This window comes from Cylindrospermopsis curvispora GIHE-G1, from assembly GCF_014489415.1.
In the GTDB taxonomy this organism is placed as follows: Bacteria; Cyanobacteriota; Cyanobacteriia; order Cyanobacteriales; family Nostocaceae; genus Raphidiopsis; species Raphidiopsis curvispora_A.
Map to the genome: position 1 here is coordinate 2,311,200 of NZ_CP060822.1, position 57,671 is coordinate 2,368,870.

General features: G+C 39.9%; 58 protein-coding genes and 2 pseudogenes (1 of these 60 only partly in view). 36 read left to right on the forward strand and 24 right to left on the reverse strand.

The annotated features are described in order from the left end of the window. The 3 genes from IAR63_RS10260 to ilvD all read right to left on the reverse strand — a co-directional run. A protein-coding gene (locus tag IAR63_RS10260; protein WP_187705207.1) for an NAD(P)H-dependent glycerol-3-phosphate dehydrogenase crosses the window boundary here: on the reverse strand, positions 1 to 726 show its 5' portion. 213 nt of this gene lie to the left of the window's left edge; the window shows 726 of its 939 coding nt (coding positions 1-726); the start codon lies at positions 724 to 726; the stop codon falls past the left edge of the window. 119 nt (positions 727 to 845) lie between these two features. After that, positions 846 to 1,715: a lipoyl synthase gene (gene lipA, locus IAR63_RS10265; protein ID WP_187705208.1), complete on the reverse strand. Its 870-nt coding sequence runs from the start codon at positions 1,713 to 1,715 to the stop codon at positions 846 to 848. Between the two features lie 143 nt (positions 1,716 to 1,858). Continuing rightward, positions 1,859 to 3,547 (reverse strand): dihydroxy-acid dehydratase, encoded by a 1,689-nt coding sequence (gene ilvD / locus IAR63_RS10270; protein WP_187707439.1) that lies wholly within the window; start codon positions 3,545 to 3,547, stop codon positions 1,859 to 1,861. Positions 3,548 to 3,830: 283 nt separating this feature from the next. On the opposite strand from ilvD, the gene IAR63_RS10275 reads away from it, so the two are divergent. Then, on the forward strand, positions 3,831 to 4,400 hold the full coding sequence (locus IAR63_RS10275; protein ID WP_187705209.1) for an HPF/RaiA family ribosome-associated protein: 570 nt from the start codon (positions 3,831 to 3,833) through the stop codon (positions 4,398 to 4,400). Positions 4,401 to 4,441: 41 nt separating this feature from the next. Here IAR63_RS10275 and IAR63_RS10280 read toward each other — a convergent pair whose 3' ends face one another. Next, complete coding sequence (locus IAR63_RS10280) at positions 4,442 to 5,404, reverse strand: helix-turn-helix transcriptional regulator (protein ID WP_187705210.1); 963 nt, start codon at positions 5,402 to 5,404, stop codon at positions 4,442 to 4,444. A 360-nt stretch (positions 5,405 to 5,764) separates the two neighbouring features. On the opposite strand from IAR63_RS10280, the gene cas7d reads away from it, so the two are divergent. The 3 genes from cas7d to cas6 are packed head-to-tail and all read left to right on the forward strand — an operon-like array spanning position 5,765 to position 8,216. Continuing rightward, a complete protein-coding gene (cas7d, locus tag IAR63_RS10285) occupies positions 5,765 to 6,700 on the forward strand; it encodes a type I-D CRISPR-associated protein Cas7/Csc2 (RefSeq protein WP_187705211.1) in 936 nt (311 codons plus the stop codon). Between the two features lie 42 nt (positions 6,701 to 6,742). Next, complete coding sequence (gene cas5d / locus IAR63_RS10290; protein WP_187705212.1) at positions 6,743 to 7,429, forward strand: type I-D CRISPR-associated protein Cas5/Csc1; 687 nt, start codon at positions 6,743 to 6,745, stop codon at positions 7,427 to 7,429. 4 nt (positions 7,430 to 7,433) lie between these two features. Then, positions 7,434 to 8,216 carry a CRISPR system precrRNA processing endoribonuclease RAMP protein Cas6 gene (cas6, locus tag IAR63_RS10295; RefSeq protein ID WP_187705213.1) on the forward strand — a complete coding sequence of 261 codons (783 nt, stop codon included), beginning with the start codon at positions 7,434 to 7,436 and terminating at the stop codon, positions 8,214 to 8,216. A gap of 35 nt (positions 8,217 to 8,251) precedes the next feature. On the opposite strand, the gene IAR63_RS10300 is transcribed toward cas6, so the two are convergent. Next, entirely contained in the window at positions 8,252 to 9,193 is a 942-nt protein-coding gene (locus IAR63_RS10300) for an N-acetylmuramoyl-L-alanine amidase (protein ID WP_187705214.1), read from the reverse strand. A gap of 129 nt (positions 9,194 to 9,322) precedes the next feature. On the opposite strand from IAR63_RS10300, the gene bchH reads away from it, so the two are divergent. Beyond that, complete coding sequence (gene bchH / locus IAR63_RS10305) at positions 9,323 to 12,979, forward strand: magnesium chelatase subunit H (protein WP_187705215.1); 3,657 nt, start codon at positions 9,323 to 9,325, stop codon at positions 12,977 to 12,979. Here bchH and IAR63_RS10310 read toward each other — a convergent pair. The 9 genes from IAR63_RS10310 to IAR63_RS10345 form a co-directional block, all read right to left on the reverse strand. Further along, a complete protein-coding gene (locus IAR63_RS10310) occupies positions 12,976 to 14,397 on the reverse strand; it encodes an aldehyde dehydrogenase family protein (protein ID WP_187705216.1) in 1,422 nt (473 codons plus the stop codon). The genes bchH and IAR63_RS10310 overlap by 4 nt on opposite strands. 3 nt (positions 14,398 to 14,400) lie before the next feature. Next, complete coding sequence (bioF, locus tag IAR63_RS10315; protein WP_187705217.1) at positions 14,401 to 15,567, reverse strand: 8-amino-7-oxononanoate synthase; 1,167 nt, start codon at positions 15,565 to 15,567, stop codon at positions 14,401 to 14,403. A gap of 22 nt (positions 15,568 to 15,589) precedes the next feature. Beyond that, positions 15,590 to 16,234 carry a Holliday junction branch migration protein RuvA gene (gene ruvA, locus IAR63_RS10320; protein ID WP_187705218.1) on the reverse strand — a complete coding sequence of 215 codons (645 nt, stop codon included), beginning with the start codon at positions 16,232 to 16,234 and terminating at the stop codon, positions 15,590 to 15,592. Between the two features lie 100 nt (positions 16,235 to 16,334). Continuing rightward, positions 16,335 to 16,571: a nitrate/nitrite transporter NrtS gene (gene nrtS, locus IAR63_RS10325; RefSeq protein WP_187705219.1), complete on the reverse strand. Its 237-nt coding sequence runs from the start codon at positions 16,569 to 16,571 to the stop codon at positions 16,335 to 16,337. Between the two features lie 83 nt (positions 16,572 to 16,654). Next, positions 16,655 to 17,029 carry a hypothetical protein gene (locus tag IAR63_RS18240; RefSeq protein ID WP_223007655.1) on the reverse strand — a complete coding sequence of 125 codons (375 nt, stop codon included), beginning with the start codon at positions 17,027 to 17,029 and terminating at the stop codon, positions 16,655 to 16,657. 31 nt (positions 17,030 to 17,060) lie between these two features. Then, a complete protein-coding gene (locus tag IAR63_RS10335) occupies positions 17,061 to 17,246 on the reverse strand; it encodes a hypothetical protein (protein WP_187705220.1) in 186 nt (61 codons plus the stop codon). Next, a complete protein-coding gene (locus IAR63_RS10340; RefSeq protein WP_235678231.1) occupies positions 17,227 to 17,946 on the reverse strand; it encodes a hypothetical protein in 720 nt (239 codons plus the stop codon). The genes IAR63_RS10335 and IAR63_RS10340 overlap by 20 nt, the downstream gene beginning before the upstream one ends. Continuing rightward, positions 17,913 to 18,248, reverse strand: coding sequence for an RpnC/YadD family protein (locus tag IAR63_RS18430; protein ID WP_235678233.1), 336 nt, complete (start codon positions 18,246 to 18,248; stop codon positions 17,913 to 17,915). Before IAR63_RS18430 ends, IAR63_RS10340 begins: the two co-directional genes overlap by 34 nt. Further along, positions 18,229 to 18,507, reverse strand: a complete 279-nt coding sequence (locus tag IAR63_RS10345) for a hypothetical protein (RefSeq protein ID WP_187705221.1) — start codon at positions 18,505 to 18,507, stop codon at positions 18,229 to 18,231. The genes IAR63_RS18430 and IAR63_RS10345 overlap by 20 nt, the downstream gene beginning before the upstream one ends. Before the next feature lie 75 nt (positions 18,508 to 18,582). On the opposite strand from IAR63_RS10345, the gene IAR63_RS10350 reads away from it, so the two are divergent. From IAR63_RS10350 to IAR63_RS10410, 13 genes are all read left to right on the forward strand, one after another. After that, positions 18,583 to 18,798 carry a hypothetical protein gene (locus tag IAR63_RS10350; protein WP_187705222.1) on the forward strand — a complete coding sequence of 72 codons (216 nt, stop codon included), beginning with the start codon at positions 18,583 to 18,585 and terminating at the stop codon, positions 18,796 to 18,798. 144 nt (positions 18,799 to 18,942) lie between these two features. Then, positions 18,943 to 19,857 (forward strand): TauD/TfdA dioxygenase family protein, encoded by a 915-nt coding sequence (locus IAR63_RS10355; RefSeq protein WP_187705223.1) that lies wholly within the window; start codon positions 18,943 to 18,945, stop codon positions 19,855 to 19,857. Between the two features lie 61 nt (positions 19,858 to 19,918). Continuing rightward, positions 19,919 to 20,521 carry a thioredoxin family protein gene (locus IAR63_RS10360; RefSeq protein WP_057179143.1) on the forward strand — a complete coding sequence of 201 codons (603 nt, stop codon included), beginning with the start codon at positions 19,919 to 19,921 and terminating at the stop codon, positions 20,519 to 20,521. 153 nt (positions 20,522 to 20,674) lie between these two features. Continuing rightward, entirely contained in the window at positions 20,675 to 21,256 is a 582-nt protein-coding gene (locus IAR63_RS10365; protein ID WP_071241790.1) for a beta-class carbonic anhydrase, read from the forward strand. A gap of 89 nt (positions 21,257 to 21,345) precedes the next feature. Then, positions 21,346 to 21,873 (forward strand): DUF4242 domain-containing protein, encoded by a 528-nt coding sequence (locus IAR63_RS10370; protein WP_187705224.1) that lies wholly within the window; start codon positions 21,346 to 21,348, stop codon positions 21,871 to 21,873. A gap of 10 nt (positions 21,874 to 21,883) precedes the next feature. Continuing rightward, on the forward strand, positions 21,884 to 22,966 hold the full coding sequence (locus tag IAR63_RS10375; RefSeq protein WP_187705225.1) for an acyl-CoA dehydrogenase family protein: 1,083 nt from the start codon (positions 21,884 to 21,886) through the stop codon (positions 22,964 to 22,966). Next, positions 22,963 to 23,787 carry an ABC transporter ATP-binding protein gene (locus tag IAR63_RS10380; RefSeq protein WP_096547224.1) on the forward strand — a complete coding sequence of 275 codons (825 nt, stop codon included), beginning with the start codon at positions 22,963 to 22,965 and terminating at the stop codon, positions 23,785 to 23,787. Before IAR63_RS10375 ends, IAR63_RS10380 begins: the two co-directional genes overlap by 4 nt. Further along, positions 23,787 to 25,052, forward strand: a complete 1,266-nt coding sequence (locus IAR63_RS10385) for an ABC transporter substrate-binding protein (protein ID WP_006278076.1) — start codon at positions 23,787 to 23,789, stop codon at positions 25,050 to 25,052. Before IAR63_RS10380 ends, IAR63_RS10385 begins: the two co-directional genes overlap by 1 nt. A gap of 104 nt (positions 25,053 to 25,156) precedes the next feature. After that, on the forward strand, positions 25,157 to 25,900 hold the full coding sequence (locus IAR63_RS10390) for an ABC transporter permease (protein WP_187705226.1): 744 nt from the start codon (positions 25,157 to 25,159) through the stop codon (positions 25,898 to 25,900). 177 nt (positions 25,901 to 26,077) lie between these two features. Continuing rightward, the gene (locus tag IAR63_RS10395) at positions 26,078 to 27,382 is read left to right on the forward strand and encodes a sulfatase-like hydrolase/transferase (protein WP_006278078.1); all 1,305 of its coding nucleotides are present in this window, start codon (positions 26,078 to 26,080) and stop codon (positions 27,380 to 27,382) included. A 447-nt stretch (positions 27,383 to 27,829) separates the two neighbouring features. Then, entirely contained in the window at positions 27,830 to 28,780 is a 951-nt protein-coding gene (locus tag IAR63_RS10400; RefSeq protein ID WP_187705227.1) for a TauD/TfdA dioxygenase family protein, read from the forward strand. Beyond that, complete coding sequence (locus IAR63_RS10405; RefSeq protein ID WP_187705228.1) at positions 28,777 to 29,820, forward strand: aliphatic sulfonate ABC transporter substrate-binding protein; 1,044 nt, start codon at positions 28,777 to 28,779, stop codon at positions 29,818 to 29,820. Before IAR63_RS10400 ends, IAR63_RS10405 begins: the two co-directional genes overlap by 4 nt. 135 nt (positions 29,821 to 29,955) lie before the next feature. After that, positions 29,956 to 31,737, forward strand: coding sequence for a vanadium-dependent haloperoxidase (locus IAR63_RS10410; protein WP_187705229.1), 1,782 nt, complete (start codon positions 29,956 to 29,958; stop codon positions 31,735 to 31,737). A gap of 94 nt (positions 31,738 to 31,831) precedes the next feature. Here IAR63_RS10410 and IAR63_RS10415 read toward each other — a convergent pair whose 3' ends face one another. Beyond that, on the reverse strand, positions 31,832 to 33,541 hold the full coding sequence (locus IAR63_RS10415) for an iron uptake porin (protein ID WP_231922578.1): 1,710 nt from the start codon (positions 33,539 to 33,541) through the stop codon (positions 31,832 to 31,834). A gap of 342 nt (positions 33,542 to 33,883) precedes the next feature. On the opposite strand from IAR63_RS10415, the gene IAR63_RS10420 reads away from it, so the two are divergent. The 5 genes from IAR63_RS10420 (at position 33,884) to IAR63_RS10440 (ending at position 38,675) form a co-directional block, all read left to right on the forward strand. Then, positions 33,884 to 34,792 carry an ABC transporter substrate-binding protein gene (locus IAR63_RS10420; RefSeq protein WP_235678234.1) on the forward strand — a complete coding sequence of 303 codons (909 nt, stop codon included), beginning with the start codon at positions 33,884 to 33,886 and terminating at the stop codon, positions 34,790 to 34,792. A gap of 120 nt (positions 34,793 to 34,912) precedes the next feature. Further along, a complete protein-coding gene (locus IAR63_RS10425; RefSeq protein ID WP_006278084.1) occupies positions 34,913 to 35,947 on the forward strand; it encodes an ABC transporter substrate-binding protein in 1,035 nt (344 codons plus the stop codon). Positions 35,948 to 36,022: 75 nt separating this feature from the next. After that, on the forward strand, positions 36,023 to 36,802 hold the full coding sequence (locus IAR63_RS10430; RefSeq protein WP_096547230.1) for an ABC transporter ATP-binding protein: 780 nt from the start codon (positions 36,023 to 36,025) through the stop codon (positions 36,800 to 36,802). A gap of 13 nt (positions 36,803 to 36,815) precedes the next feature. Continuing rightward, positions 36,816 to 37,697 carry an ABC transporter permease gene (locus IAR63_RS10435; RefSeq protein WP_187705230.1) on the forward strand — a complete coding sequence of 294 codons (882 nt, stop codon included), beginning with the start codon at positions 36,816 to 36,818 and terminating at the stop codon, positions 37,695 to 37,697. Positions 37,698 to 37,853: 156 nt separating this feature from the next. Then, complete coding sequence (locus tag IAR63_RS10440; protein WP_096547234.1) at positions 37,854 to 38,675, forward strand: NADPH-dependent oxidoreductase; 822 nt, start codon at positions 37,854 to 37,856, stop codon at positions 38,673 to 38,675. A gap of 133 nt (positions 38,676 to 38,808) precedes the next feature. On the opposite strand, the gene IAR63_RS10445 is transcribed toward IAR63_RS10440, so the two are convergent. From IAR63_RS10445 to IAR63_RS10480, 8 genes and pseudogenes are all read right to left on the reverse strand, one after another. After that, complete coding sequence (locus IAR63_RS10445; protein WP_187705231.1) at positions 38,809 to 39,762, reverse strand: D-2-hydroxyacid dehydrogenase; 954 nt, start codon at positions 39,760 to 39,762, stop codon at positions 38,809 to 38,811. Between the two features lie 12 nt (positions 39,763 to 39,774). After that, positions 39,775 to 40,101, reverse strand: coding sequence for a 4Fe-4S dicluster domain-containing protein (locus IAR63_RS10450; RefSeq protein WP_006278089.1), 327 nt, complete (start codon positions 40,099 to 40,101; stop codon positions 39,775 to 39,777). A gap of 114 nt (positions 40,102 to 40,215) precedes the next feature. Further along, positions 40,216 to 41,817, reverse strand: a complete 1,602-nt coding sequence (locus tag IAR63_RS10455) for an FAD-dependent oxidoreductase (protein WP_187705232.1) — start codon at positions 41,815 to 41,817, stop codon at positions 40,216 to 40,218. A 46-nt stretch (positions 41,818 to 41,863) separates the two neighbouring features. Then, complete coding sequence (locus IAR63_RS10460) at positions 41,864 to 42,907, reverse strand: NADP(H)-dependent aldo-keto reductase (RefSeq protein WP_187705233.1); 1,044 nt, start codon at positions 42,905 to 42,907, stop codon at positions 41,864 to 41,866. A 317-nt stretch (positions 42,908 to 43,224) separates the two neighbouring features. Then, positions 43,225 to 43,509 (reverse strand): SDR family oxidoreductase, encoded by a 285-nt coding sequence (locus IAR63_RS10465; protein WP_235678235.1) that lies wholly within the window; start codon positions 43,507 to 43,509, stop codon positions 43,225 to 43,227. A 109-nt stretch (positions 43,510 to 43,618) separates the two neighbouring features. Beyond that, positions 43,619 to 43,939, reverse strand: a pseudogene (locus IAR63_RS10470) (glutathione S-transferase N-terminal domain-containing protein); the annotation flags it as partial. Positions 43,940 to 43,941: 2 nt separating this feature from the next. Beyond that, the gene (locus IAR63_RS10475) at positions 43,942 to 44,598 is read right to left on the reverse strand and encodes a class I SAM-dependent methyltransferase family protein (protein WP_187705234.1); all 657 of its coding nucleotides are present in this window, start codon (positions 44,596 to 44,598) and stop codon (positions 43,942 to 43,944) included. A 153-nt stretch (positions 44,599 to 44,751) separates the two neighbouring features. Beyond that, positions 44,752 to 45,531, reverse strand: coding sequence for a sulfite exporter TauE/SafE family protein (locus IAR63_RS10480; RefSeq protein ID WP_096547247.1), 780 nt, complete (start codon positions 45,529 to 45,531; stop codon positions 44,752 to 44,754). A gap of 210 nt (positions 45,532 to 45,741) precedes the next feature. On the opposite strand from IAR63_RS10480, the gene IAR63_RS10485 reads away from it, so the two are divergent. After that, a complete protein-coding gene (locus tag IAR63_RS10485; protein WP_187705235.1) occupies positions 45,742 to 46,410 on the forward strand; it encodes a glutathione S-transferase family protein in 669 nt (222 codons plus the stop codon). A gap of 279 nt (positions 46,411 to 46,689) precedes the next feature. Here the strand turns inward: IAR63_RS10485 and tnpA are convergent. Next, positions 46,690 to 47,049: pseudogene (gene tnpA, locus IAR63_RS10495) on the reverse strand (IS200/IS605 family transposase). Between the two features lie 196 nt (positions 47,050 to 47,245). Between tnpA and IAR63_RS18435 the strand changes: the two are divergent. The 12 genes from IAR63_RS18435 to IAR63_RS10550 all read left to right on the forward strand — a co-directional run bounded on the left by IAR63_RS18435 (position 47,246) and on the right by IAR63_RS10550 (position 57,667). Then, a complete protein-coding gene (locus tag IAR63_RS18435) occupies positions 47,246 to 47,434 on the forward strand; it encodes a hypothetical protein (protein ID WP_235678236.1) in 189 nt (62 codons plus the stop codon). Further along, entirely contained in the window at positions 47,383 to 47,769 is a 387-nt protein-coding gene (locus IAR63_RS18440; RefSeq protein ID WP_235678237.1) for a transposase, read from the forward strand. The genes IAR63_RS18435 and IAR63_RS18440 overlap by 52 nt, the downstream gene beginning before the upstream one ends. 75 nt (positions 47,770 to 47,844) lie before the next feature. Then, the gene (locus IAR63_RS10505; protein WP_328701255.1) at positions 47,845 to 48,807 is read left to right on the forward strand and encodes an alkaline phosphatase family protein; all 963 of its coding nucleotides are present in this window, start codon (positions 47,845 to 47,847) and stop codon (positions 48,805 to 48,807) included. A gap of 206 nt (positions 48,808 to 49,013) precedes the next feature. Further along, positions 49,014 to 49,919: a bile acid:sodium symporter family protein gene (locus IAR63_RS10510; RefSeq protein WP_096547255.1), complete on the forward strand. Its 906-nt coding sequence runs from the start codon at positions 49,014 to 49,016 to the stop codon at positions 49,917 to 49,919. 448 nt (positions 49,920 to 50,367) lie between these two features. Then, positions 50,368 to 51,198, forward strand: coding sequence for an ATP-binding cassette domain-containing protein (locus IAR63_RS10515; RefSeq protein WP_187705237.1), 831 nt, complete (start codon positions 50,368 to 50,370; stop codon positions 51,196 to 51,198). 132 nt (positions 51,199 to 51,330) lie between these two features. Further along, complete coding sequence (locus IAR63_RS10520; protein WP_187705238.1) at positions 51,331 to 52,428, forward strand: aliphatic sulfonate ABC transporter substrate-binding protein; 1,098 nt, start codon at positions 51,331 to 51,333, stop codon at positions 52,426 to 52,428. Positions 52,429 to 52,494: 66 nt separating this feature from the next. After that, complete coding sequence (locus IAR63_RS10525) at positions 52,495 to 53,544, forward strand: sulfonate ABC transporter substrate-binding protein (protein ID WP_187705239.1); 1,050 nt, start codon at positions 52,495 to 52,497, stop codon at positions 53,542 to 53,544. A 134-nt stretch (positions 53,545 to 53,678) separates the two neighbouring features. Next, positions 53,679 to 54,542 carry an aliphatic sulfonate ABC transporter permease SsuC gene (gene ssuC / locus IAR63_RS10530; protein ID WP_006278101.1) on the forward strand — a complete coding sequence of 288 codons (864 nt, stop codon included), beginning with the start codon at positions 53,679 to 53,681 and terminating at the stop codon, positions 54,540 to 54,542. A gap of 121 nt (positions 54,543 to 54,663) precedes the next feature. Continuing rightward, the gene (gene ssuD / locus IAR63_RS10535) at positions 54,664 to 55,824 is read left to right on the forward strand and encodes an FMNH2-dependent alkanesulfonate monooxygenase (protein WP_187705240.1); all 1,161 of its coding nucleotides are present in this window, start codon (positions 54,664 to 54,666) and stop codon (positions 55,822 to 55,824) included. Positions 55,825 to 55,919: 95 nt separating this feature from the next. Next, positions 55,920 to 56,483, forward strand: a complete 564-nt coding sequence (gene ssuE / locus IAR63_RS10540) for an NADPH-dependent FMN reductase (RefSeq protein WP_057179145.1) — start codon at positions 55,920 to 55,922, stop codon at positions 56,481 to 56,483. 24 nt (positions 56,484 to 56,507) lie between these two features. Then, positions 56,508 to 57,473 (forward strand): sulfurtransferase, encoded by a 966-nt coding sequence (locus IAR63_RS10545; protein WP_187705241.1) that lies wholly within the window; start codon positions 56,508 to 56,510, stop codon positions 57,471 to 57,473. A 26-nt stretch (positions 57,474 to 57,499) separates the two neighbouring features. Continuing rightward, on the forward strand, positions 57,500 to 57,667 hold the full coding sequence (locus tag IAR63_RS10550; RefSeq protein WP_187705242.1) for a hypothetical protein: 168 nt from the start codon (positions 57,500 to 57,502) through the stop codon (positions 57,665 to 57,667). Positions 57,668 to 57,671 lie beyond the last annotated feature (4 nt).

Consider the following 57,671-nt stretch of genomic DNA (forward strand, 5'->3'; position numbering starts at 1 on the left):
GGCCAATTGATAACCAACCTGGTAATTACGACTTAGAGGGCTATTACAAGTTGCTAATAAGTCCCCTAGACCGGATAAACCATAAAAAGTTTCCGTTTTTGCACCAAAAATTGCTCCAATGCGAATTATTTCCGCTAAGCCACGAGTTACTAAGGCTGCTTTAGCGTTAGTTCCTAGGTGCAGTCCGTCACAGATTCCAGCTGCGATCGCCATGACGTTTTTGAGCGTTCCACCTAGTTCCACACCTACCGGGTCAGAGTTAGTATACACACGAAATCGACTAGATGAAAAGACTTGTTGCACGACTTGAGCTGCCATATTGTTTTTGCTAGCTACCACTGTAGCAGCAGGCAATTCTTGGGCAATTTCTTGGGATAAATTGGGCCCTGAGAGTACGACTATAGAATGATCAGGAAATTCTGTTTGCCAAATTTGGGAGGGTGTACAAGTGGTTTCTGGATCTAGACCTTTAGTAGCTGTGACAAATATTGTGTGGGGAGAAACAGGACAGGACCTAACCAGTGAAGCCACTTCACGAACACCCTTCATAGAGACAGCAGATAATATCATATCAACATTATTGATAAGATCACCTAAATGCTGGAATCCGTGACGTGACCACACAGTCACTTGATTACCATTCACACCAGCTAATTTTGCCAGAGTTGTTCCCCAAGCACCTGCACCTAAAATAAGGATAGATTTAAATTTTTTCTCATTGGTCATTGGTTAGGTAGGCACTTAACTGATAAGTAAAGAATTCTAATTGGTCGAGCTTGCACAGGTTTTAATTAAGGTTAACTGTTGTTAAGTTATAAGCTTATAAAAGCTATAATTAGCATAGCTCATTTTGGAAAGTGTATCATCAACTCTCTAACCTGTTCCGCATGATAGGAGCTTCTGGTCAGAGGGGAAGAAACAACTTGTAGAAACCCCAGTTGCTCGCCATAAACTTGCCAGGTAGCAAATTGTTGAGGGGTAATAAAGTCACAGACTGGGAGATGTTTTTGACTAGGTTGGAGATATTGACCAATAGTCAAAATGTCGCAACCCACTGTTCGCAAATCCTGCATAACTTGACGAACTTCCTCATCTGTCTCACCCAGGCCCACCATAATACCAGATTTAGTATAGGTTGTGGGTGAAATTTGGCGGGAGCGTCGTAATAATTCCATTGTCCGTTGATAATCTCCCTGGGGACGCACTCTCCGATACAGTCTTGGTACTGTCTCCGTGTTGTGATTTAGCACTTCTGGCACTGATTGTAGCAGGCTTTCCAGAGCTTGCCAATTTCCGCATAAATCAGGAATTAGAATCTCTATTGTAGTATTAGGTGATACTTTTCGCACAGAATTAATACAGTTGACAAACTGGGATGCACCACCATCGGGTAAATCATCTCTATTTACGGAAGTAATTACCAGATGGTTGAGCTGCATTCTGCGCACCGCTTCTGCTAGTCTTGAGGGTTCAGTGGGATCCAAGGATTTAGGTTTTTTGTCAAAATCAATGTCACAATAAGGACAAGCTCTGGTGCAAGCAGGACCCATAATTAAAAATGTGGCGGTTCCAGCGTTGAAGCATTCCCCAATATTGGGACAGGAAGCCTCCTCGCAAACCGTATTCAGGGACAAATCCCGCAAAATCTCTTTGACGTTACCTACACGTTGCCACTGGGGTGCTTTTACCCGCAACCACTCTGGTTTTACTGCCACAATTGTCTCTAATTATCTAAGTTTGTACAAGTATTATCTTAACACTAATTGCTTGACCCTGCCAAGCCAGAGCAGTTGATTCTCATTTTTGATGAAATCCTGCAAGTACTGGATCAGCAAGGTCAGTTGTAACTCTAACTAACCTAATTGAACAAGTCAAAATCGGTGACCGCACCAATGCTACTAGAAGCTACCAGCTTGGCATACTTTGCTAATACGCCTTTACTATAACGAGGTGGAAGAGGTTGCCAACTAGCTCGACGTTGGGCTAGTTCCTCATCCGACACATTGACCTGTAATAGTCTAGCATTCGCATCAATAGTAATACTATCACCCTCTTCCACCAAGGCAATATTTCCACCCACAGCTGCTTCTGGAGCAACATGACCAACTACCATGCCATAAGTACCACCAGAAAATCTGCCATCAGTAATTAAACCCACTGAATCACCTAAACCTGCACCGATAATCGCTGATGTAGGAGCAAGCATTTCCCTCATTCCCGGTCCGCCTTTGGGTCCTTCATAACGGATAATGATCACATCCCCGGCTTGGATCTTACCAGATAAAATAGCATCTAAACAGGCTTCTTCCGATTCAAATACCCTTGCAGGTCCAGTAATCGCCGGGTTTTTTACCCCTGTAATTTTAGCCACTGCGCCTTCCGTAGCGAGATTACCCTTGAGAATAGCTAGATGTCCTTGGGGGTACATGGGGTTATGCCAAGGACGAATTACATCTTGCTGGGGATCTGGTTCATCAGGTACTTGTGCTAAAACTTCCTCTATGGTTTGTCCTGAGACAGTTAGACAATCACCATGGAGGAGACCATGAACCAAAAGCATTTTCATGACTTGGGGAATACCACCAGCTTTATGTAGGTCTGTGGCCACATATTTACCACTGGGTTTTAAATCACATAAAACTGGAACCCGACCCCGGATGGTTTCAAAATCATCTAGGGTCAGTTCTACACCAGCAGCGCGAGCAATAGCTAGAAAATGTAATACTGCATTTGTTGAGCCACCGACTGCCATAATTACGGAAATAGCATTTTCTATAGATTGGCGGGTAATAATCTGTCTGGGTAATATTTGTTTGCGAATAGCTTCTACCAGTACAGAAGCAGACTCTGCCGTACTCTCTACTTTTTCTTCATCTTCAGCAGCCATAGTTGAAGAGTAGGGTAAACTCATACCCATAGCTTCAAATGCTGAAGACATAGTATTAGCTGTGTACATTCCCCCGCAAGAACCAGCACCAGGACAAGCGCGACGTTCTACTTCTAAAAGCTCTTGCTCATCAATTTTACCCGCACTGTACTGTCCTACCGCTTCAAAAGAGCTAACAACAGTTAAATCCTTCCCATTATAGTGTCCGGGTTTAATAGTGCCACCATAGACAAAAATTGCAGGTATATTCATGCGAGCGATCGCCAGCATAGCTCCTGGCATATTTTTGTCACAGCCACCGATAGCTATTACACCATCCATACTTTGCCCGCTACAGGCGGTTTCTATAGAATCGGCGATTACCTCCCGGGAGACCAGAGAGTATTTCATACCTTCTGTTCCCATAGAGATGCCATCACTGATAGTAATAGTACCGAAAATTTGAGGCATAGCACCAGCATTTTTAACAGCCAATTCTGCCCTTTGTGCCAGCTGATTAATCCCCATATTACAAGGTGTGATAGTGCTATAGGCATTAGCAATACCGACAATGGCCTTGTTAAAATCCCCATCTTGGAAGCCAACAGCTCGCAACATAGCGCGGTTAGGAGATCGTTGTACTCCTTGAGTAACTACTTGACTTTTTAAATTATCTACCATTTGATTATTCCTAGGATCATAACTGGAAAATCCCAGTTTTACTGATACCAATAGATGGTAGCATTTTGGAGGTGATAATAGACTAACCATGGCTAATAATGTACTAATGATAGATATAGTTTTTTCTAGGGAGGGACTTAAAAGTCAGATCCTTGAATTACCTATTCAAATTAGCATCTCCATTTGAGTAGATAAGCAAATGGTAAAGACTCCTTCCTGGGTATGATTGAAATCATACTAAGTAGCTTTACAATAGGTGTTGGACATGTAGGATGATAAAAGTATGAAGATTGCACCAGAAATCACCTATCGTAACCTAGATAAATCCCAGGTCATTGATAAATTGGTTCGGGAGAAAATAGCCAAATTGGAAAATATTTGTAATTACATTAATAGCTGTCATATTGCCATAGAAAAAAGCCATGATCGTCCTCGGAGTGGTTCTCCCTATCGGGTAAGAATTGATCTAACTGTTCCTCCTGGTCATGAACTAGTAGCAGAAAAAAATCCCGGTGAGAGTATTCGATATGAACCCCTAGATGCGGTAATTAGGCAGACTTTTGATGCCATGGTTCATCAACTGTCTAAACTTACCCAAATGCAACGTGCCAGTGAGCAATATGATAGAGATGAAGAAACACGGGAGAGTACAGGGTTCATCACAAAACTATTTAAAGAAGATGGATATGGATTTTTACAAGCCCTAGATGGGAGAGAAATATACTTTCATAAAAATAGCGTGTTACATGAGGATTTTAATCAATTAAAACTAGGTGCTTGTGTTCATTTTTCCCAAGAAGAAGGAGAGCAAGGACCACAAGCAACAACTATTCAAGTAGTTGATAAACGTTGAAATTTTAGGGATTGCAAATAGGGGATAGGAAATATCGCTTATTACCTATTCCCTGTGGCCTGGTGCTGATAATTACTATGTGCCTTATTTAAACTTTCCATCACCATTTTTACTAACCAATCTGGTTGTAGAACTCTAGCATTAGCGCCATATTGTAAAATTCTTTGATGAAACCAGAAAATACAATCTTCTTGTGTTTCAATATCAACATGCTCCGTCTTGTCAGGAGGAGAAATAATTTTTTCGTGGGGACGACGTGGTTTATAATTGGCTAAATTTCCTGTTAGACGGTATTGAATTTTCAAAGTGGGAAATTTTGTGTAGGTCCAAGGTATTTGGGAAGAAGAACCCACCCTAGTAATACGGTCTACCCTTAAAGTGCAATTCTGCTCCGGATTAGGTGTCTTATGAATATGTTGACTGGTAAAACCCGGAACTATACTAAATAAATAGAGTACTCCATTATGCAATCTTAATTCCGACTTGTCTAAGTCCCACTGTTTATCATTACCATTTCTGCTTCTATACCAAACAACAAATCGACGCTTTTTCCCAATCCGATTTTGTAGATCCTGTACTATTTCCTGAATCTTATCTTCACTATAATTCGTAGGTGGGTGAAAATCCGTTGTCAGTTTGTGGGATATGCGATTTTCAGAGTTAGTAATTCTGTAAATATGTCCCGCCTCCGCAGAAAACCCCAAACTGGCTAGTAATTCACATGCCATAGCTAAAGCTTGTCGTTGTTCTTCCGTTATAATTATGGGAAAATCTGATGTCACCAATTTATATGGTTGGTTTGGCGCTGATTGAATTTCAAAACCACAACTTCTCAATTTACTGACGGTGCGGGTGATCTTTTGTCCTAGATCCCCATCTGCAAAACCCCGTTCCCCCAGTAATAACATTAATTCTGATTTTTTCCGAGATTTTTGTGCGAGGAGTCTCAATATTTCTAGTGCGAATCCTATTTGATTCAATGGACTAGCATTCTTGGATGACATTTTCACTGGGATAGACAATGTTTAATTCAGCAATAATTATACATCTTAATTTCAGGATTTATTGCCACTTGTTTTTAAAAAGTATTTTTGTGTGTTAAACAAAGTTTTGATTTGATGATATCAATTAACATCATTTTTCTAGTCCATAAACCCAAAAATTTTTGAGATGTGGTCATTTTTTGATAACAACTCCCCATCAGGAAGTATTAGATTAGTTGCATCAAGTAAATACCTAGAGTAAACACTTACCCTAAAATGAAAATTTATTTACTGCTGCTATACTCAAAACTAGACGGAGAGTAGGAGTTTGCAAGATATTTGCATGTTTGCAAAGTCAAAAAGCACTAAGGATCCAAGAAGATGAGTTTTTTAGACAGTTTTTTGTACAGTATCAAACCAGAATTTCACACAGCTTTACCCCGTTTAGCATCTGGTAAATACGTCCATCTTATAATGTTGCGTCATATTCAATCATTTTCGGTATTACCAAAAGAGGGAGTGTTGAAAAGGGTACGCACAAAAGCGGGAATAGAAACTAGTGATATTATTACGAGACTAGTGATGTTTAAACATCAACAGACCACACCAGAAAGATTAGTAGGAAGGGAATTATTGTGTTCCCTTGGTTTAGCTGGTAATAACCCTAGGGATAAGGATAAATATTGTGAATACAATGGTGAAAACTCGTGTAAACAATGCCCAGACTGTATTATTTACGGATTTGCTAGTAATGAAAGTGGAAGAGAGCTGGCCAAGGTTCACTCGGACTCAGTTTTTTCTCTTGGTTCTAGTGAATTAGATGATCTCATTTCGGGGGTTACCTTTCCTGCGATAGAAACCCTGTGTGATCCCACTTTTGAAACTTTCCTATATGTTTTGGGCAATTTACTGCATACCCATCCTTATTTGGGAATGTCTAATCATGTAATTGGAATTGTATTTTGCGATGGTGAAATATTCAGTAATCTTCATTTTACCCAAGCATTATATGATGTTTTTAAATCAGACCTTAAGGTTCCTCTAGTGGACATAATTACCAAGGCCACAGAAGTGAGCAATAACCTATTAAATCAAGAACCAGTACGCAAGACTAGGATAATTACAGGTTCACGGTTAATAGACTTACTAACAGAAGTTTCCATCCTTTATCAAGATGAAACTCAATTAAAAACTGTCATGACTGCACTTGAGCAACAGACTAAAATTTATGCTCAAATTTATCCTAGTTCTTGTGGTAATTCTTGGTCTACAAGAAACCAAGAAATTATCGTCAATATACCCTGCACCCTATCTTAATCCTTGTGGCTAAAGCTACAAACTTAAAATCCAATTAAATTTATGATGATTTATCGATGTGACTTAAGATTACAGGATAATGTTTTTTTTGCCACTCGTGAAATAGGTGGTTTGTATGAAACTGAGAAATATTTGCATAATTGGGCATTGAGTTTTGCCTTTTTTGAAACAGATTATATTCCTCGCCCTTATCGAATTCAAGGTAAAACAGTTCAGGAACTTACTTATGAACTTACTTATTTAGATAGCAATCAAGAGCAAAGTCTTTTTCATCTAAATCAAGCCAGAATTTATGTTTTTCCTGCTTTACCAATTAGCTGTTCATATCATGTTAATACCTTAGAATCAGTTCCCTACCATCCTGAGTACAGCAATATTAAAGTTAAAGAAATAGCTGTGGGTAGTCACTTCAAGACCTATGTTTTTGCTCCCCATGAAATTACAATTCCTCACTGGATTAGACTGGGTAAATGGTCAGCAAAAATTAAAGTTGAGACCACCATTCTCTCAGAATTCAAAGAAAAATCTGGAGAATATATTAGTAAACATCCTTTGAACCCCATAGATTTATCTCGAACCACTAAATTATTACTTTACAATCGGATTTTTATGTCACCCTCCAGCTTGTTAAGCCAAGCACAATTAACAGGGGATTATTATCAGTTGCCAGATCACACCTGTTTACCCAGGAGAGTTGGTTATGGTGCAAGCACTGGGATATTGAGCTAACAATATGGTTTTACAAAGTTTAATCATCGAACTGGGTGCTGCGACAGAAAAACCCATTCCTACAAGACTAAATCAGGCAATTCACGCTCAATTTATGGAGTGGTTAAGAATGGGCAATTCCTATCTAGCTGAATCGGTTTACCATAGTCAGGAATCATCATTTAGTTTATCTGGATTAATTGGTTATCGGCGTAAAGATGGGACAAGATTAGGGGATAGATTTTTGATTCGTATTTCTCTGTTAAATGGTAATTTAATACAACCTTTGTTACAAGGCATAGAAATGTATCAAACTCCATCTATTTATCTGGATAATTTTCCCTTTATCATTCGTGGTGTTTATACTGTACCTAACTCTCATAATTTAGTTAGTATTTCCGATTATAACAGTTTGGCAACTATTGCTAATTTTAATTCTGAGATCGTGCTAAATTTTATTTCTCCCACTAGTTTACAAGAACAGCACAATATCCAAACTTTTCCCTTACCAGAATTAGTATTTAATACTCTCCTATATCGTTGGAACTATTTTGCACCCTCAGAGTTGCATTTTTCTTCCATTCAATGGCAAAGTTTAGCCTTAGCCTTTGATTTAAAAACCCAGTTTTTAAAAATTAACAGCTTCACAGAAACCCGTAGAGAAATAGGTTGTGTGGGTTGGGTTAAATATTTTTTTCCAGATCTGCAACAAGCTCGTATAGCTAATATCTTAGCCAAATTCGCCCTTTTTTCTGGTATTGGTCGCAAAACAACTATGGGCATGGGAGAAGTGAGAATTATTACCTGATAAGTGCTATACTGATCAGGTAACTTCTACAATCCCTATCCCAGTAACTTACCCCAAGTTGCAGGACCAATAATTCCATCAGCGGTTAAACCATTCTGCTGTTGAAATTTCTTAATTGCTGCTTCTGTTTGTTTACCATAAATACCATCGGGCGTTGTACCCACACGATATTGTAAATATCTCATGATTGGTCCACTAGTTTGATTCCCCTGAACTGTTCGTTTTGCCAAGATCTGATTGATGGCATCCCAGGTAGTTTGAGTCGCCATTCCTGTAGGAATAATACCCACAACTCTTTGAAACTTTTCTACTGCAGAACTTGTCGCAGGTCCTGTAAAGTTATCTTCCGTCAGTGGTCGATTATTTCTATCAGTAATTTTTAGTTGATTGAGCGCTTTTTGTAGTCTCAAAATACTAGTATCCTTATCACCAGTTACATCTTCCACCGGTTTCACAGGAGTGGTTGGTAGTTTGCCAGTTAACCCTTTAACAATAGCATTAGCCATTGCTTCCCCGTCATAGAGCTGCATATCTTTAGCTGAATCTACAAAGCAACATTCTATGAGAACACCTGTCATATTAGTGTTTCTCAGTACATATAAATGAGATCCATTTTTAACGCCACGGTTAAAAAACCCTAAACTAACAATTTCATTCACTATGGATTGGGCGATTCTTCTTCCCGCATCACTTGCAGCAAATACTTCTGTGCCATTTGCTTTTCCATTAAAGGCATTGAAATGAATAGAAGTAAAAACATCAACTCTATTACGATTGGCAATATCACAACGTCTACCCAGAGACTGACTGACAGAAGAAGCGCTATCGGGTTTGCAAGGTATCACCTGATGACCTAAACCTCTTAACTTAGAGATAACTTTATTGCCCACTTCCATGGTTAATTTGTCTTCCGACCTAATACCTGCAGCTCCGGTGTCTGGAGGGCAATTATGACCTATATCAATGCCAAATTTCATGAATTATGATAAGATTCGTGGTTCAACTAATCCAATATAACTCACTCCCATGATAGATATTCTCCCGAAACCAGCTAAGAATGTTTAAGATCAAGGTAAACATTTAATAAGTCTAAGAGTTGGGATAGCATGAAACGAATTGTCTTAATTGCTGGGTTTGAATCTTTTAATGCCGACTTATACCGAAAAGCAGCTCTTTTGGCTAGTTCTCGCTGTTGTGAGCTAGATATTCATGTGTTTAGCGATCGCCATATTAGCACAAACCAAGAAGAGATTAAGGATGCACTTGAAAATGCCGATGTGTTTTTTGGCAGTTTAATCTTTGACTATGATCAGGTTTTGTGGTTAAGGGAGCATATTCGTCATATTCCCATCCGACTAATTTTTGAGTCAGCTTTAGAACTAATGAGTTTGACCCAAATAGGTAGGTTTTCTATAGGTGATAAACCTGCGGGGATGCCAAAACCGATTAAGTTCATCCTGGATAAATTCAGCAATGGTAAAGAAGAAGACAAACTTGCTGGTTATATTAGTTTCCTCAAGCTGGGGCCCAAACTATTAAAATTTGTCCCCGTACAAAAAGTGCAAGATCTGCGCAACTGGTTAATCATCTATGGTTACTGGAATGCGGGTGGGAAAGAAAATGTAGCAGCTTTGTTTTGGACCCTGGCGGAAAAATATTTAGGTTTAAAAGTGGAGAATATTCCCGAACCCATAGAAACTCCCAACATGGGTTTATTGCACCCAGATTATCCAGGATTTTTTCTGTCACCGAGAGCATACTTAGAATGGTATGGGGGAAATAGTCACATCGGAGAAAAACCTGTGGTTGCCATACTACTGTATAGAAAACACGTTATTACTAAACAAAATTATATTCCCCAATTAATAAAGAAATTTGAAGATTCTGGTTTAATCCCCCTACCTATTTTCATTAACGGTGTAGAGGGTCATGTGGCGGTTCGTGATTGGATGACAACGGATTATGAAACCTACCAAAGACAAAAGGGGAATATAGAAACCCCTTCACTATCTACCGAAGCAGTAAAAGTTGATATCCTAGTTTCCACCATTGGATTTCCCCTAGTGGGTGGACCAGCTGGTTCCATGGAAGCGGGGAGACAAGTGGAAGTGGCCAAACGCATTCTTATGGCTAAAAATATCCCTTACATTGTGGCTGCACCCTTACTAATTCAAGATATTTACTCTTGGACTCGTCAAGGAATTGGTGGTTTACAAAGTGTAGTTTTGTATGCCCTACCGGAATTGGATGGAGCAATTGACACAGTCCCCCTAGGTGGACTGGTGGGGGAAAATATATACTTAGTACCCGAGCGAGTCCAAAGATTAATTGACAGGGTGAGGAAGTGGGTTACACTGGGTCGAAAACCAAAATCAGCGAGAAAAATTGCTATTATTCTTTATGGTTTTCCCCCCGGTTATGGCGCGGTGGGAACTGCTGCACTATTAAATGTCCCTCGTAGCTTGATTAAATTGCTTCATGCACTCAAAGAAGAGGGTTATACAGTGGGTGAAATTCCCCAAGATGGGGAAGAGCTGATTAGACAAGTAAAAGTGGTGGATGAAGAATTGGAAACCTGGGAAAAAAATAAACCCTTCCCCACTAATACTAATACGGTAAACGTCAAAACCTTAGAAAAATGGTTGGGTTATCTTCGCACCTCCCGAATTGAAAAACAGTGGCAATCTTTAAGCGGTGCAGGAATTAAAACCTACGGAGATGAACTACATGTTGGTGGTGTGCAACTAGGAAATATTTGGATTGGTATTCAACCACCTTTAGGGATTCAAGGAGATCCCATGCGGTTAATGTTTGAAAGAGATCTAACCCCCCATCCCCAATATGCAGCTTATTATAAATGGTTACAAAATGAATTCCAAGCTGATGCAGTGGTGCATTTCGGTATGCATGGTACGGTAGAATGGCTACCTGGTTCTCCTTTAGGGAACACAGGTTATTCTTGGTCAGATATTCTTTTGGGAAATTTACCAAATTTATATATCTATGCTGCCAATAATCCTTCCGAATCAATATTGGCTAAACGTCGTGGTTATGGGGTATTGATTTCTCATAATGTGCCACCTTATGGTCGAGCAGGTCTATATAAGGAACTAGTAAGTTTACGAGATCTCATCGCCGAATATCGAGAAGACCCACAAAAGAACTATATTTTAAAAGAAGGAATTTGTAAGAAAATTGTTGATACAGGTTTGGATGTTGATTGTCCTTTTGACGATGCCAAAAAATTGGGAATTCCCTTTACCCCGGAAAATGTCAAAATGTTTAGTGTTCATGCTTTTGAACATTATTTAGTTAAGTTGTATGAGTACCTGCAGGTATTGGAAAACCGTCTGTTTTCTTCCGGATTACACACATTAGGTGAACCACCTAATCAAGAAGAACTAACGGGTTATTTGAACGCCTATTTTGGGGAAGGAACTGAAGTACAAGAAGAGGAAAATCTCATTATAGATTTATTGAATCAGTCCACCGATGAATTAACCAACCTATTACGAGGACTAAATGGTGAGTATATTCCCCCCGCACCGGGTGGAGACTTGCTCAGAGATGGTCCAGGTGTATTACCCACAGGGAGAAATATTCACGCTTTAGATCCCTATAGAATGCCTTCCCCCGCTGCTTATGAGCGAGGTAGGGAAATTGCTCGCAAAATCATTGACCAGCACTTACAAGAACATCACTCCTATCCAGAAACTGTAGCAGTTTTATTATGGGGTTTAGATGCAATTAAAACCAAGGGTGAATCCCTAGGGATTTTGTTAGAGTTGGTAGGTGCTGAACCAGTGAAGGAAGGAACGGGAAGAATTGTCAGATATGATTTAAGACCCCTAGAAACCGTGGGACATCCTAGAATTGATGTGCTGGGTAATTTATCGGGTATTTTCCGTGATAGCTTTGTGAATATTATTGAACTGTTGGATGATTTATTCCTGCGAGCAGCACAAATTGACGAACCTCAAGAGTGGAATTTTATTAGAAAACATGCTTTGCTCTTACAAGCACAGGGAGTAGAAAATCCATCAGCTAGATTGTTTTCTAACCCCTCCGGTGATTTCGGTTCTTTGGTTAATGACCGAGTAGTTGATGGTAATTGGGATAGTGGTGATGAATTGGGCAAAACCTGGGAGAGTCGCAATGTTTTTAGTTATGGTCGTCAAGATAAAGGACAAGCTAGACCAGAGGTATTACAAACCTTATTAAAAACAAGCGATCGCATAGTCCAGGAAATAGACTCTGTAGAGTATGGTTTAACCGACATTCAAGAGTATTATGCCAATACGGGGGGGTTAAAAAAAGCTGCAGAGCAGCAAAGTGGAAAGCGAGTGACAGCTAGTTTTGTGGAGAGTTTTTCTAAAGACACCACACCCAGGAATTTAGATGATTTATTAAGAATGGAGTACAGAACTAAGTTATTAAATCCTAAATGGGCTAACTCCATGGCCAATCAAGGTTCGGGAGGTGCTTTTGAAATTTCCCAGCGGATGACAGCTTTAATTGGATGGGGGGGAACAGTGGATTTTAGGGACCATTGGGTTTATGAACAAGCAGCAGACACCTATGCTTTAGATCGGGAAATGGCGGAAAAATTGCGTCAAGCTAACCCGGAAGCATTTAGGAATATTGTCAGCAGGATGTTAGAAGCACATGGTCGAGGTTTGTGGAATGCGGATGAAAATAGACTAAATCAACTGCGTCAGTTGTATGAGTTGACTGATGAACAGTTGGAAGGTGTGGGAGTTTAAATAGACTGTTCTGTATTAAACCACCAAGGATCTTTAAGATTGTTAGTTTTTATTAAGAACGCCTTGGTTTGGAGGAACTTTTTAAAAACTGAGCTACCCATGCGAGACCCTCCTAAACCAGAAAATTTTAGGGGATGATTTTCCCCCTCTTGCATAATAGCTGTTAGACCTGCATCATTAATACTAATGGCACCCACATCTAATTCCATACCAATTTCTACCGCTAATTCTTCTGATTCGGCAAATATGGCAGCATTCAATCCATAAATGGAATCATTAGCCAAATTCACTGCTTCTTCAACGGTGGAAAAGCTCATGATGGGCATGATCGGACCAAAGGTTTGTTCCATCATTATTTTCATGGAATGATTTACTTGGGTCAGGACTGTAGGTTTACACCACCAAGTACCCTCCATCTCTTCAACTTTGCCTCCACAATGAATTACTGCTCCCTTTTTTATTGCATCTTGTAGGTGGTCATTGATAATTTTAGCCTGATTTTCACACATAATTGGTCCTATTTCTCCACTTTCAATGTCAGGATAGGCCAATTTTAATTGATGGGATTTAGTGATTAGTAAGTGATAAAACTCTTCATATACAGACTCCGCAACGTAAATTCTTTCAATTGATGAACCACCCCTATTCATAACTGCTGACCATAAAATTGCCGAAGCTGCTAAATCTAAATTGGCAGATTCTAAAATAATGGCTGGATCTTTCCCTCCTAATTCTAAAAAAGCTGGAATAAAATTCCTAGCAGCATTTTGAGCAACTAATCTCCCTGTTTGTAAACTACCTCGAAAACAAATTAGATCTACTTCATCTATTAAAATTGCCCCTGTCTCGGGTCCACCTTCAATGCAGGTTAATACATCCTTTAGTTTATTAATTTTATTGATGATAGTCATGAGATTGGCAAAAAACCGGGGTGTTAGTTCACTGGGTTTGATAATTACCGCACAACCTGCTAACAGAGCAGGAATAGCATCAATTGTTGATGACAATAAGGGAAAATGACTGGGACTTATGATCCCAACTAGTGTGTACGGAGCTAGTTGTTGTCTTAAACTAATAAAGGGAAGCGATGTATTTTTGGCCGTTGATTGTAACAGTTGAGGAGCTAAATTACACCATTTATCAATGTTATTTAAGAGAATATCTATCTCCAATGTTGATGTTCCTAATCTCCCTGTATCACTAATTAAAGCATTTTTTAATAGACTATAATCACATACTATAGATTCTCGGAAATGCTTTAGAGTTTCTATTCTTCCTTCAACACCAATTTGCTGCCAAGAGATTTGTCCTCTACGCAGTCTATGACATTGCTGGGAAAGTAGTTTTGCTGGTGGGGGAACAATCACATAATCAAATTTACCTGTGCGAGGGTTACGCACTTCTATTGGTGTCATCATCAGTTAGGATATCCGTTGCAAACTATCCACTAGCTTATCAATATGCTCTCTGTTATGGGTTGCCATTATTGTAATTCTGATCCGACTTGTGGGAACAGTGGGAGGACGAATAGCTGGAGCAAAAATACCTTCTTCTCTTAAGTATTTTCCCACCTCCAATGCTGTTCCAGCATCAGGTAGCTCAAAACATAATATGGGGGACTGGGTTGGTAATATTTTCAGTTTCCCTAGGTTCTCTTTCACCACTGTTTGTAAATAATTAACATTCTCCCATAATCTTTTTCTTCGTTCTGGTTCTTTTTGCACTATATTTATTCCCGCAAGTGCAGCAGCGGTGTCTGCTGGTGACAGAGCTGTACTATAAATCCAACTGGGAGCCCGATTTCTGAGAAAGTCAATCAATGCGCTACTCCCCGCAGCATAACCTCCTAAACTCCCCAGGGCTTTACTTAATGTGCCAATTTGAATTAATTCCCTACCTGTACAATTAAAATGCTCTACACACCCAGCACCACTTTTACCCATCACCCCAGTTGCATGTGCTTCGTCTATCAGTAACATACTGTTGAATTCTTCAGCTAAATCTAACAAGTTTGGTAATGGACATAAATCCCCATCCATGCTAAACACACTATCTGTGACTATTAAACAACGACGGTATTTTTGTCGCTCCTCCTGTAGTTTCTTTCCTAAAACTGTCATGTCACAGTGGGGATATTCTATCACGGTCCCCCCACTCAAAATCCCGCCACTTTTTAAACTGGAATGATTATACTGATCGGAAAATATGATATCTCTTTTCCCTACCAATGCGGTGATTGTCCCTACATTAGCTAAATAACCCGAACTGAATACCACAGCATCTTCTGTCTGTTTAGTAGATGCGATCGCCTGCTCTAATTCCCTGTGTAATTGACGATCTCCAGTGAGCAATCGGGAACCAGTGCTTCCCGTACCAAACTGACGAATGGCTTCTATAGCAGACATTTTGAGATTATCATCAGCAGCTAATCCCAAATAATCATTACTGGCAAAATTGATCATCTTTTGCCCGGATAGGAATACAACCGCACCTGGGGGACTGTTAATAGTTTGTACAGAACGATACCAGTCAGCTCGATGAATGGTATTTAATGATTCCTCTATCCAGCTGTAAGGATTATTGTTCATTAGCTTAGGTGATATGGGAAATTTAAGGGTTGTTCACAATTTCATTGCTACTAAGATGAGCGATCGCCTGTTTAATCCAGTCCTCGGGGTAGGAATTTTTAGGCAAACCGATATCTTCACTGATAACATGGAGAGCATGACTAACTTCGTGAGGAGTATAACCCAAGGCAAAAAGTGTCATTTGCACCTCTTCTAAAATAGCTGGTGGTGGACCACCAGTAGCAACGAAAAACCCTGCTGACTTGCGCCATTCCACCAATTTACCCTTGAGTTCCAAACACAGACGCTCTGCGGTTTTTTTACCCACTCCCGGGGTTTGAACTAGCATAGTAGTATTACCGGAAATAATTGCTTGAACTAGTTCTGGTAATTCTAAAGTGTCTATGAGAGCGATCGCCATAGCTGTACCAATACCAGTTACAGAAAGTAGATGTCGAAATAAGTCTCTTTCTGCTGGAGAAGAAAAGCCATAGAGTATAGGTAGTTCTTCTCGTATTTGGTAATGGGTAAAAATATGGGCTACATCACCGTTATGAGTTAACTGATTAGCCAAACGCTGTGGTATGTACACATCATAGCCAATACCATTGACTTCCAAAGTGAGGATCCAGCGATTGGGACTACCAGTTTGCACTCCAGCAACAATACCTTTGAGATAGCTGATCATTTGATAAATTCCAAGAATACCCCATTATAGTCCCATCCAAAAATTTGCCTTGATTTTCCGGGTTGATTGTGGAATTTTTTTTCTATGCTACTTAGCTTAGTCACTTCCTATAGTCATTAATAAATTGCCAGTGGATATTAACCATATAGGGAATTAAGTATGTTATTCCAGCTGAAATCCAGCGTTCTGGATTCATTTCTCCCTTAAGAAGTGCTGAACCATGATTAATCATAAATAGAATTGAACCAACCACCAAAGAAACTCTTATTGCTGTACCCATCATCTTTGGATTGACAAGACATACACAAAAGGTTCGGATATTATTATTTTGCTTCATTACCGGTTTCCTCACCGATTTTTTTGCCAGTCTCTATTCCTCTTAACTCCATATTAGTTAATAACGGCATTTTTCTCTCCTCCTCAAATAAATGTCTTTATCTTACTATCCAAACTTTCCTGTAACTTTTTGGGTAACTTCATCATGATGTCAATGATGCCAAATAATCTAATTATTTGTTCTCTGTCGAACCCCTTATCATATAACCCTCTGATTAAACTCCATTTCCACTTTTCTCTCTCCCCTAGGTTCCCGGTAGTTGCTTTTGTCTTTAAATGTGCCATCACTATGATAGCAAAAGGATTATTACTTGCTTCTAGCTCTGACCATTTGGCTTCATAGCTGAGTAATTTCACCACGGGGAATTTCAGGGTTACTTCACACCCTCCTAAGCTATAATTATAACTTTCTGGTTGCCAATCAGCTCTTTCATCTCCCAGAATTGCCAGACTAATCACCGGTTTTTGCTCCAGGTCAAAAGCACGATAATTATAAGCGTTTTTTCGTTTTTGAGGAAGCTGTGATTCTTTGTAATTCTTTATCCAGAGACCCCGGTATTTTTTCCCAATTGATTAATTGGTGAATTGAAGGAAAGAAGAAAAGCAAGAATTGTCCAAAATACTCGGTTAGTGCTTCTTTCCATGGTTCATCATAATTAGCTCTTATCTGACTCATTTGATTCGGGAACTTTAGGAGATAATTTGACCAAGGATTGGTGAAAATCCTCAAAACAATCAACTTTAATTGCCAATTTCAACAGTTCATCTAAAATAGATAACACTAATATTTTATCCACAGCTTGCTCAATTGTAACTGGTATGTCACCCAATCTTGTTCTCAACACCAGCTTCACATCCTCATGAGCTTTTTCTAATATGCCAATTTCCCTGCCAATTTCCTTGCCAGTCTCTATTCCTCTTAACTCCATATTAGTTAATAACGGCATTTTTCTCTCCTCCTCAAATGTCTTTATCTTACTATCCAAACTTTCCTGTAACTTTTTGGGTAACTCCATCATGATGTCAATGATGCCAAATAATCTAATTATTTGTTCTCTGTCGAACCCCTTATCATATAACCCTCTGATTAAACTCCATTTCCACTTTTCTCTCTCCCCTAGGTTCCCGGTAGTTGCTTTTGTCTTTAAATGTGCCATCACTATGATGGCAAAAGGATTATTACTTGCTTCTAGCTCTGACCATTTGGCTTCATAGCTGAGTAATTTCACCATGGGGAATTTCAGGCTTACTTCACACCCTCCTAAGCTATAATTATAACCTTCTGGTTGCCAATCAGCTCTCTCATCTCCCAGAATTGCCACACTAATCACCGGTTTTTGGTCTAGGTCAAAAGCACGATAATTATAGATGTACATTCTCTATAGATGTACATTCTCTGGGGAAATTCTTCCTCATACTGACTTTGAATTTCAATATGAATTAACACCCACATTTCCTCTCCACTAATCAGCCAAACTTTGTATAGTTTATCTGCATAGCGTTTTTTCGTCTTTGAGGAAGCTGTAATTCTTTGCAGTTCTTTATCCAAGGATTCTGGTATTTTTTCCCAATTGACTAATTGGTGAATTGAAGGAAAGAAGAATAACAAGAATTGTTCAAAATATTCGGTTAGTGCTTCTTTCCAAGGTTCGTCGTAGTTAGCTCTTATCTGATTCATTTGATTCGGGAACTTTAGGAGATAATTTGACCAAGGACTGGTGAAAATCCTCAAAACAATCAACTTTGATTGCTACTTTCAAAAGTTCATCTAAAATGGACAACACTAATATTTTATCCACAGCTTGCTCCATTTTCTCTGGTATGTCACCCAATCTTGTTCTCAATACCAGCTTCACATAATCACGGGCATTTTTCAATATACCAATTTCCTTGCCAGTCTCTATTCCTCTTGACTCCATATTAGTTAATAATGGCATCTTTTTATCTTACTCAACCAATCACAATGAGAAAAAGCACCAAGTCTTTTTAGTCTCTACTTTTTTATTTAACCAATGAGTAGTATAGTGACATGCGATCGCATGTTGAGGTATTTTTGTCACTATAATGCGGTTTGGAATGTAACAGAGGCGTTATGGAGAATCATTCTGTTAATTCCTCCGACGATTCTGGGAGTAGATGATCAAGGTCATCCCAAAGTTAATAAAAAATGTATTGGTCAATACTTGTTTTTTAAAAAGTTCCATGAGAACATTCAGGAATACTACTAAATGTCAATTGATATTTAGTATTTTTATGAAAATCACGTTATTGCTCTTGTTAACATTTCCAATTGTTAAAGTTTAATACGCGTTTCATAATTGATTTAACCTAACCAATCTAAAATAGTGTTTATCAGTATCAAGGAGAAACAGATGACTTACCAACACTTAAAAATTAAACCTATTGCAGGACGTATTGGCGCTAAGATTTTGGAAATTGATTTGAAGCAAAATCTCCAGGATGCAGTTATTAATGAAATTAGACGAGCCTTGGTTCAATATAAGGTGATTTTTTTCCGTGAGCAAAATCTTACAGCTCAAGAGCAGATTGCTTTTGCCCGTCGTTTTGGGGAGATTACCACGGCCCATCCCACAGTTCCGTCCTTGGTGGGGAGTCCAGAGATTCTGGACCTGGATTATGGTAGAACTGCTGCTCGTGCAAACAACTGGCACACGGATGTTACCTTTGTAGACCGTCCTCCCTTAGGTTCTGTATTACGCGCCCTGGAAATTCCTCCTTATGGTGGTGATACCATTTGGGCAAATTCGGTAACAGCATATCAGGATTTACCAGACCACCTACGGAAACTTGCGGATGAGCTTTGGGCAGTTCATAGTAATGCTTATGATTATGCAGAAGCTGCTGTTAACTTATCCGAAGAAATAAGAGCCTATCGAGAAATTTTCACATCCACCGTATATGAAAGTCTACACCCAGTGGTGAGAGTACATCCTGAATCTGGAGAGAGGGGATTATTCATTGGTGGTTTTGTGCGTCAGATTCGGGGATTATCAAGCACTGAGTCTGATCATATTATTGGCTTATTGCAGTCATACGTAACACGTCCGGAAAACACAGTGCGCTGGCGGTGGAAAGTTGGTGATGTGGCATTTTGGGATAACCGGGCTACCCAACATTATGCTATAGCAGATTATGGTAATCAACCTCGGCGTGTGCAAAGGGTAACTATTGTAGGTGATGCACCTGTTTCCATTGATGGGCAAAAAAGTCAAAGTGTGAAAGGAGATGCTTCTGTGTATAACAAACGGGTACCTGTAGCTGTTTAAGTTCAGATGTTAAAATGGGTATTCGGATGAATTTCAATCATAGGATTAGGATGGGTGTTATATGGTCAGAACCGCTTCCACAATGTTACCGTTGGGTACTTTAGCTCCAGATTTTAATTTGCCCGATGTGGTTTCTAACAAGACAGTTTCTTTGGCTGATTTTGCCCATAAGAAGGGTTTGTTAGTCATTTTTTTGAGTCGTCATTGTCCCTTTGTGCAACACATCAAGTTAGAGTTGGCACAATTGGGCAAAGATTATTTACAAAGTAATCTGGGAATAGTAGCAATTAGTGCCAATGATATCAATAGTCATCCCGACGATGCACCGGAGTTTTTAAAAAGCTTCGCCCAAGAATTGGATCTAACTTATCCTCTACTTTTTGATGAAACCCAGAAAACCGCCAAGGACTTTTTTGCCGCTTGTACTCCCGATTTCTTTCTCTTTGATGGTGAGCGCAAACTGAGCTATCGCGGGCAATTAGATGACAGTCGTCCCGGTAATAATGAACCGGTCAATGGGAAGGATTTACGAGCCGCGATCAATGCTGTTTTGTCTGATAGAGAGGTGAACCGAAACCAAAAACCCAGCATTGGTTGCAATATTAAATGGCGTCTTGGAAATGAGCCTGTTTATTTCCAAAACCAGGCGATCGCAGTTTCCTGATTGGATTTAATTTCCTTTACAGGTTAATGTTTTTGGGTTAGACTATTATTGGTAAATTTGTGTTATAGTCACAACTAAAATATAGGTATATTGATTAATCAATATACCTATTTTCTAAACGGTTACTATTCTTATCTAATGGATAAAATAATCATGAGTCAGATACTTGAAGAGGTTCTTAGTGCTAATCAAAACTATGCCGAAACTTTTGGTGATAAGGGCAAGTTGCCTCTACCTCCTGCAAGGAAATTTGCTGTTTTGACCTGTATGGATGCCCGCTTGGATCCGGCCAAATTTGCCGGATTAACGGAAGGGGATGCCCATGTGATTCGTAATGCCGGTGGAAGAGCCAGTGATGATGCTATCAGATCCTTAGTTATTTCATACAAGCTATTAGGTACTCGTGAGTGGTTCATTATTCACCATACAGATTGTGGTATGGAAACATTTACTGACGAAATTATTCGCGGATTACTAGAAAAAAGTTTAGAAACAGCTAAAATAGACGAAACTGGATGGCATGATATAGGTTCAGGACCTGGATCTTCAGAAGCGTATTTTATTGATTGGCTTACTATTGGTGAACAATCAAAGAGTGTTTACGAAGATGTGAAACGAGTGAGATTCCACCCCCTAGTCCCCAAAAATATTCCAATTTACGGTTATCTTTATGACGTAAAAACCGGGAAGTTAATCGAAATTCCCCAAGCCACGGAGATAGGGAAAGTCCAATGACCTTAAATTTTAAACTACAACGATTCTATTGACTAACTGTAGTATACTTGTGGTATTAATAGCATAAGTATAGTGGAGGCGAGGTTAGGATGTCGCTGTATTTGATTGAAGGAGTAGTTAAACAACTCCAGTCAGAACAGATTGAAAAGGTGCTTGATGTGATTGCATCCGCTGCATTTGGATTGAATTCGGAACTGATTGAGGCCCAGGTAACAGAGAACCTAGAGCGATTGTTTCTGGTGATTGACGCACCGGAAGCGGAAATCGCGGAGAAAAGTTTTGCAGCAGGTGGGTTGACAACTACTTTGGTCAAACAGGTACGTCTAATAGGACAAGACTTAGCAACGGTTAAAAACCGCAAAGGCAAAGCTAACTACCTAGTAGAGTGGAATTTGCCAGGGGGTTTGACCATGGAGGCTTACTTGCAGCGAAAGGCAGAGAAATCTCCTTTATACGCTCAAGTCCCAGAAATAAAATTTGAACGTACTTATGTTTGTGAAGACATGAGTAAGTGTTTGTGTTTTTATGACAGTCCTAATGAATCAACTGTTAAAGAAGCACGACAGATTGTTAGTGCGCCCATTGATACTCTAACTTCAATTCGGAATCTGCACTGAGGAAATTTTCATGATTACCGAAAACTCAATTCTGGAATTGCAATTGTCCCAGCGTGCTCAGTATTTAAATGATGGATATAATAATATCCACGTTGGTGATTCCCTAACTCAACTGGCACAAGTAGGCTATTTAGGACTAGGGGTACGCCATTCACTAGGTGGCTATGGCGGTGATCTATTGGATGTGGTGGAGGCGATCGCCATGGTCGCTGGTCAATGTTTAACCAGTGGCTTTGTTTTTTGGTGTCAGCGGGCATTTATCCAATATCTGATAGCCAGTGATAACAAATACCTACAAGTGGAGATCTTGCCACAGGTACTGAAGGGAGAGCTTTCGGGAGCAACTGGACTATCCAATGCCATGAAAAACTTGGCAGGGATTGAAAAGTTACGAATACAGGCTCAACTAAATAAAAAAGGCATTATCTTAAATGGTTTTTTGCCATGGGCTTCTAACCTGCGTCCTGAAAAGTTTGTGGTTGCAGTAGCAGCCAAAACCGATGACGGTAGGTCTGTTGTAGTGGCTATCCCTGGTAATACAGTTGGACTGGAGCGGGGGGAGGATCTGCAACTTCTGGGATTACAGTCTTCCTGGACCAGCACCTTAAATTTGAGTCAGGTCGAGCTTTCCCAGGAATGGATAATTAGTCACAATGGGGAGGACTTTTTGCCCAAAATTCGCCCGGCTTTTCTGCTCATGCAATGTGGATTGCCCCTGGGAATAGCACGGAAATCTCTGCAAGAAATAGAACAAAGCATTAATCGTAACAATGAACAAGCATTGAGTTTTCGAGTAACAAATAGTGCATTGAGGCTATCGGAGCTAGAAACTCAGATCTTCCACTTGAGCAGGCTATCAGCCTTAACTTTGTCACAGACCCGTCAGTTATTTGAGGTTCGCATTAGATTAACTCGTTTAGCAGTAGAAATGGTGCAGCTGGAGCTCGAGTCCAAGGGCGGATCCGCATATTTCAAGTCCAGCGGGACTGCCCGACGATTAAGAGAAGTAGCCTTTTTGCCGGTCTTGACTCCCAGTTTAGTGCAACTAGAAACCGAATTGTACCGTCATGCCCCAGTCTGCGAAACGATATGATCAATCCTCATAAGACCATATCCAATTCAAAATTGGTTTCTGTAAAAGATAGTCCCATACTAACAGTACAAAGGCTGAAAAAAGACTATATCACCCGTCGGGGAAATTTTACCGCGTTTGCCAATATTAATTTACACATTGATCACCGAGAGGTAGTATGTCTCCTGGGGGCCAGCGGATGTGGTAAATCTTCCCTGTTATTAGCGATCGCTGGATTAGAGTCGATTGATGAGGGGGAAATTTATTTAGAGGGCAAGCCATTACACTCTCCCCATCCGCAAATTGCTCTGGTGTTTCAGCAAGCAGCATTGTTACCTTGGTTGAATGTTTGGCAAAACATTGGTTTCGGCCTGCAGTTTCAGCAAATGGCTCGCCTTTCTTCTCAGGAAGTGCGATCGCGTATTAGTTCTGCCATTGCCAGCGTTAAATTACAGGGATTTGAAGAGGCATATCCCCATCAACTCTCTGGCGGTATGGCACAAAGAGTAGCTTTGGCACGTGCTATTGCTCGTCAGCCTAAAATATTACTACTCGATGAACCTTTAGGTGCTTTAGATGCTATTACCAGATTAGAAATGCAAAAACTAATGCTAGAGGTAATAGAAAAGCATAAAAGCACAATATTGCTAGTAACTCATGATATTGACGAAGCCTTGTTATTGGGTGATCGAATACTACTGATGAGTCCTTACCCGGGAGCAATTCATAGAGAATGGAGGATTAGCCAACCTAAACCCCGTTTTCATCACTTAAACACCCTATTTGAACTAAGGCTCACTATTATCGAAGAACTGTCAACCCTAATGGATGAAATTAGATAATGAAAAATAAACAATTTTTGCATCCTTATAGTTGTGTTTGCTGTGGCATGAATCGACGAGACTTTGTTAAACTGAGTTATTTGTTTACCACTTCGTTAACAGCAACCATAGGGATTGGGGGATGCCAACAAATTTTACCCCGGAAAGATAATACTCAGCAGCCTATTAGTGCCGCTAAACGAGATTCTACAGATAATCAGCCCGTAAAAATAGGTTATTTGCCAATCACTGATGCTGCGCCCCTTTTGGTAGCTCACTCACGGAAACTCTATGAAGCGGAAGGATTAACCACAGAACAACCACGTTTATTTCGTTCCTGGGCGCAAATTGTGGAAGCATTTTTAGCACGTCAGGTGAACGTAATTCATGTTCTGATGCCCGTTACTATATGGATTCGCTACGGGCGAAAATTTCCGGCAAAAATTGTTGCTTGGAACCACACTAATGGCTCTGCTTTAACCGTTTTGCCAGAAATTGAAAGTTCTAAGGACCTGGGTGGACGCACCATAGCCGTTCCATTTTGGTATTCTATTCATAATGTGGTACTGCAACAAATCCTCAAACAACAGGGTCTGAGTGTGGTTCGTAAACCTCAAGGTGCCCCTATTGCCAGTAATGAGGTCAATCTAGTGGTTTTACCACCACCCGATATGATTTCAGCTTTAGCCAATCAAAGTATTGGTGGTTATATTGTTGCAGAGCCATTTAACGCAGCATCAGAAAACTTGAAAACTGGTAAAATTTTGCGGTTCACAGGAGATATTTGGAAAGACCATGCTTGTTGTGTAGTCTTTATGCATGAAGAGGATGTTGTCCAACGCCGGGAATGGACTCAACGAGTTGTCAATGCTTTGGTCAAAGCACAATTGTGGACTAGGAATAATCGCCCGGAAGTGGCAGAAATCCTTTCTCAAGGGGGTGGGAAGTACACTCCCCATTCCTTACCAGTTCTGAAACGGGCACTTAGTTACTATGATACCCAATTCTATGGTAAACAAGGGGCTATTACCCATGCTAATTGGGGCATTAACCGAATTGACTTTCAGCCCTATCCCTTCCCTTCTTATACAGAAAAACTGGTGCAACTACTCAAAGAAACTCAAGTGGAGGGAGAGACTGCCTTTTTGCAAAATCTACAACCACAACAGGTGGCTCAAGATTTGGTAGATGATTCTTTTGTGAAATCCGCCCTGGAGCAAATTGGAGGTCCTCAAGTATTTGGTTTACCAAGAGAACTTTTGCGTTCTGAAACTATTTCAGTTTAAATAAATCCACCTTATTACCTTAGCTTGTGCCACAAACAACCCCAATCTCTGTCATGACTTATACCTCATTGAATCAGCTTATAACCTTTCTGCGGATACCTCTAATGACAATTCCCCTACCTTTGCGGGGATTAGTAATTGGTTCAATTCTCTGGTGGGTACTTACGACCCCACTATGGCATCAGGATCCGGTAGTAGTTGATTTTTCTCCGGAGCGAACCAGTGTGGCCCTGGTTCAATTGTTGGATAGTGGTGCTATTTTTCCCCATATATTTGGTAGTCTGCGACGAGTATTTGTGGGGTTATTAGCGGCCATTGGATTGGGAGTTCCTTGTGGCATTTTATTAGGACTTTCACGGTATTTAGATCAGGCAACTTCTGCTCTGTTTCAGTTTATCAGAATGATATCCCCTCTTTCTTGGATGCCCATAGCAGTGATGGTTTTAGGTATTGGGGACTTGCCAGTATATTTTCTGTTAACTATTGCCGCTATTTGGGCTTTAATTCTTAATACTTCCGCAGGGGTCGTATCTGTTGATCGTCGTTGGTTATTACTATCTAAAGGTTTATGTGCAACACAATGGGAAATGATTAGTCAGGTAATAATTCCTGCTATTATTCCACATTTGTTGACTGGGATTCGTCTAGCCATTGGAGTTATCTGGATCGTTTTAGTACCCGCAGAAATGCTGGGTGTAAATGAAGGATTAGGTTATTATATTCTTAATACTCGAGATCGCCTTGCCTATTCGGAATTGATGGCAGTTGTTTTGATAATTGGACTGATTGGTTGTTTTCTTGATATTACTCTCCGATTCGCCCAGCATCGTTGGATACATCACCTTTAAACTGGGAAATTTTTACCTCTTTCTTTCGCCTGGAGCGATCGCAAAAAAAGAAAAAAATTGTTATTAACAATACTTGATTTTTTAAAAAATTTTTGTATCATAGTGTCAACTACGGTAAATCGATATTTTTATTGTAGTAAATAGGGTTAAATTACTACTATACTAGACGAATTAAAGATGGGTGCTACAGACTTTCCTGCTAAAGAGCGTCCTAATATAGTCTTCATATTGGCCGATGACCTAGGTTGGGGTGATCTGAGTATTGATGGGCAAAAGAACTATCAAACTCCCTATTTGGATCAACTAGCAAGGGACGGGATACGTTTTAATCAAGCTTATTCAGATTCACCGGTTTGTACACCGACAAGAATTGGGTTTTTTACTGGTCGTTATCCAGGAAGGTTAGCAATTGGTAATTATGAGCCATTGCTGAGCTTTCAACAAATAGGGGATAGTGTTGGACTACCACCAGAACATCCAACCATAGCATCTTTACTGAGGGACAATGGGTATGAAACGGTCCTGGTGGGAAAATGGCATTGTGGTTACTTACCCAGATATAGCCCGTTAAAAAGTGGATTTAACAAATTTTTCGGTAATTTTAGTGGAGCAATAGATTACTTTCGTCACGTAGATACCAATGGGAAACCTGACCTTTGGGAAGCTGATACACCAATTGAAAAAATTGGTTATGTGACCGACATATTTACAGAACGTGCGGTTGACTTCATCAAAGGTCCTCATGTAAATCCATTTTACCTGAGTTTACATTACACAGCACCCCACTGGCCATGGCAAGGACCGGAAGATGTGGAACTTAGTAACGATTTGATTGGGAGAGATAATTTAGAGAATTGGATCAATACAGGAACAAAAGAATCCTATAAAGCAGTTGTGCAAAGTTTAGATAACGGTGTGGGTAAAGTGCTACAGGCATTAGAAGATGTAGGAATAGCCAATCGCACGATCGTAATTTTTGCTAGCGACAACGGGGGAGAGAGATTCTCTAATTTCGGTCTTTTTCAAGGTAAAAAAGGGAACTTATACGAAGGTGGTATTAGAGTACCTACATTAATTAGATGGAGCGGGGTTATTGCACCAAATCAAATCAGCGATCAGGTAATTATTACCCATGATATTACAGCTACAATTTTAGCAGCTACAAAGACCAATACTAACCCTGATTATCCATTAGACGGAGAGGATTTGCTGCCCGTAATCCAAAATGAAATCCCCACCTATGACCGAGTTTTATTTTGGAGGTACAAAGGTAATAATAGACTGGGATTACCTCCAAGGGTCAGGCAAGGTGCCGTTCGTAGTGAAAATTGGAAGTACTTAAAAATTGGAGAAAATGAACATCTTTTTAACCTAGCCAATGATCAACAAGAACTCATCAATCTCAAACTAGAACATAGAGAGATATTTGCCGAACTGAGATCCAAATACCAACTGTGGGAATCGGAACTAGAGCCTTATTAACTGATGGAGGAGATATGGCAGGAAAAATAATAGTGAATTGGATCCCGCCTACAAGCTAAGAAAACTACCTCGCCCTTATTCAAATTTCCCATTCTCAAGGAGGAATTGATTAAAAAAATTTCCCAATAAAAAAATATAATTGTTATCATCAATGCTTTTTTTTTGCTGGGGTTTGTGTAGAATTTAACTAAAGTTGAAATTTCAAATATGAGATACCAATTTTATAGCTGTAGCCACTGGCAAGTAGGCCTAAGGGATTGAGAAAGATGTTCCAATAGGACTTTTTCTATCCACCCCATTCTGAGTGTTTCGCGAAAAGCTATATATACTCCAATCACCTAATCAAATGATTAGTAAGTAGTATTTAAAAGGTATCTGCTTTTATGAATTCGTCTGCAGAAATCTGAAAATCTGTTCAGGTTAAAAAGTTTCCAGGAGTTACTAAAAATGAGTTTTGAGCATATTAAAGTTAAACCCACCAGTACTTATATTGGTGCTGAAATAGAAGGAATAGATCTCTCTCAACCATTGATTGATGAAGCAGTTGAAGAAATTCGCCGCGCACTGCTTGAATGGAAAGTAATTTTCTTCCGGGGACAGAATCTCGACCATAAGGGACAAGTAGAATTTACATCCCGGTTTGGGGAAGTTACTTTTGCCCATCCTTTAGGAGAACCAGAACCCGTACCCGGATTTCCACAACTTAAGCCAGTTGACCGTAGGTTATATGAAAAACAATATGGGTTTCGTACTGGTGGGCCATGGCACACAGATGTTACAGCTGCTATTAATCCACCAGCTGCTTCTATACTTAGGGCTGTTAATGTTCCTGCATTCGGTGGAGATACTCAGTGGACTAACTTAGTAGCTGCATATCAAGGCCTATCAGAACCATTACGATCACTGGCAGATACATTGAGAGCTGAGCATAGATTCAATGGAGGTGGTTATCAGCCCAAAAACTCGAAATTTGAAGACCGAATTGCTACTAATCCCTTGGCTTCCATTCATCCTGTTGTTCGTGTTCATCCTGAAACTGGTGAGCGTGCGCTATTTATTAATCCTGGCTTCGTGTCACGGATTGTTGATGTATCACCAGAAGAAAGCAAGTTGTTACTAAAGTTATTTGTTAATCAGATCACCAAACCTGCTTACACAACCCGGTTTAGATGGAATAATGGGGATATTGCATTTTGGGACAATCGTGCCACCGCCCACCTTGCTCCCCAAGACTTAGATGAAGTAGATGTTGAGCGTCTGCTTTACCGTACTACTATCACTGGTGATATTCCCGTAGGAGTTAATGGTTATCGGTCAGAGGTTCTGTACGGTGAAGTTTTCAGCGCCCAAGTGCCTACTGTGTTCAAAAATTTAGATAAACAGGTCGCATCTGTATGAAAATACCTTTTCTCCCCCAACAAAGTGGGGTTTTAAAACGTATTGTTCAATATTCTATCTTGGGATTGTTTGCTTTATCTAGTTCGCTTTTAAGTGCTAGTTCCCACCCAACTCAAGCTCAAGAAAAAGTGGGATTTAGCTCTCGGGTCATTAACTTAGCCTATCAAACATCTGGAGATATTGTCAAGGTTAAAAAGGTTGTTGAGCCACGGTTCCAAGCTTTAGGTGTTAAAGTCAATTGGGTTGGACCATTTCCTGCAGGACCACAATTAATAGAGGCTATGAATGCAGGTAAGGTAGATATTGGTAATGTAGGAGAAACACCACCTATATTTTCCCAAGCTGCTGGAGTCACAGAAGTAATCTATATTGCAGGACGTGTGCCCAGTAGGGGATTAGGACAAGGTGTGGTTGTTAGGGCCAATTCCCCAATTAGAAGACTGGAGGATATTAAAGGTAAGAAGGTTGCTTTTCAGAGGGGTTCTAATGCACATTATTTACTCGCTAGAGCTTTAGCAGAGGTCGGTTTAAGGATTACCGATGTGACAGTGGTTGGATTAACACCGTCTGAAGCTCGTGATGCCTTTGTTCAAGATAAGGTGGAAGTTTGGGTAGGTGGTGATCCCTTTTTAGCTTTAGTAGAGAAGACTATTCCCATTCGCAATCTAAGAAATGCCTCTAGAATTAATACTTTAGGTGGTTTTTATTTAGGTAGACGGGAGTTTATTAACAAAAATACTCAATTAGTACGAGTATTTTTGGAAGAAGCGGATAAGGTTGGGGAGTGGGCGGAGAAAAATCCAAAGGATGTAGCCAAGGCCTTTGCGCCTGAGTTAAAGATAGATGAGTCTGTGCTGGAAACTGTAGCACGTAGAAGAACATATAGGTTAAGAAAACTAACACCTGCAATTATTGCTGAACAGCAAAAAGTTGCTGATTTTTACTTTAAGGAGAAAATTATCCCTCGCAAAATTGATGTTCGGGAAGCAACTCTTCCTCCTGAATTATCCAAGGCAATTACGCCTGATCGTTTGAAGTAGATCAATGGCGTTACCAAATTACAGGGTGTTTTTACTGAATTCATAGCTTTAGCCAGAACACTTAAGAGCTTGAGTGCTGGATCTCCTTAATTCAACGCCCAATTTCAGTATTTATCAGTATAAACGGAGAATTTTATGGCTCAAGATCATAATTCCTATCCAGATTCAGAGAACCCTTCTGCTCAAAATGACAAGCGCTCTAGGAGTTTAAATAGGCGTTCATTTATTAGTCGCAGTGGTTTACTAACTGCTAGTGGTTTCCTAGCTGGTGCATCAGGTGTTTCCTTGATAGGAAATCAAAGTCCAGTTCGGGCCCAAAATGTTAAAGTCAAATATGGTAAGTTGTTGGAGAAATCCTACAATATACGCGTAGCAGCGGCAAAAGCAAATCAACAATTTCCCGTTCCTCCTCATCCCACCAACGGTGATGAAGAAAGGTATCCCAATAAAATTGGCTCCGACTCAAGAGGTTTACCTCACAACAAGTTAGGTGAGGTCGATCTCAAAGCCTATGAATCACTAACTAAAGCCAGGAATAGTGGTAACCACGATGACTTTGAAAATGTTATTTTGGGTGGCACTAGGAAATTAGTTAATGCCCAAGCTCCCCTAGCGGTTAGTTTGGAGGGGCTCAGTGCAGATCAAATATCAGTACCACCACCATTTACTCTAGCTAGTCGAGAAAGAGCTACTGAAGCTATTGAACTTTATTGGCAGTCTTTGCTGCGAGATGTGCCCTTTCACAAATTACAAAACAACACTGATGATCCGCTGGTTTTAGCTGCGGTTGAGGAATTAAATAAACATCCCTTTACCGGTCCTAAGGAAAATGGTAGGGTGACTCCCCAAAGTTTATTTCGTGGTAGTGTTACCTATGTTGATGAGAATGATAAGTCAGGTAGAACGGCAAAACATGTTGTTCCACCTGGAGTTTTAGTTGGACCTCACATTTCTCAGTTTATACTACTTAATATCCCATGGGGGGTTCAGTATATTCCTCCTGTAATCCGAACTACTGTAGCTGGAAATGACTTTCTTACTGATTATGAAGAATGGTTAAATATTCAGAATGGTGGTGATCCTAAGCCAGCCACATTTGATTCTGTACGGCGTTATATATCTACCATTCGTGATTTGTCAGAATTTTCCCATACTCCCGGTGCTTCTTTTTATGGCGCTTCCCTTATTCTGGGTGGTGCTAGGAATGCTAAAGATCCTCTTAGTGGAGGTATTGGTGCGCCACTTGATGCCGGTAATCCTTTTGTCAAGTCAAAAACCCAACAGGGTGGTAACGGAACTTTCGCTCTTGGACATGCGCAGGCTTTACTAAGCTTGAGTACATCCCGTGCCATCAGGGTAGCATACTATCAGAAGTATTATGTACATCGCACTTTACGCCCAGAAGCATACGGAGGATTGGTTCACAACAACATTGTCAATAATACCCAATATCCTATTCACAGGGATATACTCAATTCTAAGGCTTTGGCTAGAAGTTTTAGTAAATTTGGCTCTTACTTACTGTCCCATGGTTATCCTGAGGGATCTCCCATCCATACCTCTTATGTTGGTGGTGCAGCTGCTATTGCTGGTGCTAATGCAACAATTTTAAAGGCATATTTTGATGAGGATTTTGTCATTCCCAATCCTGTAGTTCCCGATCCAAACGACCCCACTAAAGTTATTCCCTATACTGGAGAACCTTTAACAGTAGGTGGGGAGTTAAATAAACTGGCAGTCAACTATACTCTTGGTCGCGGTCATGGAGGTATTCACTGGCGCACTGATGGGTCTGCTGGTTTAGCCCTAGGGGAGGCGGTAGCTATCGCCATTCTCAGAGATGAGAGATTAGGTTACAACGAGAAATTTGAAGGTTTTAGCCTGACCAAGTTTGATGGCAGTAAGATCACTGTGTAGTATATTTGTGCCATACTCCTAGCTCTCAAAAATACTCCTACGAAAGTAGGAGTATTTTAACCATGTTTTAACTATGGACAATTTTTGTACAAACCTAGAAGGTAATACCAGTACGCACACTACCTACCCATATTGCACCATTAGCACTGCTGTGATCTGGATTATCAATAACATAAATTGCAGGGGTAATGCTAACATTGTTATTGATGCGATGGGTGTAAAATGCCTCTAAATGTAGGGAAGTGCTATTGTCCTGACGATTTGCGATAGTATTACTAATAGCTTTTGGCGGTACGCCAATAACAAATCCCCCTATGTTCCCTTTTTTACCTAAATCTAGTAATGTGGTTGCTAAGGCACCATTAATAATAGTGGCATTATTTTTGTCACCACTTTCTTGATGTGCTTTTGTATAGCCAAACCATCCACTCAAAGCAAATCTGCTACTAGCTTTCCAGTTGAATTGGAAACCAAGGTTGTCAGCTGAAAAAGCAGGCTTATCACCAAAGGGACGAAAAGCATTAGCACTACCTGTACCACCAGTCAGGTTACGACCGCTGTCAGCAATATAGTATTTACGGACATAAGTCAGTCCAATATCTGCTTGGCGACTAGGAGATATTGTTAATTGCGCTAGTGACAGGAAACTACCAGTAAATAATCCCACGCCCGGGTTACTTGCATTAAGATTATCACCTATATATCCTGCATTTAACTGAATTTGATTGTTAAATTTATAACTTATTGCAGCTCCAGCTCCCTCAAAACCAGGTCTGTAAATAGTGGGGTTAAATGTGGCAAATCGAGAAGGAGCTCCATTGAATCCACCAACAGAAGGATTTAATGTAGGAGTGAAAACTGCTGGTTGCAATCCTACGGTTCCTACCCATACAGTGGTCTTTCCCCCTAAAGGAAAGCGATAGTGTAACTGGGCTAAGGACACTCCATCACCACCAGTAGTAACAGGTTCAAAGGTAAACCGGGTTGTGTGTGTTCCTGTACTACTATTCAAGTTAGGAATATTTCCATTAGCTACCAGTTGAGTAACTAATAAATCCTTACTGTTAAAACTGGTTTGCAGAGTTAATCTGGTGCGATGAGCAAAGAAAGTATTTGTTTCATCTTTAGGTAGAGGGGTGGTAGTATTGGCGCGCTTACCAAATGTGTCTCCAACCACTAATATGGCATCACCTACCAATTTAGTAGTTGTCGAGAAACTATTAGCTTCAACTTTAGCAGTGCGAGATTCTATCTTATCAACTCTACCTTTCAATATACTTAGTTCTGAGGCAAATTGCTTTTGTAGTTTGTCTAAGGTAGCTAAATCTTCTTGACTAACCGAGTTTGCTGTACTGGTAGCAATCAATTCTTCAATCCTGATCAATGTAGTATTTAAAGCGGATGCGAATTCATATCGTGTAAGAGTCCGATTACCTCTAAACGTACCGTCTGGATAACCACCAATCACATTATAGCGTTCGACTAAGGACTGTAAAGCCTGAAACACCCAATCTGTTGGCTGAACATCAGAAAACTGGGAAACAGAAGTAACCTGTGCCAGCTCATTATTCTGATTGCCCTGATTGGTTGAATTTTGCTGTGAAGGTGTGGTGGATAATAACTTATCGGTTTCAGATATTGTTATTGCTTTATCCCCATTTGAGGATATTTTCTCTTTTGCATGTATATCAGATACGTTTGATACTTCAGATGCATTAGCTGTTAGTGATAGAAGAAAGAATCCGTTAGATATTGCTGAGACAAATAGCCCGTAGTTCCACACGGCTTTAGGCATTGGTGACATGGTGCTTATAAATTATTACGGTAAATTACTAAAACTCTATCAAGATAAAGTAGTATGGTAAATGGTATTATAGAATTTTGAAAAAACAAGTATTGACTAATACTTTTTTCCAAAAAGTTAGCATATCGGAAAATTACTAGTTCAATAGGTGACAATTTCTTTCAAGGTATTCTCACTAAGGAGAGTGAGAGTATTTAATCCCCCATAAGCATAAAATTTTTTCAAATACAAATAGAATTGTTATGGCCAAGACTTTTTTTTAAAAAAAATTTGTGTATTGTAGGTAACGATTAAAGATAAGGAGCATGTGCCTTGAGCAATATAAACTTGCCACTCAAGAAGGTGACAACTGAAATTAGTGGAACAGTCTTCTCGTTACCCTACTATGTCGCTCGTGAAAAAGGTTATTTTACTGACTTAGGATTAGAAATAGAGTTTGTTAAACGCAATTATGGTGATCAGCCAGCTAACATCAGACTGATTGATAATCATCATGAAGTTAGCTCTTTTGGTGGTGTATCCCCGTTTGAACAAGGTCAAAGTAGTTTGTATCGAGCCTGCGAGTGGGGACAGGTACGTCGTACATACGATAGCTCTCGTGGTGGGCAAGTGATAGCTAAACGAGCTGCAGTAGCTAGTCAAGCTATAATTGTGCGTCCAGATTCACCCTATAATATCCCCCAGGATCTAGCTAATGTACCGGTGGGAGTTAATTTCCATCATGGCTCCCATTATATTGCCATTCAAACTCTGGAAGGATTTCTCCCCCCAGAAGAAATTAAGGTCTTACACATTGATGGACATGCCAAAAATAAACAATTTAATCGGTTTGTAGCCTTGCGTGATGGATTAGTTGATGCGGTTGCAGTGATGGAACCTTGGATCACTGTGGCGGAAAAATTGGGGTATAAAATTATTGCTGAGGCACATTATGTGGGTCTAGAAATCGCGAGTCCTGACCTAGATGTAGATAGTTTTGAAGCTATCAACAAGGCCATACGTCAAGCAGTTAAGGATTTGCAGGCTGATCCTATTCCTTACACGAAATATCTCATAGATGATGTATCTGAAGAAATTGTCAAACTGGAACCTTGGGATTTTCGGCGCAATCGCCTGCGTTATGTAGATCCATCACCATACTCTGAAGCTGACTTCCAACGCACCTACAATTGGATGGTTAAGTGGGGGCTTATACAGCCTAATGCTACTTTCCAACAGATCGTTGATAACCGGGTTCTTGTATCTAACTGATTTTACTTATTCCCTAAACATTGAACCTCCCCAATTCGGGAGATTCAATTCTTACTAGGAGAATATTTTTTTGAATAGAACCTATTAATTTAATTTCAATGTACATCTTTCCTAAAACGTATGAGAAACCGTAGAGACTTTTTAAAGTATTCTTTGTTAGGTACAACAGCAGCTGTAGCTAAAACTGCTTGGGATAGCACTATTTACCCTGCTGCTAGTCAAGAAAATAGAGGAACTATAAGTGTAAAATTGGGAGCGGTAAGCGGGATTAATTCTATCGATGTTTGGATTCCTGAAGATCTAGGTTATTTTGATGCTGCTGGACTGAATGCTCAAGTAATTACTTTCCAAAGTGGATCAAAAATGCGTGATGCCCTGATTGCAGGGGAAATAGACTTTGCAGCTCAAGCTCCTTTACATGTATATGTTTCTCGACTTAAGGGAATTCCCTTAAATGTTGTAGCTAACCGTCGTAATTTGGTTGACACTTCCTTGGTGGTAAGTTCGGATTTGCGTTCTCAAATTAAGAGCGTTAGTGACCTCAAAGGAAGAAGAGTTTCCGCCGGAGAGGTTGGGACTTGGAGCTGGGCAGTATTTATTACATACCTGCGTCAGAATGGTTTAAGTGATAAAGATGTTGAATATGTCCAAAGCGCAACCTCTTCTACATATACACTACTGAAAACCCGTCAAGTAGATGCGGCGATCGCAGGTGCACCGGATCTTCATAGACTACTTAAAGAGAAAACCGTTTTTCAACTCTTAAATGCCTTAGATCCAGATGTACATAAAAAGTATTTTGGTGCTAGGGAGGCAATGACCCGTGCTTGGTTAAGTCATGATCGTGTCACATCTCAAAAACCAGAATCTGTGAAACGGTTAGTTGCTGTTGTTAATCGAACATTTGCATATATGCATCGAACATCGCCCGAGGAAATATTGAAAGTGGTAGGTAAGCGTTTTGATTCTGCCAATTTGGATGCCATTCTCACTGGTCTTCGTACAGAACTTAAGCGTTCGGTTCCTAGAAATGCTTCCATTAGCCAAGCCGCATATCTTGCGGATCAGCAAGTATTTTTAAATACGGGGATTATTAAAAAAATAGTTCCCTATTCTCAAGGGGTATTCGATAACTTTGCAGGACGTAGGGCCTAGCTGTGTTTTGCAATCCCAACCATTCCCGTTCTTCCATCAAACAAACACAGTTTCTTTCATGAGTAGCAAAAATCAATGATCAAGACTCAGAACCTCAGCATCTCCTATTGGAGTAAAAATAGGCGTATTCCAGCACTACATGACATTAACTTAAGTGTGAATCCTGGTGAATTTATCAGTTTGATTGGTCCTAGTGGTTGCGGTAAAAGTACCTTACTTAATGTAATCGCAGGATTAATTGATCCTTCTACAGAGGTAACTGGCAGTTTTAAGACTAGCAATATTAAGCAAATTGGCTATCTGTTTCAGAAGCAAACTTTATTGCCTTGGCGTACAGTAATTAATAACGTTACTGCACCCTTAGAAATTAGAGGTTTGGCTCCAAACCAGGCCAGGAAAAAAGCTTTAACAATGCTGAAAAGATACGGACTGTCGGGGTTTGAAGATAGTTTTCCTGGTGAGTTATCAGGAGGAATGCAGCAGAGAGTTTTATTAATTCGCACCTTAATTTATGAACCAGATGTAGTACTCCTTGATGAGCCTTTAAGCAGTCTAGATGCTCAAACACGAGCATTATTACAAGATGAATTCTTGCAATTGTGGCGCGACACCGGTTGTACATTTATTTTAGTGACTCACGACCTAGATGAAGCAATTGCACTTTCCGAGCGTGTGTTTTTATTAAGTGCGCGTCCAGGTAAAATTGTTAGGGAATTTAAAATTGATTTACCCAGAGACCGGTCTGCAACTACCATTCGTACAGATTCAAGATTCAACAAAATTCAACGGGAGATTTGGTCTGAGTTAACTGCTGAAGTATTAAAACAACAAGGAATTGGACTTTTCAAAACATAGTTACATTTAAGATATGAAAACTTCTGACAATAAAAACATAATAATTGAACAAACTAATTTTACGTCCCAAAAAGACAGTAAACATAGTAATCCCAAATTTACTAAAATACAACTATGGTCAAAGCTAAGGCAAAAAATAGTACAGTTTGTACCCTTAGTTATAACTCTTGTATTATGGCAGGTTGGTACAGGAGTATTCAACACACCCCAGCTAATTGAGCCAGCACTAGTTGGTAAACCCAGTTTAATTATCAAAGAACTATGGGATTTATTAACCGCAGGCATTATATTTCAGCATGCCTTTGTTACTTTCCAAGAAGCGATAAGTGGATTAGCTTTAGCTATGATCGGTGGTATCAGTCTGGGAATTGCTTTGGCTTATTCACCCTCAGGAGCGAAAATTATTCTTCCTTACGTCCAGATATTTAATTCTTTACCTCGTATTGCTCTAGCTCCTTTCTTTATAGTGTGGTTTGGAATTGGCTTGCTCTCAAAAGTTCTCTTGGCAGCTCTAGCAGCTTTCTTTCCCATATTTTTTACAACCTATCAAGGGATTCAAACTATTGAGCCTGAGTTAATAGCCGCTTTTCAAGTTATGGGAGCAAATCGTTGGCAGATGCTACACATGGTTGTATTGCCCTCAGTTCTTAGTTGGGTGATTGCAGGAATTCGTACCAGTTTAGGTATGGCTTTAGTTGGGGCTTTAGTTGCTGAGTATATTGGATCAACTCATGGTCTAGGCTATATGTTAATGGCGGCCCAGGGAAATTTAAATGTTGATAAGTCCTGGGCAATATTGGTAGTTTTAGCATCCATTAGTGTTTTTCTTGATTGGGGAATACGTGTTCTGGAAAAATACATATTACGGTGGCAACCTAGCTCTGGAAAACTTTAGAATTTTGTGGTTTAGATCGAAAAAATTCAAAGGGATTCAAAAATTCTTGTTTTTTCAAAAACTTTGTGTTAAAAGTGGGATGTAGCCCAACAACTTGATAGAATTTCATAGAATTATAGTACATACTGTTCATACCGTTCAACATATCACATAAATATGGCTAATGCACACGAACTCCTAAATCAACGTTATGGAAATAGCAACCTCGATTTAAACCATCCTTGGAATGAAACCTTGTCCACCCTATTATCTCATCGATCAATTCGTGGATATTTAGGAAATACCTTACCACCAGGAACCTTAGAAATTTTAATTGCCGCAGCTCAATCAGCTTCTACATCTTCTAATCTCCAAACCTGGAGTGTTATAGCCGTAGAAGAAGCAGATCGTAAACAACAATTGTCTCAATTAGCCAACAATCAAACCCATATTAGTCAGTGTCCTTTATTTTTAGTTTGGTTAGCAGATTTAGCTAGATTAGCTCATATTGCTGACTCTCGCGGACTACCTCATCAAGGACTAGACTACCTAGAAATGTTCCTCATGGCCGCTCTGGATGCTGCATTAGCAGCCCAAAATGCCGTTATAGCAGCAGAATCTTTAGGATTAGGCACTGTCTATATCGGTGCCCTCAGAAATAAACCAGAAGAAGTAGCAAATTTATTGAATTTGCCCCCTCATGTTGTAGCCGTATTTGGTCTGTGTGTTGGCTATGCAGACCCAGCTGTAAATGTAGCTGTCAAACCACGTCTACCACAGTCCGTCGTATTACATCGGGAAACCTATCAACTGGAATCTCAAAACGAAGGAATTGATTTATACAACCAGGTAATGAAGGATTTTTACGATTCACAGCAGATGAATGTTCCTGGTGATTGGTCAGAACATTCCGCTAAAAGGGTTGCTCTACCCGACTCCTTGTCAGGTAGACAAAACTTACAAAAAATTCTGCAAAAACTCGGTTTTCAACTCTACTAAGTAGGGAGGCACAATTATTTGTAGGATGGGTCGAGTAACGAGACCCGTGGTGTTGGGTTTCATACTTCAACCCAACCTACGTTAATCTTATAGAGAACTCCGCTGACCCACTTAGTCCCACCTACATGAATAATCAATAACCAGCAGTTTTATCTACCACATTCCTTAAAGGTTCTCCTTGAATATATCGATTGAGATTATCAAGAAATAGAGCAAATGTTCTCTCTTGTGTTTTGGGAGAATTACCAGAATTATGAGGCGTAATTAACAAATTTGGTACTTTCCATAAAGGGCTCTCTGCTGGTAAAGGTTCAATGGTGACCGTGTCTAAAGCTGCTCCCACGATCCATTTATTCTCCAGCGCGTGAATAAGTGCTGGTTCATCAACAATTGCTCCCCTGGCAATATTGATTAAGTAGGAATGAGCAGGAAATAACCGCAGAACATCAAGATTAATCATTCCCTTAGTTTCGGGAGTTAATGGTGTGGCAATCACTATAAAATCTGCCTGGGGTAAAAGTTCTTGCCATTCATTAGCACCTACTACTTGATCAAAGTTTGCCAAAGGTCTGGGATAAAGAGAGCTGCCCAAAACTTTCATGCCAAACACTTTGGCACGTAGGGCAATTTCTTGACCAATTCCTCCCGCACCAATGATTAATAAGGTTTTTTCTGTCAACTCCTCAAGAGCTAAACCTCTTTGCCATTTTTGTTCACTATGTAGCTGGTAAAATTCGCCGAATTTTTTGGCATGGGCTAAAATATAGGTCAACACAAACTCAGCAATGGGAACACCATGAACCCCCGCTCCATTAGTTAAAATTAAGTCTCGTTCCAAATATTTAGAGGTCAACATATGATTCACACCCGCATTTGGAGCATGATGCCAACGTAGTAAGGGTGCAGCATCTAATACCCTATGTAGGGTTGTTGGTTTTAGATAGAACCAACTGAAGTAAACTTCCGCATCTGTTGTATCTCCATCTAAATTACCCTCATGGTCCACCCTAACTACTCTAAATTCATTCCCCTCGGGTAATTTTGGTTCAAGATCTTTGGCTATTTCCACTGGTAGAATCAATTTCACGGTAAATCATCCCTAAATATTTTTTAATAATTGATATGTACTATCCTCTTTAGCAGTGCTACTCAAGGACCGGCCCCAACCAATGTTTTTTCGATAACTACCTAAAAGAGCTGCTTCTTTTAAAGACTGCTCATCTATCTTACCCAGGGGTTCCACATCGGGTGCAACATATAAAGCATCTACTGGACAGTATAATTCGCACATGAAGCAGGTTTGACAGTCACTTTGTCTACCTATTTTCGGTATCCCTTCCTCTACTTTGTCAAACACATTGGTTGGACAAACTTTGACACAAATGTTACACTGTATACATGCGGATTCACTAATGAGTTCAATCATAGTCTATTTATTTAGGGGTTGTTTGTTGATAAATGTGTATAAACTTGAACATTTACTTGCTTACATTTAAGTGAAATTCCCCCGATTTACTGGGGGACTTCTGCTGACACTGAGTTAAACTGTTACTAGCTGCTTTGTGCTGGTTGGATTCATGGGTACACTTTTCACCCAAACCCGATCCAAACCTCCACTAACTAAATGGTGTTGTTGGTTAGTATCTAAGTCTGGATAGTCCTGGTGTTTGTGCATCCCTCGAGTTTCTTTCCTCTCCAAAGCACTGCTATACATCCATCTGGCAGTAGCCACCATGGATACCGCCTCTCTCACCCTTACAATGTTACTGTTATCTGCTATCTTACTACCCCGAATTTCATTCCACAGGGAATTTAGTCTCTCCAGTGACCCTATTAGTCCCTTTTCATTCCGGAAGTAGTTACGGTCGTATGGAAAAACCTCCGCTTGGGTGGCTTGGATAATTTCTTCACTATTGATTTGCTGACCACCACCAGATGTTAATCCAGCTCCACCGACAAAATCTACTTTTCTTTGATTGACTGATATCCCTGACTCCTGAGCATATTCAGCAGCAGATTTTCCCGCCCAATATCCTGAAGATAGGGCCCAAGCAGCATTATGACTACCGCCACCAGTAAAACCACCACAAATTAATTCCCGGGTTGCTGCATCACCAGCTGCATATAATCCTCCTACGGAAGTGGCACAGGTGTAATCAGTAATTCTGATGCCCCCCGTACCCCGCACGGTACCCTCCAAACGTAAGGTAACAGGGAATCTTTGGGTAAAGGGATCAATTCCTCCACGATCAAATGGTAGAAAGAAATTGGGCTGGGATAATCGCATGGTTGTTTGCATTTCTTCTGATGCTTTATCCAGGATGGCATAAACTGGTTGGGTTAATAGGGTTTGAGCAATTACCGAACGCCCTTTTTGAGAACCAGCACCAGGTATGGGTGTACCATCTTCGTAGGTGAAGGTTGCCCAGTTATAAAATAGGGTTTTAGTCACGGAGGAAAATGCAGGCGCGATCCCATAGGCGTTGGAAAACTCCATCCCGGACATTTCTGCACCTACTTCAGCGGCCATCAAATACCCGTCTCCCGTGAGCACGTTACAGCCTAGAGCTTTACTTAAAAACGCGCAACCCCCTGTAGCAATTACTACTGAATGAGATTGCACTACCCATTTTTCCCCGCTCTGACGGTTAATTCCTCCAGCTCCAGCAACACTTCCCTCTGAATCTACTAATAGCTGGAGAGCTGGACTGTGGTCTAAAATTTTCACCCCTGCTTGCTTAATTTTTCGTCTCATCAAGCGCATATATTCCGGACCTTGAAGACTGCGCCGATAGGGCCTACCCTCTTCATCCACGGGAAAAGGATATCCCCATTCCGCTAGTTGGTTGACGTTTGCATAAGTTTGCTCCAATACCCTGTGCATCCAGTCTCTCTGGGATAAAAACCCTCCTAGAGCTTCTCTAGAAGCCATTGCTGCTTCCCTACTCTCCGGTTCTGGTGGTACATACCACACGCCATTTCCCGATGCTGCTGCGCAACCACTAGTCCCACAATAGCCTTTATCCACTAAGACTACTTTAGCACCTGAATTGGCTGCACTCCAAGCTGCCCAAGCACCAGCTGGACCACCACCAATTACTAGTACGTCAGCAGTGAGTTTTGTGTTTGTTTCTCGATTCATGATTAATTGTCTCCTGTGGTTAAAGGGATTTTTTTGACCCGCACCATTAGGGTGCTGGATGAGGATAACGAACATTCACCGTATCTATTTCTTGCAAAATCTCTGGTTCTAATACTAGGTTCACGCTCTCTATATTCTCTTTTAACTGGGATAGGGTTGTCGCTCCAATAATTGTGCTTTTCACAAACCAACGACTCCTCACAAAGGCGATCGCTAGTTGAGCAGGATTCAGATTATACTTTTCAGCAATGCCTACGTAAGCAATTACTGCTTCGCTAACATTGGGTTTTAAATACCGCTGTCCAAAGCCTGGAAATAGGGATATACGCGTATTTGGTACTTCCTGATTTCCTATGTATTTACCAGTGAGAAAACCAAAGGCTAGGGGACTATAGGCCAATAACCCAACACCAGTATGTCGGGAAACTTCCGCCAAAGCAGAATCAAAGTTACGATTAAGTAAATTGTAGGCATTTTGTATAGAAACTACTTGCGGGAGTTTCAATTCTCTAGCAATGCGAACAAATTCGGTCACTCCCCAAGGAGTTTCGTTACTTAAACCAATGTAACGTATTTTACCTGCTTGAATAGCTTCAGCCAAAACTGCTAATTGTTCAGCAATGGGAACACTTTCCCTTTCTAAATCAGGATTATATACTGTTTGACCAAAGGTAGGAACGTACCGTTCTGGCCAGTGGATCTGATACAAATCTATGTAATCAGTTTGCAATCTTTTAAGACTTTGGTCAATAGCTTCTTCAATGTTCCGACGATCAACTCTATTATTCCCTCCCCGTAACCAGCTAAAAGGGCGACCTGGTCCAGCAATTTTTGTGGCTATAATCAGCTTATCCCGTTGTTGTTTCCTTAGCCACTCACCAATATAGGCTTCTGTTTTACCCTGAGTTTCACCACGAGGTGGTACGGGATACATTTCCGCAGTGTCTATAAAATTTATCCCTTGGGCAACAGCATAGTCAAGTTGCTCATGGGCTTGGGCAATGGTATTTTGATGACCATAGGTCATAGTTCCTAAACAAATATCAGAAACGTGAAGGTCGGTTTCTCCCAATTGATTGTATTTGACCATTTTGACTAATTATCCTGATTTAATTAACGCAAAGTAAAACGATTGAACGCACACCATTTAAATCAAAAACTGTAGATAGAAATTTATCTACATTAAGAAGCATTTAGACTTCTCAATGTCCCTAGAGTTACTGGCGTTCACAGTGCATTTGGAGAACTTTTACTCACAAATCCCCTAGAGAAATATTGATCAGCAATTAAGACAGAATACCAATCTGTTCAAATAATCAAGAACTACGATAAGTCTATATATTTGCCGTAGTTAGTACCCATGAAATAAAGGTATCACAGAAAGTTGGAATAGACAACAAGGAGTATTTAAACACCTGGGGTAGCACCACCATCAACTTGAATTTCAGTTCCGGTGATTGAAGAAGCTAGGTCAGAAACTAAAAATAATGCCAAAGCGGCAATTTCATCTGGTTGGACTATTTTTCCCAAAGGAATTCCCTCTACAGCTTGAAGATTATACTCTTCCACGCTAATTCCCAAACTTTGTGCATTTTGTTGTGCTAAAGTCTTAGCCCTTCTGGTGTCAGTTAAACCGGGAGAAATGGCATTAATTCTAATATTGTTTTGAGCCAGTTCTTTATTAAAAAACAACAACAATTTCCACAGGCTATTTAATAAATAGCTGCCAATACCTTATCCACTGCTGCTCTTAATGCAGTAGCAGCTCCGGCGCTCATATCTCGTGGCGCGCAAATACGATTATTTCAGCAGCAGGCACAAGAGTGGTAGGAACTAAATCGGTGTACCATTTTGGCTTATTACTTAAATCGATAAATTCTGTAACAAATGGTATTTCTTTTTCTTCCAAAGCCAACCACACCCTTTCACAAAAAGGACACCAAGAATTTGTGTCACGATAAACTAAAATCGGTGGTTTACTATCAGGTGGTAGTTTATCCCAACCACTGGAAATAGGTGCAGTTGAGGGATTTTGTCCAGGTCTTTTAGTTCGCCGTGCTGGAGTATGTACTCGAGCAGTTTCTAATAGTTGTTGCCAACTGGGTATTGTAATAGCAGACATTTTTACCTCGCTTTTTCTGGAATGCCAGAAAATACAAATAGGGTTTCTTCTTCTGGGATAGCTAGATTGTCATCAAGATATTGATGTATACCAACTCCCATATCACCTGTAGCAGTGAGCTGAAAATTAATTTCTTTGAATCCCAATTCACTGAAATATTTACGTACGGTTTCTGAGTGAGCAATGCCTTGAAAATGACTACGAGTCCATAGAACAAAACCACCCTTTTTACTAAGAAATCTAAGATTCTTTAATAGCCGATTTAGTTCAGTGTCATTGGCAAGATTACCAAACACTCCACATACAATTACAATGTCCGCTGGTACTGCATTTTTATAGTTTGCAGAGTTAGTTGCATCGTCATTAATGAACTCTATTTGCTTTGTTAATCCTAATGACTCTAAATTTTCACGCCCCTGATTAACTAGCAGAGGATTTATCTCGATTAGTCTAGCATGCACATCTTGTCGACGAAGATGTTTACTCAAAGTTCCTAACAAATCTCTACCATCACCAGCACAAACACTTATTATTTTAATTTCACCAGCTGGTGAATTGTCTAAGCTGTATGCAATGTAATTCCTCACTATTTCCAGTCGTTGTTGCAATCTGGGCTCGGTATTATAAAGGTTGTGCCATTCAAACCAGTCCTTGGGCATAAAAGATATTTCCCTTCACTCAACACTAGGTTTTGGTTTTTATTAGTTTGATCTTTAGATCAAATCTTCATCAGATCGCAGTATTTTAAAAGCAACTGGACAATAACACAAAAATCTTATCCAGATCAAGTATTGATAACTACAAAAACCATGTTACCTATAAATAAAAAAGTAAGTGGTCATACTAAAACCAGTAATGATGACAATTGTTTTGACAAAGCTAGGTTTTAACTTATAAGCGTAATGGGCAGATAAATAACCACCCAAGGAACCGCCGATAGCCATTAGTATAGTTTGATTCCAAGCAATGATACCTGCATACATAAATGGAAGGATGGCAATGCCATTAATACAACTACCGAGGAAGGCTTTAAAAGCATTCATGGAATGAATATTTTTAATACCTAGAAAACTTAAAGTTGCTAACATTAAAATCCCCAGACCTGCACCAAAAAAACCACCGTAAATGGAAATTGCTAGTTGGGCAATTACCAGGACCCACAAAGGCGCAGTTGGAGCATCTAAGGGTTTTTGACCTTGAATTTGTAACCATTTTTGCAATACATTATTAAAGGTGAAAACTAGTGTGGCTGATAGTAATAGATAAGGTAGTAGTTTTTTAAAAACACTGGGTGATGTATATAACAAAATTACAGATCCAATTACTCCTCCGATTAAACTAGTAAGACATAGAACTAAAAATTGTTTTCTTGGTATGTGTAGATTACGTCTATAGGCGCCTGCACTAGCCATAGAAGCAATCCATAGGGCAGTGTTGTTACTGGCATTAGCAGTGATTGGAGATATGCCAACAAATATGAGGGTGGGAAAGGTAATAAAACTACCACCTCCTGCTACAGCATTTAGCGAACCGGCAATAAAGGAAGTAGCAAACAAAAGGAAGTTATGAAAAAGATTGAAATTTTGTAGCATTGACTCGGTTAAATATTAGGAATTAGGACCCATAACACTGAAACACCATACTTTGCCATATTTTCAAGTCCTCTGGGGGTAAAAAATTTAGTTTTGGCAAAAATCCTGACATGAACACTTGTTTTTTCAACGGAAGTATGAAATAATCCAATAATACTGCAATTCGACTGATATACCGTATTTTAATCTAAATTACAACAGAAGAACCAAATGACCAATCTACAACTGTATTTTGCTAAAGGATCTACTTTTTCTCAACGAACTCGCGTTGTACTACTGGAAAAAGGAATCAACTTTACAGGAATTGAAATCGATTTACAGAATAAACCAGAAACCTTCACTCAAATTTCCGCTTATGGAAAAGTACCTGCTATTAAGCATGGAGAAATAGAAATTTATGAATCAGCTATTATCAATGAATATTTGGAAGAGGTATTCCCCGAACCAGCTCTCTTACCAAAAGATCTAGGTGCAAAAGCTGTAGCAAGAATTTGGATTGATTACGCTAATACCAGACTTGTACCAGCTTTTAATAAGTTATTACGAGGTAAAGACAGTCAAGAACAAGAACAGGGGCGTAAAGAATTTTTAGAATCCCTATTGTACATTGAGCAAAAAGGATTGGGTAAATTATCAAACGGACCTTACTGGTTGGGAGAAAACTTGAGCTTAGTAGATATCAGCTTTTATCCTTGGTTTGAAAGATTACCAGTTTTAGAAAGATTTCGTAATTTTTACCTTCCAGAAGAAACTCCTGGCCTTAGGGAATGGTGGGAAAACCTGCGTCGTCGGGAATCCATTCAACAGGTTGCTAACCCTACAGATTTTTACCTAAATAGATTTGCTCACATATTAGGGCTAACAACTGCATTGAAATGAGAACCGTATTGGAAGATAAGCGATCGCTAATTCAGAAATTTGTGCTGTCATTTATATTAACCATTTGGTTATGGGTTGGTGGACTAGAGATTGGTTCATCTACCGCTAACATCAATGTATGTCCTGAAGAGATGGTACTAATTAGGGGAGGTCGTTTTGAAATGGGAGCGGACAATTCTGATGTTGTGAAAGAGATATCACAAGAAAATCGCCGAAAGGCACGGAAGCCACTTGGCTTTAGACAGGAAGTGCCAACGGCGAATTTATTCGCCTTGATATTTAACCGTGATGCGGACTTCAATATACCTTTTAATAACATCTGCTGAAACCTGTCCAGCAGTGGAATAAAAATAACTATTAGTCCATAGGCTAGGAAGTTTAAGTAATTCAGGAAATTTTCGTCTTAACAAGCAAGATGACCGTCCTTTAAAAGCTTTAACCACTTGATTTATAGCAACATCTGGTTGATGTTCTACAAATAAATGAACATGGAGCAACCTCAAGAGCGAGGATATCCCAGTCTTTTTCTTTGGCTAGTTCGTAAATTATCTGTCGAAGGCGTTTAGGTATCCATACAAGATGCACTACTGCATTACCTTTTGAGTGATTTCCTATTCTGTATTCCAGTGTTGTCTTCATATTGTTTTGTGGCTGCTATTGACAAGTAAATCATATCTCAACTATACTTTTGAAATCAACAAACATTGAAGGTCGAACAATGTACGGATGCCAACAAGTTCTTATCAAGTCCGATAAATCAATAACAGCCATATTGGAGTACGTCTGCACAGAAGCTAAAAAGCTGACAAATTGTGGCGTTTACTATTCTAGGCAGATGTACTTTAAAACTGGTTATATTCCTAGTAGAGCAGATTTGCATAAACAACTAGGAACTTATCAGAAAAACGTTCATTATCAGGCATTGTATTCTGATACTTCTCAACAAATACTAACTAGTGTAATAGTATTGATTTGGGGTCTAAAAACAATCAGAAGTTTGTCCAAATTCCCACAGCAAGATTAAAAGACCGTATTGCTCAATTATGTAAACAATACGGAATAGATTTTATTGAAACAGAAGAATCATACACTTCTCAATCATCGTTTTTTGATTGCGACAATATACCTAAATTCGGTGAAAAACCCGAAGGGTGGAAAGCAAGCGGGAAACGAGTTAGTCGTGGAGTATATGAAACTTCTGATGGGTTCAAAATTAATGCGGACTGTAATGGTGCTGCTAATATTTTGAAAAAAGTAGCGGTGATGCTAGGAATTGATCTTAGCGGAATCAGTAGAGGCTGTTTAAGCCAGCCTCAGAAAGTTCGTTTATGGACTCTTCAGAAATCTCCGTGTCTTTAGACCGGAGAAGCTTAATTTGGTGGTACCCGTAATCCCCTAGTAATTACCTGGGGCGATAAAATTAAACAACCCGGAATTCGCCCTCAATTTCATCATGTAATTGATATTGTACCCACCATTTTAGAAGTAGCTAAAGTCACTGTGCCTAGTCAAGTTAACGGTGTTGAACAGCAAAAACTTGACGGTACTAGTCTGGTTTATACATTTGATAACCCTCAAGCATCTTCTCAAAGGCAAACTCAGTACTTTGAAATTTTAGGGAATCGAGCTATTTATGATCATGGTTGGATAGCTGCTGCTCGTCATCCAAGATTGCCCTGGCAAGGTACAGTTAATGCTGATTTTGAACAAGATCTATGGCAACTATATAACATTGAAAAAGATTTCAGCGAAGCCAATAACTTAGCAAATGCACATCCAGAGCGACTGGAGAAACTGCAAAAACTATTTTTATCGGAAGCTAAGAAAAACAATGTTTTACCCCTAGATGACCGAATTTTCGAGCGATTTGACGTTCAAGCTCGTCCTTCCCTGGCTACAGGACGTACAACGTTTAATTACTACACTAGTTTGAGTATTCCTGAAGGTAGCGCTCCTAGCATTAAAAATAGATCTTTTAGTATTAAAGCTGATGTAAATATTACTGACAATAATCTGGAAGGTGTTTTATTAACCCAGGGTGGACGTTTTGCTGGATGGGGATTTTTCTTAATAGATGGTAAACCAACATACATATATAACTTAGTCAATATGGAGCATTATATTATTCAATCTCCTACTAGGTTACCACTGGGTAAATCTACCCTGCGATTTGATTTTGACTATGATGGTGGTGTGGGTGCTGGTGGAACTGGGAAAATCTTTGTCAATGATAAACAAGTAGCAATTGGTCTCATTGCCAAAACTGTCCCTTATCGTATCGCTCTGGATGAAACTTTTGATGTGGGATATGATACGGGAACCCCAATTGTTGATACCTATGAAATTCCTTTTACATTCACAGGTGACCTGCAAAAAATTACTTTGAACTTGAGATAAGTAGGAAGGATTATTTGTATGATGGGTCGAGTAACGAGACCCGTGGCGTTGGGTTCCATACTTCAACCCAACCTACGTTCATCTTATATTTAATTCCACCCACCTACTTAGATACAAATCCAGGTCTGGAAAAAATCATTGGCACTAAAGCCAGTGGATTTGGCAGAATCAGCTAAGGCTTGACAAACCTACACAAATTTTAACTTATGTCTGAAATTCTTCCCTTACCCTTGTCCTTATTGGACAAGACCGCCTTCTTGGCATTTGTAGTTGGTACGATGTTTGGTACTGGTTTGCAGCTAAGTTTGGCGGAAATTTGGCAACCCCTAATTAATATTCGCCTGGTCACATTTGGACTAATTGCGAATTTTGTACTCGTTCCAGGTTTTATTTATTTGTTTTTAAACATAGTACCTGTTACTGAACCTACAAGAGATGGTTTTATGATTATGGCCTTGGCTTCTGGACCCCCAGCTTTACCCAAACTTGCTCAAATAGTCAAGGGAAATTTGGCTTTTGCTACGGGCCTAATGATGATGTTGATGTTGGGGACGGTATTTTATTTGCCACTCACATTACCTTTGGTGCTAGAAGGTACCCAAGTCAGCTCCTGGGATATTGCTCAACCTTTAATATTCATGATGGTTATGCCCCTGGCTTTGGGATTACTAATCAAGGCTAAGTATCAATATGTAATAGAAAATTTACAACCAATTGTTTTTAAAATATCTAATTTAGGTTTGTTTTTGGGTTTAGCAATAAGACTGATAATCCATGTCAGCGACATCATTATGCTATTGAAAACGGGTGTTTTCCTTGTTTGTGCTGTTTTTATTGTTTTTTCTTTTAGTGTTGGCTATTTATTGGGGGGTCCAAATGTTCAAACACAAAGAGTTTTGGGGGTGGGGACAGCTCAACGTAATTTTGCAGCAGCATTATTAATCGGTACAAGTAATTTCTCAGACCCCAATGTAGTCAGCATTATTATGGTTACTAGTTTACTTATGATGCTTTCTGTCCTAGTCCTAGGTAAAATTCTCCCTGCATTAGAATCAACCCAATTAACAGCAAAAGAAACTACAGAAGCACGGCAAATAGAAGATGTTTTGTAACTTTGAACTGCCAGTTCTAGTGGTTGTAAACAGATTTTTGTATTGGTAAATACGTTTTTTTCACATTTTTATCACTCCGGTATAATCCCCAGTAGTTAAGGCGGATTTCTGGTAAAAAATATATTTTTTCTGACAAAAAATACTTGCATTTTGATTTTATTTATGGCATGATAATGCAATCTACTATAAATCAATAGATTTAATGTAGTTAACTCTCGGACGGCAAATTTGATGTAGACCAAGCATACGGGTACTGCGCCTTTATGCTTGTTAACTCATCTATTACTTATCTGTACCAATACAGAAATATTGGCAGCATTATTTTCAGCTTATTCTTAAACACTTTGCTGCAAGGTAAAATTTTACTCTTTGTAGCAAGTTTTAAACTGATGTAGCTAGAAAAATAAAATCATTCAGATTGAAATTCTTAACTTAAGAGGTTAGAGAGATGGTTTATCAGGTTAAAGGAATGAAATTAAAGCTAGAGAGGTTAAGTAAGTCCTTTGGGACAAAAGCAGTTTTAGAGAATTTAGATTTAGAGGTTCGTCCAGGGGAGTTTGTGGCCATTGTTGGTCGCAGTGGCTGTGGTAAAAGTACAATGTTACGCTTAGTTGCTGGATTGGAAGAGCCAACTCAGGGTGCAGTGTTACTAAATGATATAGTTACACATCAGCGTATTAATCCAGCTATTCGGATGATGTTTCAAGATGCTAGATTGTTGCCCTGGCAAAGAGTGTTAGCAAATGTTGAGTTGGGTTTACTAGGTTCTAGCTCTAAAGTCTATGCTAAACAAACTGCACTGCAAATATTACGTCAAGTGGGATTAGAAGACAGGTCTCATGAGTGGCCATCAGTTTTGTCGGGTGGACAGAGACAAAGAGTAGCTTTAGCCAGAGCTTTAGCCAGTAGACCTTCTTTGTTATTACTAGACGAGCCTTTGGGTGCACTGGATGCTTTAACGAGAATCGAGATGCAGCAATTAATAGAAAGATTATGGCAAGAACAGGGATTCACAGCACTATTAATTACTCATGATGTAGAAGAAGCAGTAGTATTAGCAGACCGTGTAGTTTTAATAGAAAATGGGAAGATTGCACTAGATGTAGAAATTGCCTTGTCCCGACCAAGAGCTAGGGGAAATGCAGAATTTGCCAAAACAGTAGAGAAGATTTTAAACCGGGTTATGGGAGAATCCGAGACTCAACCGAGAGAGTTTGACTATGCTCTTAGTAAGGTTGCCAATGCACAGCGGGATTATAGTTTTAGCCAGAACATCTAATGGTGGATAGGTGGCACGGAAATGTGATCTTTACCATTTTCTCTCTCTGCGATAATTAGCTTTCCTCGCATCTGTGGAGTGAGGTTTTTCTTGCTCCAGGTTTACAGATATTACATGGGTAACTCAATAATTATGAAAAACTGGCAACTTCAACCTCAAATATCCAAAAATGGCAACAAGATGCGTCGTTCTGCCCTATTTGCTATTGGATATGGTTTAGTGTTATCTATTGCATTATTTGGTTGTAATGCAAATTCAAATAATGTATCAAATAAGGGGGATAATACCGCCACCCAATCTAGCAGTAATTCCACCAACAAGAAACTATTTAGGGTGGTTCGTTCCAAACAACTTACGGCTTTAGCAGTACTAGAAAAACAACGTACACTAGAGGACAAATTGGAACCCTTAGGATATAAGGTAGAATGGCCGGAATTTTTAGCTGGACCTCAGCAGTTGGAGGCTTTGAATGCGGGTGGGTTGGATATAGCAGCTACTGCTGAATCCCCTCCAGTTTTTTCTCAATCAGCTGGCGTCCCACTAGTTTACTTAGCAGCCAATTCTTCAGATGGTGCATCCATTTCTTTGTTGGTGCCAACTAACTCTTCGGCGAAAAATTTTAAAGACTTGAAAGGTAAAAAAATAGCTTTTCAAAAAGCTTCAATTGGACATTATCTTACCTTGAGGGCCGCAGAGAAAGAGGGTTTAAAATTAAGCGATGTTGAGTCAGTATTTCTACCTCCTCCTGATGCTAATGCTGCTTTCAGTCAAGGTAAGGTTGATGGTTGGTTTGTTTGGGAGCCTTTTGCAACTAGAAATGTGCAAAAAAAAGTCGGTCGTGTTTTATTAGATGGCAGCAATGGTTTGAGGGATACTAACAATTTTTACTCAACCAACCGCAAATTCTATCAGGAAAATCGAGAAGCAATTAAAATATTTTTGGAGGAATTGCAGAAAGCACAAATTTGGTCTAAGAATCACCCCAAAGAAATTGCCCAATTATTGGCTGATGTGACTCAGCTTGATCCACCAACCTTAGAGAAAATGCACGATAAATACGATTTTTCCCTGGTACCTATTACCGAAGCGGTAATTGATAAGCAACAACAAGTTGCTGATAAGTGGTTCTCCTTGGGATTAATTCCTAAAAAAGTTAATGTTAGGGATGGATTTTTAACTCCCGAACAGTACGCGGAAATCACTCCCAAAGAGGTACTAAGTGCTAAATAGTCTGAGTTATGAAATCCGTCTGAGAAGACTATTAGAACACCATATTTATTAAACAGGAGTAAGTCAATGAACTTTAATTTCCAATTACCTCGCCGCAGTTTGATTCAGAAATTGGCTAAATATTCAGCTCTAGCTGTGTTGGTTTCCACCGTTCCTATTACAGCAAGTGTGGTGCAGGCTGAAAATCCTCGTCCTGGAAACAAGGTTGATATTAAGGCTAAGGTGGTGAGAATGGCTTACCAAACTTCTGGAGATATTGTCAAAATTAAAGGAGTTGTGGATAAACGTCTGGAATCTTTGGGTGTGAAAGTTGAATGGTCTCCATTTCCCGCTGGTCCTCAACTTATGGAAGCCATGAACGCCAACAGGGTTGATATTGGAAGTGTGGGGGAAACTCCACCCATTTTTGCCCAAGCTGCAGGAGCCCAGCTCACTTACGTTGCTGCACGTAAACCTACTAGGGGTGAAGGTAGCGCAATTGTGGTGCAAAAAGACTCTCCAATTAAAACACTTAAAGATTTAAAAGGAAAAAAGGTTGTTTTTCAAAAAGGTTCAGCAGCCCACTACTTACTGTTAAGGGCTTTGGGTGAAGCTGGACTGAAATATAGTGATATTCAAGCGGTAAGTTTGACCCCAGCAGAAGCTCGAGATGCTTTTATCCAGAAAAAAATTGATGCTTGGGTTGCTTGGGATCCTTTCATTGCTTTTGTTCAAAAAAATGCCGGTGCTCGGGTACTGAGAAATGCTGGTGGTATTGCTACCCAAGGTGGATTCTACATGACCAGACGTGATTTTGCTAGGGAAAATCCCCAATTGGTCAAAATCATTTTAGAAGAAATAGATAAGTTGGGTGAATGGGCTGAGTCTAACCGCAATGAAGTGGTACAAATTTTAGCACCTGAGTTGAAAATTGATCCCGGAATTTTAAATGTAGTGGTAGCTCGTCGTAGCTTCCGGTTGCAAAAAATTACACCCCCGGTAATTGCTGAACAGCAACGCATTGCTGATTTATTTTATAAAGAAGGAATTATACCCAACAAAATTACAGTACAGGAGTCGTTCTTAAATCCTAAGCAATACGCAACAATTACCCCTACAAGGATTCGCAGTAGATAAGCAGTAGGTAATTAAAATCGATTCCCAACCACTATCAGGTGGGGTTGGGAATCGATGGGAATCAAATTAGATATCTCCGTACTTCTCCTACGGATTAACCTCACACTCACATTAAAAACCCCTAAATCAAAACAATGGTTAAAATAAACTCCGTTGAAATTAGAGACATTCCATCTAAGTATGCCTTCAGAAAAAATAGGTCTTTTTCCCGATTGGTTAAACAACTGATTAAAAACTCCTACGTTCAATCTATCATCCCCTGGTTGGTACCTGGACTAATCATTACCATATGGCAGTTATTATCATCCCTAGGGGTAATTCCTAATCGGATTCTACCTGCTCCCCTAGCAGTAATAGCAGCAGCTATTAAAATGGGCGCGTCAGGGGAACTGTTTAGGAATATTGGTATCAGCGCAGCCAGAGCCATTTCTGGCTTTTTGCTAGGTGGTAGTATTGGCTTCAGTTTAGGTCTCATTAATGGGATTTGGCCAATTGCAGAAAAGTTGATAGACACATCTATTCAAATGCTGAGAAACATACCCAATCTGGCTTTAATACCCTTAGTCATTTTATGGTTTGGTATTGGAGATGAAGCTAGATTATTTTTGGTCTCTCTAGGAGTTATGTTTCCTATTTACTTAAACACTTTTCATGGCATCCGCAGTGTTGACCCGGGATTAATTGAAATGGGTAGGATCTATGGTCTAACTCCTTGGGGGTTGTTTTGGCGAATCATTCTCCCCGGTGCTATGTCCTCCATCTTAGTGGGAGTACGTTTCTCTTTGGGTATTATGTGGCTAACTCTTATTGTGGCAGAAACTATTGCCGCTGACTCTGGTATAGGTTACATGGCTATGAATGCTAGGGAATTTATGCAAACAGATGTGGTGGTTTTGAGTATTCTCATATATGCCTGCTTTGGTAAATTAGCAGACGTAATCGCCAAATCCTTGGAAAGATATTGGTTGCAGTGGAATCCCGGCTATTTCAAAAATTAATCCCTGCCAATATTTCGTGTAAAGAATTGTTAAGTTTTGGGGTTGCTAGTGTAATATTGGATTCTAATAAAAATACGGTTTAACGATAGGTGAACCGAAGTTAAGACATTAAAATAACACTATGGAAGTTCTTTGGTTTATTCCTACCCATGGGGATGGGCGTTATCTAGCCACTGGTATAGGTGGTCGTTCGGTTAACTTTGACTACTGGCGACAAATTGCTCAAGCAGTGGATCAATTGGGATTCACAGGTGCCCTATTACCAACGGGTCGTTCTTGTGAAGATGCTTGGGTTTTAGCTTCTTCCCTAATTGCCCATACAAAGAAAATGCGATTTTTAGTAGCTATACGTCCTGGATTAATGTCTCCAGGACTAGCTGCTAGAATGGCGGCAACCTTCGATAGGATTTCCGGAGGTAGATTGCTAATTAATGTGGTGACTGGAGGTGATCCGGTAGAGTCCGCTGGGGATGGTTTACATTTGAGTCATGATGAGCGTTATCAGCTAACAGACGAATTTTTAACCGTTTGGCGAGAAATTGCATCGGGAGAGATTAGCAATTTTACTGGAAATTATTTTAACATTCAAGAAGGTAAAATCCTATTTCCTAACGTACAACAGCCCTATCCACCCTTATGGTTTGGCGGTTCTTCTGACATTGCACAGGAAGTTGCAGCCAAGCATGTGGATGTATATTTAACGTGGGGTGAGCCGCCTCAGCAAGTTGCTGAAAAAATTAAAAGAGTGAAAGAACTGGCAGCTGTCCAGGGGAGAACACTGCGTTTTGGGATTCGTCTGCACGTAATTGTTAGAGAAACCGAAAGTCAGGCTTGGGATGCAGCTAATGATTTAATTCGTTATGTGGATGAAGATGCAATTAGCAAAGCTCAACAAGCCTACTCTCGTATGGATTCTGTGGGACAACAACGCATGACAGAATTACACAATGGTAGTGTAGGGAAATTAGAAATTAGCCCCAATTTATGGGCAGGTATTGGCTTAGTGCGTGGTGGCGCGGGAACAGCACTGGTTGGTGACCCTGACACTGTAGCAGCAAGAATGCAAGAATATGCGGATGTAGGTATTGAGACATTTATATTTTCTGGTTATCCCCATTTAGAAGAAGCATATCGGGTAGCCGAATTGCTTTTTCCCCGATTGCCTTTAGATCATCTACCAACCTCAGAACCACAGTTATTCAGTCCTTTTGGTGAGGTATTAGCCAACCGGGAATTCCCTCCACAAGCACTGAAAGAGAAAGTTTTTACCAATGTGGACTAATTTGGTATAATTAACTTACAAGTGCATAAATACGAGTGCATAAATAAGGCGCAAGCAAGGCACTTTTAATCTACCTTTTTTGAGGCTTTGGTAATATGGCTGATGTGTTAGCTATTGCTGGTAGTCCTGCTCATCCTTCTAGAACATACGGGATTTTAGAGTATGCTACTCAGTTAATTTCTGAACAAGGTTTGGAAACAACTATTATTTCTGTCCGGGATTTGCCTGCTGAGGATTTAGTTTACGGGCGCTATAACAGTCCTGCACTGGAAAAGCCCAAAGAGCTGATACAGCAAGCTAGTGGTATCATAATTGCTACGCCTATTTATAAAGCTGCATACACAGGAGTACTCAAGTCTTTCTTAGACCTATTACCCCAAAAAGCTTTAAGCGGTAAGATACTACTTCCCTTTGCTACTGGTGGTACTATTGCCCATCTCTTAGCAATTGAATATGCTTTAAAACCAGTTTTATCTGAACTGGGTGCTAGGCATATTTTAAGTACAGTATATGCAGTAGATAAGCAAATTCAATTTTCCCAAGAGGGTTCGATTCAATTAGAAGAAGAGCTAGCCCAGAGACTACATGAAAATGTAGGAGAGTTGGTACGACTTGTTAATTCTGTAAAAGTTAATGAACAAAAGTTGTCAGTTTCCTAAAAACTAAAGTGGAGGCAATTAGCTATGATAAGCGGACAAAAAGCAATTTGGAAAAGACTCAGAAGTAGCAAACTATTTGTTATAGGGTTAGCAATTTTCTCATGTTTGTTAATTACTCCCATGTTGCACTTACCCGCATGGGGAAATGTTAGTAACAGCAGGATTCAGTTTGTTAGTCCTAACTGGGTAGCAGAAAATATTAAAGATCCAAATCTCAGGATCCTAGACGTAAGAAATTCGCCTTTAGACTATATTGACGGACACTTACCTGGGGCGGTTAATGTTGCTGATATAGCATTTCGCGGTCCTAGAGAGGGACTACCAGTACAATACTGGGATAATCGCAAATTAGCGGAAATATTTGCCAATTCAGGAGTGACTAATAAGAGTCGAGTTTTGGTTTATTCCGATGGTAGAGATGTTTTAGGAGCAAGTATGGTGGCTTATCTCCTGGAACGTTCCGGAGTGCAAAATATAGCAGTGTTGGATGGAGGATATAAAGGTTACGCTGCAGCTTCCCAAACTGTAACAAAAGTATTTCCTAAATACCGACCAGGGCAATTCACCCTTAGGGATAATACTAGTGTACGTGTGTCCATAAATGAAGTAAAAAACCTAATTGGCAAGAAGGGGGTTAAATTTATTGATCCTCGACCTGCAGACCTATTTCAGGGTAAGGAAAACCTTTGGGTACGCAATGGACATATTCCGGGGGCTAAAAATATTCCCTGGCCCACATTTACAGATCCTCAAAATCCTCATAAACTCAAGTCATTGGATGAAATCAGGAAAATACTGGCAGATAAGAAGATTACTGCGGATGATGATATTATAGTGTCTTGCAGCACAGGAAGAGAGGCGACTTTACAATATGTGGTGTTAAAACACTTATTAGGCTATCCTAAGGTCAGGGTTTATGAGGGTTCTTGGACAGAATACAGTACCTATCCAGATCTACCTGTTGCTACTGGACCAGAAGAGATAAGCTAGATTAACTTCTTTTACAGGAGAGAATTATGAAATTACTAGTGTTGCTTGCGGTGATCACTGGTGTTGGGGTGGGTTATATCGTTGAATTTAGCCAATCGGTAAACCTTTCTCAACAAAACGATTTAATGGCTTGTACCAGAACTAAAAAAGGTCAACCATCAGATGATAAAGGCGAAAACCCGTCTAGGACTTGATTAG

Excerpts from the sequence above, each read along its gene's own strand:
- ilvD (WP_187707439.1), bottom strand. The coding sequence starts at position 3,547 with ATGGTAGATAATTTAAAAAGTCAAGTAGTTACTCAAGGAGTACAACGA.
- IAR63_RS10275 (WP_187705209.1), top strand. The coding sequence starts at position 3,831 with ATGAAGATTGCACCAGAAATCACCTATCGTAACCTAGATAAATCCCAG.
- IAR63_RS10280 (WP_187705210.1), bottom strand. The coding sequence starts at position 5,404 with ATGTCATCCAAGAATGCTAGTCCATTGAATCAAATAGGATTCGCACTA.
- cas7d (WP_187705211.1), top strand. The coding sequence starts at position 5,765 with ATGAGTTTTTTAGACAGTTTTTTGTACAGTATCAAACCAGAATTTCAC.
- cas5d (WP_187705212.1), top strand. The coding sequence starts at position 6,743 with ATGATGATTTATCGATGTGACTTAAGATTACAGGATAATGTTTTTTTT.
- cas6 (WP_187705213.1), top strand. The coding sequence starts at position 7,434 with ATGGTTTTACAAAGTTTAATCATCGAACTGGGTGCTGCGACAGAAAAA.
- IAR63_RS10300 (WP_187705214.1), bottom strand. The coding sequence starts at position 9,193 with ATGAAATTTGGCATTGATATAGGTCATAATTGCCCTCCAGACACCGGA.
- bchH (WP_187705215.1), top strand. The coding sequence starts at position 9,323 with ATGAAACGAATTGTCTTAATTGCTGGGTTTGAATCTTTTAATGCCGAC.
- IAR63_RS10310 (WP_187705216.1), bottom strand. The coding sequence starts at position 14,397 with ATGATGACACCAATAGAAGTGCGTAACCCTCGCACAGGTAAATTTGAT.
- bioF (WP_187705217.1), bottom strand. The coding sequence starts at position 15,567 with ATGAACAATAATCCTTACAGCTGGATAGAGGAATCATTAAATACCATT.
- ruvA (WP_187705218.1), bottom strand. The coding sequence starts at position 16,234 with ATGATCAGCTATCTCAAAGGTATTGTTGCTGGAGTGCAAACTGGTAGT.
- nrtS (WP_187705219.1), bottom strand. The coding sequence starts at position 16,571 with ATGAAGCAAAATAATAATATCCGAACCTTTTGTGTATGTCTTGTCAAT.
- IAR63_RS10335 (WP_187705220.1), bottom strand. The coding sequence starts at position 17,246 with ATGAGTCAGATAAGAGCTAATTATGATGAACCATGGAAAGAAGCACTA.
- IAR63_RS10340 (WP_235678231.1), bottom strand. The coding sequence starts at position 17,946 with ATGTACATCTATAATTATCGTGCTTTTGACCTAGACCAAAAACCGGTG.
- IAR63_RS18430 (WP_235678233.1), bottom strand. The coding sequence starts at position 18,248 with ATGAATCAGATAAGAGCTAACTACGACGAACCTTGGAAAGAAGCACTA.
- IAR63_RS10345 (WP_187705221.1), bottom strand. The coding sequence starts at position 18,507 with ATGCCATTATTAACTAATATGGAGTCAAGAGGAATAGAGACTGGCAAG.
- IAR63_RS10350 (WP_187705222.1), top strand. The coding sequence starts at position 18,583 with ATGAGTAGTATAGTGACATGCGATCGCATGTTGAGGTATTTTTGTCAC.
- IAR63_RS10355 (WP_187705223.1), top strand. The coding sequence starts at position 18,943 with ATGACTTACCAACACTTAAAAATTAAACCTATTGCAGGACGTATTGGC.
- IAR63_RS10360 (WP_057179143.1), top strand. The coding sequence starts at position 19,919 with ATGGTCAGAACCGCTTCCACAATGTTACCGTTGGGTACTTTAGCTCCA.
- IAR63_RS10365 (WP_071241790.1), top strand. The coding sequence starts at position 20,675 with ATGAGTCAGATACTTGAAGAGGTTCTTAGTGCTAATCAAAACTATGCC.
- IAR63_RS10370 (WP_187705224.1), top strand. The coding sequence starts at position 21,346 with ATGTCGCTGTATTTGATTGAAGGAGTAGTTAAACAACTCCAGTCAGAA.
- IAR63_RS10375 (WP_187705225.1), top strand. The coding sequence starts at position 21,884 with ATGATTACCGAAAACTCAATTCTGGAATTGCAATTGTCCCAGCGTGCT.
- IAR63_RS10380 (WP_096547224.1), top strand. The coding sequence starts at position 22,963 with ATGATCAATCCTCATAAGACCATATCCAATTCAAAATTGGTTTCTGTA.
- IAR63_RS10385 (WP_006278076.1), top strand. The coding sequence starts at position 23,787 with ATGAAAAATAAACAATTTTTGCATCCTTATAGTTGTGTTTGCTGTGGC.
- IAR63_RS10390 (WP_187705226.1), top strand. The coding sequence starts at position 25,157 with ATGACAATTCCCCTACCTTTGCGGGGATTAGTAATTGGTTCAATTCTC.
- IAR63_RS10395 (WP_006278078.1), top strand. The coding sequence starts at position 26,078 with ATGGGTGCTACAGACTTTCCTGCTAAAGAGCGTCCTAATATAGTCTTC.
- IAR63_RS10400 (WP_187705227.1), top strand. The coding sequence starts at position 27,830 with ATGAGTTTTGAGCATATTAAAGTTAAACCCACCAGTACTTATATTGGT.
- IAR63_RS10405 (WP_187705228.1), top strand. The coding sequence starts at position 28,777 with ATGAAAATACCTTTTCTCCCCCAACAAAGTGGGGTTTTAAAACGTATT.
- IAR63_RS10410 (WP_187705229.1), top strand. The coding sequence starts at position 29,956 with ATGGCTCAAGATCATAATTCCTATCCAGATTCAGAGAACCCTTCTGCT.
- IAR63_RS10415 (WP_231922578.1), bottom strand. The coding sequence starts at position 33,541 with ATGTCACCAATGCCTAAAGCCGTGTGGAACTACGGGCTATTTGTCTCA.
- IAR63_RS10425 (WP_006278084.1), top strand. The coding sequence starts at position 34,913 with ATGAGAAACCGTAGAGACTTTTTAAAGTATTCTTTGTTAGGTACAACA.
- IAR63_RS10430 (WP_096547230.1), top strand. The coding sequence starts at position 36,023 with ATGATCAAGACTCAGAACCTCAGCATCTCCTATTGGAGTAAAAATAGG.
- IAR63_RS10435 (WP_187705230.1), top strand. The coding sequence starts at position 36,816 with ATGAAAACTTCTGACAATAAAAACATAATAATTGAACAAACTAATTTT.
- IAR63_RS10440 (WP_096547234.1), top strand. The coding sequence starts at position 37,854 with ATGGCTAATGCACACGAACTCCTAAATCAACGTTATGGAAATAGCAAC.
- IAR63_RS10450 (WP_006278089.1), bottom strand. The coding sequence starts at position 40,101 with ATGATTGAACTCATTAGTGAATCCGCATGTATACAGTGTAACATTTGT.
- IAR63_RS10455 (WP_187705232.1), bottom strand. The coding sequence starts at position 41,817 with ATGAATCGAGAAACAAACACAAAACTCACTGCTGACGTACTAGTAATT.
- IAR63_RS10460 (WP_187705233.1), bottom strand. The coding sequence starts at position 42,907 with ATGGTCAAATACAATCAATTGGGAGAAACCGACCTTCACGTTTCTGAT.
- IAR63_RS10475 (WP_187705234.1), bottom strand. The coding sequence starts at position 44,598 with ATGCCCAAGGACTGGTTTGAATGGCACAACCTTTATAATACCGAGCCC.
- IAR63_RS10480 (WP_096547247.1), bottom strand. The coding sequence starts at position 45,531 with ATGCTACAAAATTTCAATCTTTTTCATAACTTCCTTTTGTTTGCTACT.
- IAR63_RS10485 (WP_187705235.1), top strand. The coding sequence starts at position 45,742 with ATGACCAATCTACAACTGTATTTTGCTAAAGGATCTACTTTTTCTCAA.
- IAR63_RS18435 (WP_235678236.1), top strand. The coding sequence starts at position 47,246 with ATGTACTTTAAAACTGGTTATATTCCTAGTAGAGCAGATTTGCATAAA.
- IAR63_RS10510 (WP_096547255.1), top strand. The coding sequence starts at position 49,014 with ATGTCTGAAATTCTTCCCTTACCCTTGTCCTTATTGGACAAGACCGCC.
- IAR63_RS10515 (WP_187705237.1), top strand. The coding sequence starts at position 50,368 with ATGGTTTATCAGGTTAAAGGAATGAAATTAAAGCTAGAGAGGTTAAGT.
- IAR63_RS10520 (WP_187705238.1), top strand. The coding sequence starts at position 51,331 with ATGAAAAACTGGCAACTTCAACCTCAAATATCCAAAAATGGCAACAAG.
- IAR63_RS10525 (WP_187705239.1), top strand. The coding sequence starts at position 52,495 with ATGAACTTTAATTTCCAATTACCTCGCCGCAGTTTGATTCAGAAATTG.
- ssuC (WP_006278101.1), top strand. The coding sequence starts at position 53,679 with ATGGTTAAAATAAACTCCGTTGAAATTAGAGACATTCCATCTAAGTAT.
- ssuD (WP_187705240.1), top strand. The coding sequence starts at position 54,664 with ATGGAAGTTCTTTGGTTTATTCCTACCCATGGGGATGGGCGTTATCTA.
- ssuE (WP_057179145.1), top strand. The coding sequence starts at position 55,920 with ATGGCTGATGTGTTAGCTATTGCTGGTAGTCCTGCTCATCCTTCTAGA.
- IAR63_RS10545 (WP_187705241.1), top strand. The coding sequence starts at position 56,508 with ATGATAAGCGGACAAAAAGCAATTTGGAAAAGACTCAGAAGTAGCAAA.
- IAR63_RS10550 (WP_187705242.1), top strand. The coding sequence starts at position 57,500 with ATGAAATTACTAGTGTTGCTTGCGGTGATCACTGGTGTTGGGGTGGGT.